This is a genomic window from Cognatundibacterium crateris (assembly GCF_010078235.1).
In the GTDB taxonomy this organism is placed as follows: Bacteria; Pseudomonadota; Gammaproteobacteria; order Burkholderiales; family Burkholderiaceae_D; genus Undibacterium; species Undibacterium crateris.
Genome location: NZ_JAABOS010000008.1, coordinates 173,014 through 228,691 on the forward strand (window position 1 = coordinate 173,014; position 55,678 = coordinate 228,691).

General features: G+C 52.0%; 52 protein-coding genes (1 of these 52 cut by a window edge). 12 read left to right on the forward strand and 40 right to left on the reverse strand.

Annotation, left to right across the window (positions count from 1 at the left end):
- Positions 1-3,386: the 5' portion of a YhdP family protein gene (locus EYB48_RS15250; RefSeq protein WP_162021231.1), read on the reverse strand. 805 nt of this gene lie to the left of the window's left edge; the window shows 3,386 of its 4,191 coding nt (coding positions 1-3,386); its start codon is at positions 3,384-3,386; its stop codon lies beyond the left edge, outside the window.
- Between the two features lie 237 nt (positions 3,387-3,623).
- Between EYB48_RS15250 and glnE the strand changes: the two genes are divergently transcribed.
- A complete protein-coding gene (glnE, locus tag EYB48_RS15255; RefSeq protein ID WP_162021232.1) occupies positions 3,624-6,350 on the forward strand; it encodes a bifunctional [glutamate--ammonia ligase]-adenylyl-L-tyrosine phosphorylase/[glutamate--ammonia-ligase] adenylyltransferase in 2,727 nt (908 codons plus the stop codon).
- An 80-nt stretch (positions 6,351-6,430) separates the two neighbouring features.
- Here glnE and pbpG read toward each other — a convergent pair whose 3' ends face one another.
- The 3 genes from pbpG to EYB48_RS15270 all read right to left on the reverse strand — a co-directional run bounded on the left by pbpG (position 6,431) and on the right by EYB48_RS15270 (position 8,759).
- Positions 6,431-7,453, reverse strand: coding sequence for a D-alanyl-D-alanine endopeptidase (gene pbpG / locus EYB48_RS15260; RefSeq protein WP_408058320.1), 1,023 nt, complete (start codon positions 7,451-7,453; stop codon positions 6,431-6,433).
- Between the two features lie 129 nt (positions 7,454-7,582).
- Complete coding sequence (locus EYB48_RS15265; RefSeq protein WP_162021233.1) at positions 7,583-8,278, reverse strand: nitroreductase; 696 nt, start codon at positions 8,276-8,278, stop codon at positions 7,583-7,585.
- Positions 8,265-8,759 carry an acyl-CoA thioesterase gene (locus EYB48_RS15270; RefSeq protein WP_162021234.1) on the reverse strand — a complete coding sequence of 165 codons (495 nt, stop codon included), beginning with the start codon at positions 8,757-8,759 and terminating at the stop codon, positions 8,265-8,267. The genes EYB48_RS15265 and EYB48_RS15270 overlap by 14 nt, the downstream gene beginning before the upstream one ends.
- Before the next feature lie 263 nt (positions 8,760-9,022).
- Here EYB48_RS15270 and EYB48_RS15275 point away from each other — a divergent pair, with 263 nt between their 5' ends.
- Positions 9,023-9,595, forward strand: coding sequence for a phasin family protein (locus tag EYB48_RS15275; protein WP_162021235.1), 573 nt, complete (start codon positions 9,023-9,025; stop codon positions 9,593-9,595).
- A 70-nt stretch (positions 9,596-9,665) separates the two neighbouring features.
- On the opposite strand, the gene EYB48_RS15280 is transcribed toward EYB48_RS15275, so the two are convergent.
- The 6 genes from EYB48_RS15280 to EYB48_RS15305 all read right to left on the reverse strand — a co-directional run bounded on the left by EYB48_RS15280 (position 9,666) and on the right by EYB48_RS15305 (position 15,199).
- On the reverse strand, positions 9,666-10,391 hold the full coding sequence (locus tag EYB48_RS15280; RefSeq protein ID WP_162021236.1) for an ABC transporter ATP-binding protein: 726 nt from the start codon (positions 10,389-10,391) through the stop codon (positions 9,666-9,668).
- Positions 10,391-11,161: an ABC transporter ATP-binding protein gene (locus EYB48_RS15285; protein WP_162021237.1), complete on the reverse strand. Its 771-nt coding sequence runs from the start codon at positions 11,159-11,161 to the stop codon at positions 10,391-10,393. The genes EYB48_RS15280 and EYB48_RS15285 overlap by 1 nt, the downstream gene beginning before the upstream one ends.
- Before the next feature lie 11 nt (positions 11,162-11,172).
- On the reverse strand, positions 11,173-12,354 hold the full coding sequence (locus EYB48_RS15290) for an ABC transporter permease subunit (protein WP_162021238.1): 1,182 nt from the start codon (positions 12,352-12,354) through the stop codon (positions 11,173-11,175).
- 11 nt (positions 12,355-12,365) lie between these two features.
- The gene (locus tag EYB48_RS15295) at positions 12,366-13,295 is read right to left on the reverse strand and encodes a branched-chain amino acid ABC transporter permease (protein ID WP_162021239.1); all 930 of its coding nucleotides are present in this window, start codon (positions 13,293-13,295) and stop codon (positions 12,366-12,368) included.
- A gap of 505 nt (positions 13,296-13,800) precedes the next feature.
- Positions 13,801-14,742, reverse strand: coding sequence for a 4-hydroxy-3-methylbut-2-enyl diphosphate reductase (ispH, locus tag EYB48_RS15300; RefSeq protein WP_162021240.1), 942 nt, complete (start codon positions 14,740-14,742; stop codon positions 13,801-13,803).
- 1 nt (position 14,743) lies between these two features.
- Positions 14,744-15,199 (reverse strand): FKBP-type peptidyl-prolyl cis-trans isomerase, encoded by a 456-nt coding sequence (locus EYB48_RS15305; RefSeq protein WP_162021241.1) that lies wholly within the window; start codon positions 15,197-15,199, stop codon positions 14,744-14,746.
- 87 nt (positions 15,200-15,286) lie between these two features.
- Between EYB48_RS15305 and radC the strand changes: the two genes are divergently transcribed.
- From radC to rpmG, 3 genes are all read left to right on the forward strand, one after another.
- Positions 15,287-15,961, forward strand: coding sequence for a RadC family protein (gene radC / locus EYB48_RS15310; RefSeq protein WP_162021242.1), 675 nt, complete (start codon positions 15,287-15,289; stop codon positions 15,959-15,961).
- A 137-nt stretch (positions 15,962-16,098) separates the two neighbouring features.
- A complete protein-coding gene (gene rpmB / locus EYB48_RS15315) occupies positions 16,099-16,335 on the forward strand; it encodes a 50S ribosomal protein L28 (protein WP_162021243.1) in 237 nt (78 codons plus the stop codon).
- 25 nt (positions 16,336-16,360) lie between these two features.
- The gene (rpmG, locus tag EYB48_RS15320; RefSeq protein ID WP_110257750.1) at positions 16,361-16,528 is read left to right on the forward strand and encodes a 50S ribosomal protein L33; all 168 of its coding nucleotides are present in this window, start codon (positions 16,361-16,363) and stop codon (positions 16,526-16,528) included.
- Positions 16,529-16,799: 271 nt separating this feature from the next.
- Here the strand turns inward: rpmG and EYB48_RS15325 are convergent, their stop codons facing one another.
- The 14 genes from EYB48_RS15325 to EYB48_RS15390 form a co-directional block, all read right to left on the reverse strand.
- Positions 16,800-18,002, reverse strand: coding sequence for a DesA family fatty acid desaturase (locus tag EYB48_RS15325; RefSeq protein WP_162021244.1), 1,203 nt, complete (start codon positions 18,000-18,002; stop codon positions 16,800-16,802).
- A 122-nt stretch (positions 18,003-18,124) separates the two neighbouring features.
- Positions 18,125-19,444: a mechanosensitive ion channel family protein gene (locus EYB48_RS15330; protein ID WP_162021245.1), complete on the reverse strand. Its 1,320-nt coding sequence runs from the start codon at positions 19,442-19,444 to the stop codon at positions 18,125-18,127.
- A gap of 58 nt (positions 19,445-19,502) precedes the next feature.
- Positions 19,503-20,762 (reverse strand): RsmB/NOP family class I SAM-dependent RNA methyltransferase, encoded by a 1,260-nt coding sequence (locus EYB48_RS15335; RefSeq protein ID WP_162021246.1) that lies wholly within the window; start codon positions 20,760-20,762, stop codon positions 19,503-19,505.
- 97 nt (positions 20,763-20,859) lie between these two features.
- Positions 20,860-21,468, reverse strand: coding sequence for a phosphoribosylglycinamide formyltransferase (purN, locus tag EYB48_RS15340; protein WP_162021247.1), 609 nt, complete (start codon positions 21,466-21,468; stop codon positions 20,860-20,862).
- A 95-nt stretch (positions 21,469-21,563) separates the two neighbouring features.
- Positions 21,564-21,971, reverse strand: coding sequence for a barstar family protein (locus tag EYB48_RS15345; protein WP_162021248.1), 408 nt, complete (start codon positions 21,969-21,971; stop codon positions 21,564-21,566).
- A 23-nt stretch (positions 21,972-21,994) separates the two neighbouring features.
- Entirely contained in the window at positions 21,995-22,366 is a 372-nt protein-coding gene (locus EYB48_RS15350; RefSeq protein ID WP_162021249.1) for a guanyl-specific ribonuclease, read from the reverse strand.
- A 92-nt stretch (positions 22,367-22,458) separates the two neighbouring features.
- Complete coding sequence (locus EYB48_RS15355; RefSeq protein WP_162021250.1) at positions 22,459-23,625, reverse strand: patatin-like phospholipase family protein; 1,167 nt, start codon at positions 23,623-23,625, stop codon at positions 22,459-22,461.
- Between the two features lie 190 nt (positions 23,626-23,815).
- Positions 23,816-24,574: a 3-hydroxyacyl-CoA dehydrogenase gene (locus tag EYB48_RS15360; protein ID WP_162021251.1), complete on the reverse strand. Its 759-nt coding sequence runs from the start codon at positions 24,572-24,574 to the stop codon at positions 23,816-23,818.
- Positions 24,575-24,797: 223 nt separating this feature from the next.
- On the reverse strand, positions 24,798-25,454 hold the full coding sequence (gene adk, locus EYB48_RS15365) for an adenylate kinase (protein ID WP_162021252.1): 657 nt from the start codon (positions 25,452-25,454) through the stop codon (positions 24,798-24,800).
- A 256-nt stretch (positions 25,455-25,710) separates the two neighbouring features.
- Positions 25,711-26,463 carry a 3-deoxy-manno-octulosonate cytidylyltransferase gene (gene kdsB / locus EYB48_RS15370; protein WP_162021253.1) on the reverse strand — a complete coding sequence of 251 codons (753 nt, stop codon included), beginning with the start codon at positions 26,461-26,463 and terminating at the stop codon, positions 25,711-25,713.
- A 10-nt stretch (positions 26,464-26,473) separates the two neighbouring features.
- The gene (locus tag EYB48_RS15375) at positions 26,474-26,659 is read right to left on the reverse strand and encodes a Trm112 family protein (RefSeq protein WP_162021254.1); all 186 of its coding nucleotides are present in this window, start codon (positions 26,657-26,659) and stop codon (positions 26,474-26,476) included.
- A complete protein-coding gene (gene lpxK, locus EYB48_RS15380) occupies positions 26,640-27,683 on the reverse strand; it encodes a tetraacyldisaccharide 4'-kinase (RefSeq protein WP_162021255.1) in 1,044 nt (347 codons plus the stop codon). Before lpxK ends, EYB48_RS15375 begins: the two co-directional genes overlap by 20 nt.
- 147 nt (positions 27,684-27,830) lie before the next feature.
- A complete protein-coding gene (locus EYB48_RS15385; RefSeq protein WP_162021287.1) occupies positions 27,831-28,280 on the reverse strand; it encodes an ExbD/TolR family protein in 450 nt (149 codons plus the stop codon).
- A 2-nt stretch (positions 28,281-28,282) separates the two neighbouring features.
- Positions 28,283-28,888, reverse strand: a complete 606-nt coding sequence (locus tag EYB48_RS15390) for a MotA/TolQ/ExbB proton channel family protein (protein WP_162021256.1) — start codon at positions 28,886-28,888, stop codon at positions 28,283-28,285.
- 1,284 nt (positions 28,889-30,172) lie between these two features.
- Here EYB48_RS15390 and xseA point away from each other — a divergent pair.
- The 3 genes from xseA (at position 30,173) to EYB48_RS15405 (ending at position 33,322) form a co-directional block, all read left to right on the forward strand.
- Entirely contained in the window at positions 30,173-31,540 is a 1,368-nt protein-coding gene (xseA, locus tag EYB48_RS15395; RefSeq protein ID WP_162021257.1) for an exodeoxyribonuclease VII large subunit, read from the forward strand.
- 174 nt (positions 31,541-31,714) lie between these two features.
- Positions 31,715-32,293: a superoxide dismutase [Fe] gene (gene sodB, locus EYB48_RS15400; protein ID WP_162021258.1), complete on the forward strand. Its 579-nt coding sequence runs from the start codon at positions 31,715-31,717 to the stop codon at positions 32,291-32,293.
- Between the two features lie 156 nt (positions 32,294-32,449).
- Positions 32,450-33,322, forward strand: coding sequence for a DMT family transporter (locus EYB48_RS15405; protein WP_162021259.1), 873 nt, complete (start codon positions 32,450-32,452; stop codon positions 33,320-33,322).
- Between the two features lie 69 nt (positions 33,323-33,391).
- Here EYB48_RS15405 and EYB48_RS15410 read toward each other — a convergent pair whose 3' ends face one another.
- The 4 genes from EYB48_RS15410 to EYB48_RS15425 are packed head-to-tail and all read right to left on the reverse strand — an operon-like array spanning position 33,392 to position 36,567.
- Positions 33,392-34,324, reverse strand: a complete 933-nt coding sequence (locus tag EYB48_RS15410) for an ABC-2 transporter permease (RefSeq protein WP_162021260.1) — start codon at positions 34,322-34,324, stop codon at positions 33,392-33,394.
- Positions 34,325-34,334: 10 nt separating this feature from the next.
- Positions 34,335-35,291, reverse strand: a complete 957-nt coding sequence (locus tag EYB48_RS15415; RefSeq protein ID WP_162021261.1) for a hypothetical protein — start codon at positions 35,289-35,291, stop codon at positions 34,335-34,337.
- Complete coding sequence (locus EYB48_RS15420; protein WP_162021262.1) at positions 35,288-36,145, reverse strand: ABC transporter ATP-binding protein; 858 nt, start codon at positions 36,143-36,145, stop codon at positions 35,288-35,290. The genes EYB48_RS15415 and EYB48_RS15420 overlap by 4 nt, the downstream gene beginning before the upstream one ends.
- A 2-nt stretch (positions 36,146-36,147) precedes the next feature.
- Positions 36,148-36,567, reverse strand: a complete 420-nt coding sequence (locus EYB48_RS15425) for a GntR family transcriptional regulator (protein ID WP_162021263.1) — start codon at positions 36,565-36,567, stop codon at positions 36,148-36,150.
- Between the two features lie 387 nt (positions 36,568-36,954).
- Here EYB48_RS15425 and EYB48_RS15430 point away from each other — a divergent pair, with 387 nt between their 5' ends.
- From EYB48_RS15430 to EYB48_RS15440, 3 genes are all read left to right on the forward strand, one after another.
- On the forward strand, positions 36,955-39,600 hold the full coding sequence (locus tag EYB48_RS15430; protein ID WP_162021264.1) for a S9 family peptidase: 2,646 nt from the start codon (positions 36,955-36,957) through the stop codon (positions 39,598-39,600).
- Between the two features lie 198 nt (positions 39,601-39,798).
- A complete protein-coding gene (locus EYB48_RS15435; RefSeq protein ID WP_162021265.1) occupies positions 39,799-40,119 on the forward strand; it encodes a hypothetical protein in 321 nt (106 codons plus the stop codon).
- 142 nt (positions 40,120-40,261) lie between these two features.
- Entirely contained in the window at positions 40,262-41,098 is an 837-nt protein-coding gene (locus tag EYB48_RS15440) for an HDOD domain-containing protein (protein ID WP_162021266.1), read from the forward strand.
- A 26-nt stretch (positions 41,099-41,124) separates the two neighbouring features.
- On the opposite strand, the gene EYB48_RS15445 is transcribed toward EYB48_RS15440, so the two are convergent.
- The gene (locus EYB48_RS15445) at positions 41,125-42,201 is read right to left on the reverse strand and encodes an acyltransferase family protein (RefSeq protein ID WP_162021267.1); all 1,077 of its coding nucleotides are present in this window, start codon (positions 42,199-42,201) and stop codon (positions 41,125-41,127) included.
- Between the two features lie 454 nt (positions 42,202-42,655).
- Between EYB48_RS15445 and EYB48_RS15450 the strand changes: the two genes are divergently transcribed.
- Positions 42,656-43,966, forward strand: a complete 1,311-nt coding sequence (locus EYB48_RS15450) for an MFS transporter (protein ID WP_162021268.1) — start codon at positions 42,656-42,658, stop codon at positions 43,964-43,966.
- A gap of 68 nt (positions 43,967-44,034) precedes the next feature.
- On the opposite strand, the gene EYB48_RS15455 is transcribed toward EYB48_RS15450, so the two are convergent.
- The 11 genes from EYB48_RS15455 to EYB48_RS15505 form a co-directional block, all read right to left on the reverse strand.
- Positions 44,035-45,204, reverse strand: coding sequence for a DUF5009 domain-containing protein (locus tag EYB48_RS15455; RefSeq protein WP_162021269.1), 1,170 nt, complete (start codon positions 45,202-45,204; stop codon positions 44,035-44,037).
- Positions 45,204-46,373 carry an ABC transporter ATP-binding protein gene (locus EYB48_RS15460; RefSeq protein ID WP_162021270.1) on the reverse strand — a complete coding sequence of 390 codons (1,170 nt, stop codon included), beginning with the start codon at positions 46,371-46,373 and terminating at the stop codon, positions 45,204-45,206. The genes EYB48_RS15455 and EYB48_RS15460 overlap by 1 nt, the downstream gene beginning before the upstream one ends.
- A gap of 75 nt (positions 46,374-46,448) precedes the next feature.
- A complete protein-coding gene (nagZ, locus tag EYB48_RS15465; RefSeq protein ID WP_235935183.1) occupies positions 46,449-47,963 on the reverse strand; it encodes a beta-N-acetylhexosaminidase in 1,515 nt (504 codons plus the stop codon).
- Positions 47,960-48,814 carry a carbohydrate ABC transporter permease gene (locus tag EYB48_RS15470; protein ID WP_162021271.1) on the reverse strand — a complete coding sequence of 285 codons (855 nt, stop codon included), beginning with the start codon at positions 48,812-48,814 and terminating at the stop codon, positions 47,960-47,962. The genes nagZ and EYB48_RS15470 overlap by 4 nt, the downstream gene beginning before the upstream one ends.
- The gene (locus EYB48_RS15475; protein WP_162021272.1) at positions 48,811-49,674 is read right to left on the reverse strand and encodes a carbohydrate ABC transporter permease; all 864 of its coding nucleotides are present in this window, start codon (positions 49,672-49,674) and stop codon (positions 48,811-48,813) included. Before EYB48_RS15475 ends, EYB48_RS15470 begins: the two co-directional genes overlap by 4 nt.
- A complete protein-coding gene (locus EYB48_RS15480) occupies positions 49,671-50,999 on the reverse strand; it encodes an ABC transporter substrate-binding protein (RefSeq protein WP_235935185.1) in 1,329 nt (442 codons plus the stop codon). The genes EYB48_RS15475 and EYB48_RS15480 overlap by 4 nt, the downstream gene beginning before the upstream one ends.
- Positions 51,000-51,154: 155 nt before the next feature.
- A complete protein-coding gene (locus EYB48_RS15485) occupies positions 51,155-52,165 on the reverse strand; it encodes an SIS domain-containing protein (protein ID WP_162021291.1) in 1,011 nt (336 codons plus the stop codon).
- On the reverse strand, positions 52,158-53,273 hold the full coding sequence (gene nagA, locus EYB48_RS15490; protein ID WP_202927800.1) for an N-acetylglucosamine-6-phosphate deacetylase: 1,116 nt from the start codon (positions 53,271-53,273) through the stop codon (positions 52,158-52,160). The genes EYB48_RS15485 and nagA overlap by 8 nt, the downstream gene beginning before the upstream one ends.
- Positions 53,270-54,004, reverse strand: a complete 735-nt coding sequence (locus EYB48_RS15495) for a GntR family transcriptional regulator (RefSeq protein WP_162021273.1) — start codon at positions 54,002-54,004, stop codon at positions 53,270-53,272. The genes nagA and EYB48_RS15495 overlap by 4 nt, the downstream gene beginning before the upstream one ends.
- A gap of 39 nt (positions 54,005-54,043) precedes the next feature.
- Positions 54,044-55,015 carry a glucosamine kinase nucleotide-binding domain-containing protein gene (locus tag EYB48_RS15500; protein WP_162021274.1) on the reverse strand — a complete coding sequence of 324 codons (972 nt, stop codon included), beginning with the start codon at positions 55,013-55,015 and terminating at the stop codon, positions 54,044-54,046.
- Positions 55,016-55,456: 441 nt separating this feature from the next.
- Positions 55,457-55,678, reverse strand: a 222-nt coding sequence (locus EYB48_RS15505) for an ExbD/TolR family protein (RefSeq protein WP_202927801.1), incomplete at its 5' end; no start/stop codon positions are given.

Genomic DNA, 55,678 nt, shown 5'->3' on the forward strand with positions numbered 1-55,678 from the left:
TCCAAGCGACCCATTCTTTTATTCACCAGTTCAAACTGATCCACCACAATATCGAGGCCGGGCAACTGCGTCTGTGATTTTTTCCCATCTAACAGCTCAGTCACTTCCCTGGCCGCGGAGGCTGGAATTTTCAGGTAATCGAAGCGGCCTGTGATGGTGGAATTCGCTTGCGCCAGCGCGGCCTCATTCCAGCTCAGCGTTCCCGCAACCTGGCTGGACTTCATGCTCGCCTTCCAGTTCCCTTTTTGCTGAGTCAAACTGAGTTGCATATCATCAAACTGTTTTCCCATCATCTGCAGATGTGCCGCCCGCAACTGCACAGATGCCGGATAAAAATACGATTCAAGACCGGTTTCTGGCTGCGCAGCAGCACCAGCAGCCTTCGCTGACATGCTATCCAGCCACTGCGACCATTCATCGATATTTAGCTGAGGAAGCTGAATTTGCCAGGCCATGCCCTGCTCAGATTCAGGGACTGGCTGACCTACGCCTATGCCGCCACGCACAACGCGCCAGCCTTTATCGCTGTCGCGCTGCTTTTGCCGCTGAAAGCGTGCTTGCGCCAGTGTGCCCAACTGCAGCTTTAACTCATCGCGAAACTGGATATTCTCATTGCTTGCCAGCGGTGTTAATTCTACTTTTAAAGGCAAGATTTCGTTTGCTGTCTTGCGCAGTGGTTCAGGAAAATGCAGCGCCATGCCTTGCAGGCTGGATTCCACCACAATCTCTGGCAACTGCTTTTTGACATTCACTGCAGCAGTATAACGACTGGAGCCGGACAGGCGCCCATCCATGATTTTGCGGTGCTCGGGTGGCAAATAGGCGATCAAACCTTGTGCACTGGCCGTGCCATCGAGCCTGATCCGTATCGTATTGTCTTTCTGACTGCCGCCACTGATGACCACCGGGCCACCCAGTGCCGTTGCCTTAAGCGCTGGGATTGTCAACCCGGTTTCATTGAATTCCAGTTTGCCGTTCGCCGCACTGACCTGAGGAATGCCCGGCTGCAGCATTACATCGTTATTTTGAAATTGCAGAATGCCATTTACCTTAGCGTCAATCAGATGCTGCAGAGGCAGTTGCAGTTTCAGATTTAATAAAGACGAGCCACTGGCCTTGGTCTCATCCAGAAAATGGCCCAGCCAGGTCTGCACCGGACTGACAGCGACATACCCCAGCATTTGCTGCAGCGGGCCGGAGACCATTCCATCAATCTGCAACACAGCGCCATGCATCATCAGGTCAGGAATAATGGCTTTTACTTTTTTCAGATCCACCCCCAGCGTCTTCGCCGTATCGCCGGAAATCTCCATGCGCGCGCGATCAAACACAAAGCTGCCACGTATCTGATCTATCACTGGCCATAGTGCCTGCTTCGATGCCTCCCTCAGTTCACCTGCCGTAAAATCCAGTTTAGCGCCACTCAGACTACCCTTAACCCGGAACTCGCCAGCCTGCGCGGCACGGCTATCGTTAGCAGCAAACGGAAAATGGGATAAATCTCCTTTTACTTTGACCTTTACCTCGTCAGCATAGCCATCCAACAAGGCATGGGTCAGCCAGTGACGCAAGTCCTGCGGCGCACTGGCAGGTATGTATTTATCGATGGTTTTCAGATCGAAACGGTCGATACGGCCGCTCAGATCCAGATTGCCAGCCGGATTGTCTGTATCAGGGCGCAGCGATACGCTATGCCTGCCACTGAAGCTGGCGCGCATACTTCCTTGTGCTGCATCGAATTTTTGTAGCTGAACCGTGAGCTGATCATCGTTGGCGATCTTCCAGTTGGCGTGCACAAACAAGCGATCAAAATACAGAGATGGATCAACAAAGTAACTGGCGGTATGCAGCGCCAATGCTTTGGAGTCCACGACCAGCTTGCCGTTTTTTTCATTGGCTTCGATACTGCCGGATAAATTATCAAAGCCTGGAATCGCGGGCACGGCTGCAGTTGCCGGTCGCTTACCACGCGCAGCCAGAGCGGCTCTGGCTGCCTGTGCACGTAAGGATAAATTTTCAAATTGCCCCTGCACCTGATAACTGACGATTTCCGGATAACTGCCGCTCCATTGCGCATGCAGGTTTTTCAGCACGCCTTTAGGCGCAAAATCAGTCAGCATCTGGCGCTGCCCTGCGGGCAAGGGCAAGTGCTCCGCAAACTGGACTAAAGTCTGCAAATCCAGCATAGGCGAAGACAGTTCGACACGTTCTGGCTGACCATCGCTGCCAGGTGTAAAACTTTCTTTGATCGAGGTTGGGGGAAGATGCAGCCCGTCGCGGGCGGTCATACTAAAGTCAGTCAGTGCCAGGGTATGGCCAGCAGGGCCAAAAACCGAAGGCAAATATTTTTTCGCAAAAGATATTTTTTCGCTGGCCGTGATACGTCCGTGGATTTCCTGCATATCCAGCTCAGGCAGATCTTTCGCAAATTTGCCCTGTACATCCTTGAGTAAGACATCCAGCGTCAGATCAGCCAACCTGCCGGCATCCAGCTGCATCCAGGCGCGTAGCGTGCCTTGTCCTTGTTGCAACTGGCTGTTCAGCGGCAGATAAGCCTGTAAGGCAGGCAAGTCGACCTGGCTCAGAAATGCATAAATTTCTCCCGACCAGACTGAGCGGTTCAGCAGGGTCTTAGCAAATGAGGCGTGGCGCAGATTACCCCTGACATCCAGAGGCTGCGCCAATCCCTCGCTCATTTGGGCCAGTAAAGAAAATTGATGCTGCTGCCAATGATTACGCAAATCGAAGTTGACACCAAGCAGATCGGCCGCAGGTGTGGTCCGCGTCTGATCTATCCAATGCAGCCGGCCATCCTTTATCCGTATCTGCTGCTGCGCCAGTACCCAGTCCAGCCCCTTGCCATCGCCCTTACGCTGCGTATCCAGCAAAAAGCCACCAATGTAAAGCTGGCCATGCTCATCTCTTTGTATCGTCAGCTCAGGCTCAACCAGTTCAATACGGCGGAAACGCAACTCAGCCAGCGCCAGGCTCCACCACGACAAAGTGGTACGGACTTCAGGCAAAGCCAGCGCCAGTTGACCACGCTGATCAAACATCTGCACCTGGTGCAGTGCGAACTGGGGATGCAATCCCTGCCAGCTAGCCTCCAGCGATGCAATTTTGACGGGGCGCCCGATAGATGCACCCAGTGCGGCTTCCACCTCAGTCTGGTAGTTCGCCACCTGAGGGAGTAACAGGTAGCGCAGCACCAACACCAGCAGGCAAAACAAAAAATACAGGCCGAGCAGGCTCCAAAGCAATGCGCGCAGGCTGCGCCCACCAGCGCGCCATACATGGCGGCAGCTGACTGCAACCGACATCCTCAGGGAAGACAGTAAGTAGCGACTACGACGGGTCGTTGAAGGCGAAGCAGATTCGTTGGTCATTCAAGACGTTCACTTTATTGCCAAGCGGTGCCAGACCTGCACCCCGGTAAACGATTGTTCAAACTACGCCCCATTCTTATTTGATTCATTAAATATCTCATCAGGACTCTTCCAGCTTTGCATGCGGCCTGAACAGTGCCGATGCCGGTTCTGCAAGCGTGGAAAATCACTTACAATCAGAACAAGCACATCACCCACCAGCAATACCGCTGATCGACAACCCATCCAGTTTCCTCTATGAGCCATACGGAAAACCTCCCAACCGCCGCCGCAGAACTGTCCCGTTTTTTACAACGCTGGTTACAGGGAGCGCCAGAACGGAGCGCACAGCTGCAGGAAATAAGCAGATTATCCTTTAGCAAAGCGGATTTTGCGCAGATTTTACAAAAAGAAATTTCAACTGGCGCCAGTTTAAACAAGGCAATGCGACGTTTGCGCAACCTTGTGCTCGCCACGCTGATCACACGCGATTTGAACGGTAAGGCCGATATGCATGAGGTAGTCACTACCATCAGCGAATTCGCTGACTTTGTGGTGGCACAACATTTGGCTGCGCTCGATCTCGAAATGCAGGCGCTGTATGGCAAACCAATCGGCGAAGAAAGTGGTGCCGAACAGTCGCTGATTGTGCTGGGCATGGGCAAGCTGGGTGGCTATGAACTCAATGTGTCATCGGATATCGATCTGATTTTCTGCTATGCCGAAGATGGCGAAACACGCTGCAATGAGGCTGCGCAGCGCAGCCTGTCTAACCATGAATACTTCAGCCGCTTAGGCAAAAAACTGATCGCAGCGATTTCCGAGGTGACGGAAGACGGTTACAGTTTCCGGGTCGATATGGCCTTGCGCCCCAATGGCAATTCCGGCCCGCTGGTCGCCAGCTTCGGCATGCTGGAAGAATATTTCATGGTACAAGGACGTGAATGGGAACGCTATGCCTGGGTTAAAGCCAGAGCCATGAGTGGTCAGCCTGAGGACTTGCTGCAACTGGAAAAAATCATCCGTCCTTTTGTGTACCGGCGCTACCTCGATTTCGGTGCGATTGATTCGCTGCGCTCTATGCATGCGCAAATCCGCGCCGAGGTTGTGCGTCAGGAGACGCGCCATCCTGAGCGCAGCAATAACGTCAAACTGGGTCGTGGCGGCATACGCGAAGTAGAGTTTCTGGCACAGGTGTTTCAACTGATACGTGGCGGGCGCGATGCCAGCCTGCGTGACCGCTCTACCCGCAAAACCCTGACTATTTTGAGTGAAAAAAATATTCTGGATGCCGACATCGTCACGCAGTTGCAGCAATCTTATGTGTTCCTGAGAAACCTGGAGCATAGACTGCAATATCTGGATGATGCGCAAACCCATACCTTCCCCGCAAAAGAAGAAGACCAGCTGCGCATCGCCAACATGATGGGCTACCCACAAGTAGCGCCATTACTGGATGAGCTGCAAGTCCACCGGCAGTTTGTCGCAACGCAGTTTGATACCATTTTCAAAGATAAAGCAGATGATGCAGCGGAAGCCGGTGAAGCGCAGCTGATCGCTAACCTGAACAGCAGTGAAGATGAAGATTTACTGATTTCGCAGTTCAGCGAGGCAGGCTTCCATGATGCAAAGGAAGCTGCACGCCGTCTGAATGCACACTGGCATTCAGGCCGGATACAGACACTCAGCGAAGCCAGTCGCCAGAAGTTGCTGGCCTTATTTAACCAGGCCATGCGCCTGATCGGTACCCAGGCTCAAAATCAACTCAGTTGCTGGCACCGTTTTCTCGACTTGATGGAGGCAATCGCACGCCGTTCAGCCTACCTGTCGCTGCTGACCGAATACCCGGATGCACTGGCCCGCGTTATCCGCATGATGGATGCCAGTGATTGGGCCGCCAAATTCCTGACCCGCCATCCACTGTTACTTGACGAATTGCTGGATGAATCAGCCTTGCAGGCACGCCCCGACTGGGCACTATTTTCGCAAGAGCTGGAAAAAGAATTACTCGCACATCGCGATGATACGGAAAGGCAGCTGGAGACTTTGCGCGAGATGCATCACGCCATGCAATTCCGTTTGCTGGCCCAGGATCTGGAAGGACAAGTCACGGTTGAACATCTGGCCGATGACCTGTCCCAACTGGCAGATCTGATGGTGGCGGCAACGATAACGGCTGTCTGGCAGACGATTGCGACTCGCCATCGTGAAACGCCGCAGTTTGCAGTCATCGCCTACGGCAAACTGGGCGGCAAGGAACTGGGCTATGCCTCAGATCTGGATCTGATCTTTTTGTATGACGATGATGAACAGGATGCGCCAGCCAATTACGCCAAACTGGCACAACGCTTCATTACCTGGATGACCAGCCATACGCCGGCAGGTATTTTGTTTGATATCGACATCGCTTTACGACCGGATGGCGCCAGTGGTTTACTGGTTTCATCGATACAGTCTTTCGCCCGATATCAGGAAAAATCTGCCTGGCTATGGGAGCACCAGGCGCTCACGCGCGCGCGCTACTGCGCGGGTGATGCGCGCATAGGTCAGCAATTTGAAGCGATCCGTCATCAAGTCTTATGCCAAGCCAGAGATGAAGCCAGCTTACGTCAGGAAGTGCTGCAAATGCGCAAAAAAATGCGCGATGCCCACCCCAATCGCAGCGAACTGTTCGATCTGAAACACGATGCGGGCGGCATGATAGACCTGGAATTCATGGTGCAGTATCTGGTACTGCGTCATGCACATCAGTATCCTGAACTGAGTGCAAACAGCGGCAATATCGCCTTACTGAAACGTTGTGGTGAACTGGGCCTGATTCCAACTGAACTGGCGCAACGCAGTGCATCGGCGTATCGCAGCTTGCGCAAACTGCAGCACAATATCCGGCTGCAGGGTGAAGACCGGGCAAGAGTAGCACTGGATAAAATCAGCCGGGAAGTCGATTCCAGTCAGCAGTTGTGGGCGAGCATATTTCCGGAGTAAATCTGGGTTAGCACTAAGCAAATAAAAAGCCGGTTGCGCAACGCAAACCGGCTTTCTTAAGCAGCATGTGAATAATACCGTCAGGCTTGTGGCTTATTCGATTCCAGCCATTTTTTGATGCGACCGGCATCTGCCAGACGTGAATATTTCCCTTTAGAATCCAGGAACACCATCACAATCGCGCGCCCTTCTATCATCGCCTGCATCACCAGACAACGACCGGCTTCTGCAATATAGCCAGTTTTCTGCAAACCGATTTCCCAGGCCGGATTCGCCACCAGTTTATTCGAGGTGCCGTATTCCAGCGGACGCCCGCCCGGATTGACCACATATTTTGAATCAGTCGAGTATTCACGAATCACAGGATGCTGATACGCGGCGTTGACCAGCTTGACCAGATCACGCGCGCTGGCGCGGTTCTGGCTGGACAAACCACTGGAATCCACATAATGGGTGTCACTCATACCCAATTGTCTGGCTTTGGCATTCATAGCTGCCACGAATGCAGATAAGCCACCCGGATAACTGCGACCCAGCGCAGAAGCGGCACGGTTTTCCGAGCTCATTAAAGCGATGTGCAACATATCAGCACGTGTGAGCTTAGCGCCGATTTTTAAACGTGAACCGGTACCTTTTTCCTTGTCGATGTCTTCTGTGGTGACTTCGATTTGCTCATTCAAATCCTGATGCGCCTCAACCACGACCAGGCTGGTCATCAGTTTGGTGATAGACGCGATCGGTAAAGACACATCCGAATTTTTTTCGAACAGCACTTTAGAGCTGGTCTGATCCACCACAAACGCCACATTAGACTGCAGCGACAAAGGATCAGCGTGCTTCAAGCCTGCGGTATCACCTACGCTGGGTTTTTCTGCAACGACAGGGGCGAGAGCCACATGCTCAGTCACCAGCTTGCGTTTGCCGTTCACGACCACATAACGCTTCACCACTTTTGAATTGGCGGCGATCTTGGCAGACTTTTTATGCACTACCTGTTTTTTTGCATGACGATGTTTGGATTCTATCGCCTGCACAGACAGGGAAACTGCGGGAAGAATCGCAGCAAGGCTTAGAATAATTGCTTTACGGGCAAATTTCACTATCTACAACTCCTAAATAAAATATGCCAAAAAATTTAATGCAGTGTAGCAAATCTCAAAAAAATCGCAAGAGAATTAAAGACTTAGCGAATTCAATTGAAGTTTTATCTTACTCAATTTTACACTAGCCAACTATTCAAGAAAATGAACAAATCCAGAAACTGGCTCACGCTCAGTATGTAAAGAGTTTTCAGGCTTACTCATATCGGCATAGCCTAAAGACATGCCGCACACCAACATTTCGCTATCCGGCAAGGAAAGATGTTCGCCGATAATACGGTGATATTGGGTAAAAGCGGCTTGCGGACAGGTATCCAGACCACGCGCTTTCGCAGCCAGCATCAGATTTTGCAAAAACATGCCATAGTCCAGCCAGGAGCCCTGCTCCATGATCCGGTCAATGGTGAACATCAAACCAACTGGCGCATCAAAAAATGTGTAATTGCGCCCATGCTGGGCATGCATACCTGCTTTGTTGTCACGCCCCAAGCCCAGCAGAGCATATAAATCCCAGCCCACTTTGCGGCGACGCTCAAGATACGGGCTGGTCCATTGCAAAGGGTAATAGTGATATTCCTCAGTATGCGGTGCGGCAGGATCCGGGTGATCGTGCGCTTGCAAGATTTTCTGTGATAGCTGTTTTTTCTTTTCCCCGGTCAGCACATAGACTTTCCAAGGTTGAGTATTGGTTCCGGAAGGTGCGCGTGCCGCAACCCTGAACAAATCCTGCAATAACTCGGCAGAAACAGGATCAGGCAAAAAAGCACGTACAGAATGGCGTTCAGTGATGAGCTGGTCTACAGCTTGCTGCAATTCAGTTGGCGTCATCAGAGTCACTCAGAATAAAAGTTAATACAGACCTCAGCTCGCCGGGAAGCGGGACGGGGCGCCGGCTATTTCTGTCTACGTAGACATGAATAAAATGCCCTTGTGCAGAAGCGACTTGCTCATCGTTGCGGAAGATGCCCAACTCATAACGAACGCTGGTGTTACCCAGCCGGCTGACCACAAATCCCACTGTCACCTCATCCGGAAACGCAACGGGTGCAAAGTAATTGCATTGGGTTTCAATGACCAGACCAATTACCTGGCCATGTTCTGCATCCAGCACCTGCTCACTGATCAGATACTGATTGACTGCGGTATCGAACCAACTGTAGTAGGTGACATTATTCACATGCCCATAAACATCATTATCCATCCAGCGGGTTGTCAGTGTATAGAAGCGCTTGAAATCCCTGCGGGTTTTGATGCTGTTTGTGACTGATGTAACAGGTTTAACAGGATGAACAGGTGTATTTGAATTCATGAATGGAAATTCCAGAAAGAAACACTAACAAAAAGTGTAACACACTCCCCTCTTTCATCGCCCAGTCACAATGCCGGATCACAATCAGCTGAGCAACGCATTCTGTAGCCATAGCGACAACTTTCCTTAGCCACTGTTTATGTTTGAGTTGCCAAACAAGAATATTTCATTATAATCAATTTATTGCAACGCACAATTTGTGTAGGTCCTTTGCAATATCCCCTCTGATTTCATCATGCACGACCCTTTTCAAGGAGTTTCCTATGTTTTCAGTACCTGAACAATTCTCAGTGGCAACAAAAGCCAATCTGGATGCACAATTCGCATTATTCTCCTCTATCAGTGCAAAAACACTGGAAAGCGTTGAAAAACTGGCCGAACTGAATTTGAATGCGGTAAAAAGTACACTGGAAGAAGCTACAGCGACGACCCGCCAGTTATTGTCTGCAAAAGACGCGCAGGAATTCATCCAGCTCAGCAGCGCACAATTGCAGCCAAATGCAGAAAAATTTCTGGCTTACAGCCGCCATTTGGGAAATATTGCATCGACAACTCAGGCAGAGCTATCCCGTGCAACTGAAGTACAACTGAATGAGAACAAACGTAAAGTTGTTACTTTGCTGGAAGAAGTGACCAAAGATGCGCCAGCCGGAACCGAGCACATTGTTGCTGCAATCAAATCTGCCATCAACAACTCTCACGCAAGTCTGGAGCAGATCAACAAAACTGGCAAACAAACCATAGAAGCATTAGAAGCCAATCTGAACACAGTTGTAACGCAACTGGTACAAGCTGGCGAGAAAGCTGCCCCTGCCAAGTTAAGCGCAAAAAAATAAATTTTCCGGTTTCTGGCAAAAAAAACCCGCTTAAGTAAGCGGGTTTTTTTCTTTCTAAGCGTGCAGGGATTTAACCTTCACCCAGATAGGCTGCCTGAACCTTAGGATCATCCAGCATATCTTTGGCATTTCCACTCATGGTAATCAAACCGGAATCCATCACATAGCCACGATGTGCAGCTTGCAAAGCCAGCTTTGCATTTTGCTCAACCAGCAGGATAGTCACGCCTTGTGCCGAAACATTACGAATCACTTCAAAGATTTTCTCGACCATGATAGGTGACAAACCCATAGACGGCTCATCCAGTAACAACAGCTTGGGATGACTCATCAGTGCGCGCGCCATCGCCAGCATCTGCTGTTCACCGCCCGACAAAGTACCGGCCAGCTGTGCAGAACGCTCCTTCAGACGCGGGAACACGGAATACCATTTATCAATATCCGCCGCGATACCGCCATTATCATTGCGGGTATAAGCACCCATCATCAGATTTTCATGGATGGTCATACGGGTGAACACACCGCGGCCTTCAGGTACCATTGCCAGGTGTTCGGTGACCAGTTCAAAGGAGTTCTTACTGCGGATAGAAGCCCCCATGTACAGGATTTCTCCCTCAACCTTGCAGCTAGGCAAGGTGCCAGTAATAGCCTTCAGGGTTGTCGTTTTACCCGCACCATTGGCTCCAATCAAGGTGATCAGCTCACCCTTATTGACTTCCAGATCGATGCCCTTGACTGCTTTAATTCCGCCATAAGCCACCTTGAGCTGCTGGACTTTCAATACATTTTCAACCATTAGTGGCCACCTCCCAAATAGGCTTCGATCACAGCCGGATTTTTCTGAATATCTGCAGGAACACCTTCTGCAATAGGTTTGCCGTAATCGAGTACAGTCAGACGATCACACAAGCCCATCATCAGTTTGACATCGTGTTCAATCAGCAGGATCGTTTTACCTTCGGCCTTAATCTTGACCAACAGCTCACGCAAAGCCAGTTTTTCAGTTGCATTCATACCGGCTGCAGGCTCGTCCAATGCCAGCAGTTTAGGATCGGTCGCCAGTGCACGTGCGATTTCCAGACGACGCTGATCGCCGTAGGACAGGAATTTAGAGGTGCGGTCGGCAAACTGACCGATACCTACGAAGTCCAGCAATTCCTGGGCACGCTGGCGAATTTCAGCTTCTTCCTTACGTGCAGCAGCATGGTGAAAAACTGCGCCAAACACGCCTTGATGCGTACGCACATGACGCCCCACCATAACGTTTTCCAGAGCGGTCATTTCGCCAAATAAGCGGATATTCTGAAATGTACGTGCAATACCTGCTTTTGCCACTTCATGTGGTGCAGAAGGGGAATACGGCTTGCCATCCAGTTCAAAACTACCGGTATCAGGCTGGTATAAACCAGTGATCACGTTAAAGAAAGTTGTTTTACCCGCGCCATTCGGTCCAATCAGGCCATAAATCTGGCCTTTTTTGATATGAATACCGACGTTGGATAAGGCTTGCAGCCCGCCGAAGCGCTTGTTAGCGCCTTCAATTTTTAAGATAGTCTGTTCAGTCATCACATTTGTCCTTACGCTGTGGCGTCATTGGTTTTACCAATCTTGTCTTCATGCTTAGGTGCTGGCCACAAACCGGCCGGGCGATTCAGCATGACAACCACCATCGTCAGACCGTACAACAACTGACGTAACACTTCTGCTTCTATCCAGATTTTACCGAACAGCATATTCTGTATTGGTTCAACCACGTGACGCAGCACTTCAGGTAAAGCTGCCAGCAATACTGCACCCAGGATCACGCCAGGAATATGTCCGATACCACCCAGCACCACCATCGCCAGAATCACGATCGATTCCATCAGCGAGAAGGATTCCGGGGAAACGAAGCCCTGGAAAGAGCCAAACATCGCGCCGGAAATACCACCAAACGAAGCACCCATGGAGAAAGCCAGCAGCTTGACATTGCGTGTATTGATACCCATCGCTTTAGCAGCAATCTCGTCTTCACGTATCGCCACCCATGCGCGTCCCAAACGGGAGTTTTGCAAGCGCAAAGAAATGATCACGATAATGATGCACAGGGTCAGGAACAGGAAGTAATACGCATTCACAGATGGCATACTGAAGCCAAGGAAGCTCACCACACCCGCCTCACCTTGCAATGAGACACCCATAATGCTGACCGGGTCCACCATGTTGATCCCTTGCGGACCATTAGTGAAGTTGATCGGTGAATTCATGTTATTCATGAAAATACGGATAATTTCACCAAAACCCAGCGTCACGATCGCCAGATAGTCACCCCGTAACTTCAGAGTCGGCGCGCCCAGTAAAGCACCAAACAAACCAGCAATCAAAGCAGCGAACGGGATAATGATCCAGACCGACAGATGTATGCCTTTTTGAGCAATTTCCGGTCCAAACAAAGTAACCAGAGCATTACCAAGTGCCGGGTAGTTCTCTACAAAGGATTCAAGTATCACAGCAAACTGCGGTGATCCGAAAATCGCTGCCAGATAAGCACCGACAGCATAGAACGCGATGTAACCAAGATCCAGCAAGCCGGCAAAGCCCACCACGATATTCAGACCCAGCGCCAGCATAATGTAGAGCAAGGCGAAGTCGATAATCCGGACCCAGGAGTTACCAAAGTTAGCTGCGACAAACGGGAACAGCACCAGCACCAGGCCCATGATGGCGAAACTGGTATAGGCTTTTTTCGGATTGGCTTTTGTATCAAAAATAGTTGACATTGATCTTCTCCTTAAGCGCGATCAGCGACGCGTTCACCCATGATGCCGGATGGACGTAATGTCAGCACAATAATCAATACGACGAATGCGAAGATATCCTGGTAATGACTACCCAGTACACCACCGGTCAGATCACCGATATAACCCGCACCCAGACTCTCGATCAGACCCAGGATAATGCCACCCACCATCGCGCCATAGATATTGCCGATACCGCCTAATACCGCAGCAGAAAACGCCTTCAGACCAGGTACAAAGCCCATCGCAAACTGTGCGGAAGAGTAATTCGCGGCCCACATCACACCTGCAATCGCTGCCAGTGCAGCGCCGATGGCAAATGTGGCCACGATCACATAGTTGGAATTAACACCCATCAGACCGGCAACACGTGGATTTTCTGCCGTTGCACGCATGGCGCGTCCCATTTTGGTTTTTTCAACCAGCAGCACCAGGCCAACCATAGCCAGCGTAGCCAGTATCAGCAACAGAATTTGCGTCTGCGAAATGACAGCGCCACCGATTTGTACCGGTATCGTAGGCATCACAGAAGGGAAAGGAATCGGGCTGCGACCCCAGATCATCATTGCAAATGTCTGTACCAAAATAGATACACCAATCGCAGTAATCAGCGGAGCCAGCCGCGGCGCATTACGCAAACGGCGATAAGCGACCCGCTCTATCAGTATGTTAACAAGAATACAAACCGGAATTGCTCCGATGATAGCGATCAGCAACATCAGGATGCCATGCATTTCAGGTGCAACGACCTGCAATAGCTTGATGATACTGAGTCCTGCCATTGCGCCGACCATTAATACATCGCCGTGCGCAAAGTTAATCAGATTTAATACGCCGTACACCATGGTGTAACCAAGCGCGACCAGGGCATACATACTTCCCAGAACCAGCCCGTTAATCATTTGTTGGATAAAGGTATCCATATTGGTATCTCTTTCTATGAACGAATCTAAATTTCAACCGAGCCCGATGTCTGCATCCGGTAAAGGATAACAAGCGAGTCAGAAAAATCATTCCCGATAACAAAAAAACGGCACCCGTCATACGGTGTGCCGCTTTCAACTCCGTTATCCGGAAAGGCGTGTCTTCATATCAGGAGTAACAATATTGCGTGTAATGCACATGATAAAACTCTCCTCTGCAACTTTTGGTAAAAGCTTTTCTAATATTTCGACTTCTTATATACGCCAATGAAGTGGGCGCGATTATACATAGGCAACTTCTCAAGACAGTGGTATAAAAACCACCCCTACCTACGTATTTTCCACAGACCCGGCATTTAAGCATACACCTTTATCAATTTCACAAACAGTCAAATTGATTTGCCGGCTCATCTTAAACACGAATTCGCTGAATAAAATATCGAAAACCAGAACAAAACAGATTTTTATCAAAACAGATTACAAATTTCTATGCTTACAGGCTGACTCAGGCTTCTTGCACAATGCTTAAACCTTTTGGCATAGGGAAAGTAACGTTTTCTTCCACTCCTTCCAGCGCACGCACACTGCTGGCCCCCAATTCTTTCAGGCGAGCAATCACTTCCTGCACCAGTACCTCAGGCGCTGAAGCTCCCGCGGTGACGCCAATACGCTGCACATTTTCCAGCCAGGCGGGCTGTATCTGACCCGCATTGTCGACCATGTAAGCGGCTGCACCGATTTTCTCAGCCACTTCGCGCAAACGATTAGAGTTGGAGCTGTTCGGACTACCGACCACAATCACCAGCTCAACCTGAGGTGCCATAAACTTGACCGCTTGCTGACGATTCGTCGTGGCATAACAGATATCACCTTTCTTAGGCTCACTAATCTCAGGGAAACGTTGTTTAAGTGCCTCGATAATGTCAGCCGTATCATCCACGGATAAAGTGGTTTGCGATACATAAGCCAGCAACCCGGGATTAGCAACTTGCAAGGTGGCCACATCAGCCACCGTTTCAACCAGATACATACCGCCTTCGGTCTGCCCCATCGTGCCTTCAACTTCCGGGTGGCCATCATGGCCTATCATGATGATTTCGCGGCCTTCCTTACGCATTTTGATGACTTCCATATGTACTTTGGTGACCAATGGGCAGGTAGCATCAAACACCGTCACGCCACGTTGCTCAGCCTCCTTGCGTACCGCCTGCGAAACGCCATGTGCTGAGAAAATTAAGGTATTTCCGGCTGGCACATCTTCCAGATTTTCAATGAAAATAGCGCCTTTTTGACGCAAATCATTCACAACAAAAGCGTTATGCACAATTTCATGCCTGACGTAGATAGGTGCGCCAAACTGCTTTAAAGCGCGCTCTACAATTTCAATCGCACGATCCACCCCCGCACAGAAACCACGCGGTTGCGCCAGTAAAATTTCTTTATCCATCTTACAAAATTCCTATGATACGGGTTTCAAACAGCAGGGTTTGTCCTGCCAGCGGATGGTTAAAATCAAAAATATAGCCGTGTTCATCCTTGGCTTTCAGTATGCCGGCAAACCGCCCACCCGAAGGTGCAGCGAACTCGACCAGATCACCCACAACATACTGTTCACCAAACGCAGAATTCTCTCGCAAAGTTGCTTCAGAAACTCGCTGTATCAGCTCAGGGTTACGCGGACCAAACGCCTGTTCAGGTAACAACTCACGCGTAGTATGTGAGCCCTCAGGCAAGCCCAGTAAGGCTTTTTCTAACTCCGGGGCAAGTTGCCCCAAACCCATCTGCAAAGTCGCGGGACTTTCTTCAAATGTACTGATAATATTTTCACCATCGAGGCTGGCAAGACGGTAATGCAAGGTCAGGTAGGAGTCGGGAAGGACTAAAGGTAGGTCTGGATTCGTCATGATTTCAGGCTTTCACTAATAAGCCGCTATTGTAAGCCAGCTTTCAGCGATACAAGTTTTTCTCAAACACAAGCAGGAGCCCAGCTAATGGCAATTCATGACTGGCCTGAAGATGACAGGCCCAGAGAACGCCTGATTAAGTCGGGCGCCAGCGCTTTGTCTGATGCAGAACTGCTTGCCGTCTTTCTGCGTACCGGCGTGAAGGGTAAGAGTGCGGTAGATCTGGGCAGAGAGATGCTGCAAGATTTTGGCTCTTTATCCAAGCTGTTTGGCGCCGGCATCGATGAATTCTCGCGCATCCATGGTTTAGGGGCGGCAAAATACGCGCAATTACAAGCTGTACTCGAACTCGCGAAAAGAGCCATTTGCGAAGAAGTCAGGCAGGCCGACGTAATGCATTCGCCCAAGGCCGTCAGACAATATCTGCAGTTAATGTTGGGGGGGCGCGCGTATGAATCCTTTGCCGTTTTATTTTTGGATGTCAAGAACCGTCTGATCAGCAGCGAGGAATTATTTCGCGGCACCCTGGATCAAGCCAGCGTCTATCCCAGGGAAGTACTGAAATCTGCACTCAAACATAATGCCGCAGCGGTGATACTGGCACACAACCATCCTTCAGGCTCTTGCGAACCCAGTAGTGCAGACCGGCAACTGACCAGTAAATTGCAACAGGCACTACAGTTAATTGATATCCGCGTGTTAGACCACTTTATCGTAGCAAACCCGCATGTTTACTCGTTTGCAGAGCACGGTTTACTGTGAATTTACTGTGAATTCTTAGATTGTTAAATTTAAAAAACTAAAAAGACACAATTGTTTTTCACAAGTCGTTGATATTCCACGATTTTTTGTATACACTCTCATTTTTTCCAATTTCGGAAACTATTAAGGAGTTAATCATGGCACGTGTCTGCCAAGTGACTGGGAAGGGGCCAATGGTTGGCAACAACGTTTCCCACGCTAACAACAAAACTAAACGTCGCTTTTTGCCTAACCTGCAAAACCGTCGCTTTTTCGTAGAATCAGAAAACCGTTGGGTTTCTCTGCGTTTGTCTAACGCTGGTCTGCGCGTCATTGACAAAGTCGGCATCGATGCCGTTTTGGCTGACCTGCGCGCTCGCGGCGAAAAAGTTTAAGCTAAACTATTGTTAGGAAAATATCATGGCTAAATCTGGTCGCGACAAAATCAAGCTGGAATCCACTGCCGGCACTGGTCACTTCTACACAACCTCCAAAAACAAGCGCACTATGCCTGAAAAAATGGAGATCATGAAGTTTGATCCTAAAGCACGTAAGCACGTTATCTACAAAGAAACAAAAATCAAGTAATTTTTGCTTCGCTTGTAACGTCGAAAAAGCCCTGCCCTGCAGGGCTTTTTCTTTTTGCAGAGTAGCTTTGATGAAATGTAGCATTGGTCGTAGCTAGGGCCCGTGCAGTGTGGCTTCATGCGTGAGCCGCTTGATCTCAGCACCACAGGCCGGTACCCTTTGTCATGAACCTGAAGCTGCCACACTTGTATCTGCTGGCAACTCCAGCCGTCTCGGATGACGAAAAAAAACGGCGCTGAGCGCCGTTCTTTGATGCGAATAAGTTCCAGACTTATGCGTAGGTACGCAAACGCAAGGAGAATTCTTGCAAAGTCTTGATGCCGGACGCTTCAGCACGGGTACACCAATCCTGCAACTGATGTACCAATTGTTCACGGCTGACTGTAGAACGCTCCCAGATCAGGCCCAGTTCTACGCGCATATCATGCATGGTCTTAAGAACGTTGCTATGCGCCAGCACTTCAGACAAAGCCTGTTGTTGCTCACTGACCAGCTTGCTAGGCTCACGTTGCAGCAGTACTTTAGTTGCCTTCAGACGCGCTGCTTCAAACTGCGCTTTCTCACGCAAGGAAGCCACCTCGTCACGCCAGGTACGGCGCAAAGTTTTAGCGTATTTCGCCATCACGTCATAACGGTTAGTGATCACCGCCTGCAGCGTTTCCATATCCACCGCTGCTTTTTGGGCGACGAACTTCGGTTCCGGTGCAACCTTCTTCACCTTAGCCAGACCCAGGGTTTCCAGCGTGCGGATATACAACCAGCCGATATCGAACTCATACCATTTAGACGACAACTTGGCAGACGTACCGAAAGTATGGTGATTGTTATGCAACTCTTCACCACCGATCAGGATGCCGAGAGGGAAAATATTGGTAGATGCGTCAACGCAATCGTAGTTACGATAACCCCAGTAGTGGCCGATACCATTGATAATGCCCGCTGCTGTGATAGGAATCCACATCATTTGTACTGCCCATACGGTGATACCGATCACGCCGAACAGACAGAAGTTAATGATCAGCATCAACGCCAGACCCTGCCAGCTGAAACGGGTGTAGACATTGTGCTCCATCCAGTCATCCGGCGTACCATGGCCATACTTTTGCAGAGTTTCCTGATTTTTGGATTCAGTACGATACAGCTCCGCACCTTCCAGCAACACTTTCTTAATGCCACGAGTTTGCGGGCTATGCGGATCTTCTTCAGTTTCACATTTGGCGTGGTGCTTACGATGCACAGCTGCCCACTCCTTAGTCACCTGGCCCGTTGTCATCCACAACCAGAAACGGAAGAAATGGCTAGGTATCGCATGCAATTCCAATGCGCGGTGCGCCTGGCAACGATGCAGGAATATCGTCACACTGGCGATCGTGATGTGAGTCACCACCATCGTATAGATAAACACTTCCCAGCCGCTCGCGCGGGTCAGTCCATTGGACAGGAAGTCGACTAGAGATTCAATAAATGTACTCAAAATGACAATTACTCCGGTGTTATTGTGTGTTACTCAGCTTATGTTGAAAAGCAACAGCCGTCAAAATATATTTTTAGTGCGCACGAATTGTACGCGTTTTAGAGGAATTGCACCAATGCATCTCAGGATTTTGCGCCCAGTTCCCGCACTAACTCTGCAGGACTTTGCGCCAGCGTAATAACGCGTTGTGGAAATGGCAAGTTAGCGCCCTGCTCACGGATGACCGTCCAGATCGCACGGTTCACCGCAGACAAAACATTCGAACGTCCATTTTCCGGATCGGCAATCCAGAATCCTACCCGCAACTCCAGACCATCGGCGCCAAAGCGCATCAGATAAGCAGACGGCCCTGGCTCCTGACAGACCCGCTCGGTTACTCTGGCTGCCTCTGCCAGCAAAGGCAGCAAGCTATCCAGATCTGTGTCATAAGCCACGGTCAGATCCGTCCACATCGCCACACTGGAATTGGTCAGCGAGTAATTCTGTACCGGTGTCGATACCAGCATTTCATTCGGGATCACCGATTCAGCGCCATCCAGCCCCTGCAATACGGTGTAGCGGGTGTTGATCTGCGTGACTTTACCGTTAAATTTATCCACCGAAATCATGTCGCCAATCGACATACTGCGGTCGATCAGGATGATAAAACCGGATACATAGCTACTTGCAATTTTTTGCAAGCCAAAGCCCAGCCCCACACCAAGCGCGCCGCCAAACACCGATAACACAGTCAGATCGATGCCCACCAGCGTCAGGCTGATCAGGATGGCCAGCAAGATCAGCAAGGCACGCCCTACTCTTGACATCACCACTTTGAACGACGAATGGGCATTGGGTAACGCCATCAGCCTTGCTTCCAGCGCGGCACTGGCCCACAAGGCAATCACCATGGTGAAAATGACAGAAATCGTGGCCTGGATAATACTCAGCAGGGAGATTTTGTTTTTGCCGACCGGCAATACCACACTGTCCAGCGTATCAATCAGATCCGGCCACAAACCGGTGTAATGCAGCACCACGCCCAGCCACACCAATCCGGCAAACAACTTTTCAAATGCAGCCAGAAAGCTGCCTATACGCCCTTCACGCACAAAGGTCTTACGTAAAATATAAAACGCCAATCTTATCAACGCGAGTGAACCCATGATAGGAAACAGCAGGGTCAGCAAGTTGGTATGCTGCCAACGCGCCAGCGCCTCCTTCGCGATGGCAAGGAAAATCACGGTCAGTAAGGGCATCAGCACCCGGGAAAAACTCTGAACACCAATATGCACCATGCCCGAACTGGCATCACCGCCGGCAAACAGGCGCTTCAGGTAGCGCGAACTGAGCCAGGCCAGTGCAAAACACACCGCAACTGTCGCGACCTGCCAAAGGAATTGGGGCTCTCTGAAATCATCAGCCAGATCGGCCAACAAGCTGGTTAACACTGGAGTACTCATTTTTTCGGAAGGATAAAGAAAAAAACCCGGCATTTGTTGTGCCGGGAGATTTCAGGGTTTAGACTTTTTTGCGTTCCATGATGGCCGCGAAGAAGCCATCAGTCTGATGCAGATGAGGATAGAGCTTCAGGTAATCACCCATTTCCAGCTCCACCTTTTGTTCAGCCAGCACAGCTGATGCCGGAAGCAGCGTGAAATCAGGATGTTGCGCCAGGAAGGCCTGCACAATACCCTCATTCTCTTCATCGAGAATACTGCAAGTCGCATACACCAGACGACCGCCTGGCTTCACCATTCTTGCCGCACTGGCGAGGATGGAAGCCTGCTTCACATTCAGTTCAGCCACGCCCTCTGCAGTCTGACGCCATTTCACATCGGGATTGCGACGCAGAGTACCCAGACCACTACAAGGAGCATCCACCAGCACACGGTCCAGCTTGGCCGCCAGGCGCTTGATTTTAGCGTCTTTCTCATGCGCGATCACGACCGGATGCACATTCGACAAACCGCTGCGGGCCAGGCGTGGCTTCAGTTTTGCCAGACGCTTCTCTGAAATATCGAACGCGTATAAGCGTCCGGTATTGCGCATGATCGCACCCAGCGCCAGCGTCTTGCCACCGGCTCCGGCACAGAAATCTGCCACCATTTCGCCGCGGCGAGCACCGACTAACTGTGCCAGCAACTGACTGCCTTCATCCTGCACTTCTATCGTGCCGTCTTTGAACAAAGGCAGATTTTGCAGCGAAGGTTTTTTCTTGACGCGCAAACCTGTCGCCGAATAAGGCGTAGGCTCGGCAATGATAGGGGCTTCCGCAAGCTGTGCCACGACAGTTTCACGATTGCCTTTAATGGAGTTGACGCGCAAATCCAGCGGAGCCGGAGTATTCAGCGCTTCTGCCAGCGCCAGCGCCTGCTCTTCACCGTAACATGCCGATAATTTCTCCCATAACCAGGATGGCAGATTGGACTTCATACTGAGTGGCAAGTGGCTGCGGTCTATTTGCATCACACGGTCCAGCCATGCGGTTTCTTCTTCACTCAGACCACCCAGCGACTCCAGTCCGACTGCATCTGCCAGGCCCAGCAGGGTCAGACGGCGCATAGCCGGGCCTGTGCCGGATTCAGCAAAGCTGGTGTAGACGGATTTATTACGCAACAAGCCGTAAATCGCTTCTGCGATCACGCCGCGCTCACGCCCACCCAGCCTTGGATGTTCGCGGAAATAACGGGATAAAGTGCCATCTGCAGGGCCAGTGAAACGCAAAATCTCACGTAATACTTCTTCGGTATGGCCGATGATGGCTGGAGGTAATCTCATACTGCTTCCTTCTCAATTTCTGTTCTGACCAGAATGGTCTGTGTCACATGAGGACTCATGTACACGCTGCTGACTGGTACCGCCGGTTTCAGGCGACTTAAGCGTCAGCGATGGTGACATGATGGCCAGATACCGAGATTTTCCCCTCGATGAACTGGCGTACTGCACGTGGATAAATGATGTGTTCCTGCCTGAGCACACGCTGCGACAGGCTGTCTTCTGAGTCGTTATTCAATACTTCCACCGCTGCCTGCGCAACAATGGGACCATGATCGAGTTCTGCAGTCACAAAATGCACGGTAGCGCCATGCAATTTCACACCCGCGTCCAATGCCTGCTGATGCGTATGTAAGCCCACAAAACTAGGCAGCAGGGATGGATGTATATTCAGCATACGCCGCGCATAGTGCGCAACGAAGGCCGGAGTCAGGATACGCATAAAACCAGCCAGCACGACCAGATCAGGTTCAAATTCATCGATCTTTTGCTGTAAGGCAGCGTCGAATGCATCTCTGCTGCTGAACTCTTTACTGACGACGACTGCCGTCGGTATACCATGGGAAGCGGCAAAGGCCAGACCAGCGGCATCTGCTTTATTGCTGATCACAGCAGCAATCTGCGCAGGCCATTGCTGGGCGATACAGGTTTCAACAATCGCCTGCATGTTACTGCCACGGCCGGAAATAAGGATAACGATCTTTTTCATGGGCGCATTGTAACGCTGACAGGCACTTTGCCCCAAGTAAAAATGCCAGCAGGCATGAGCAACTGCTGGAAAACGGTGATTTTTTCAGTGCTCAATCAGGAATAAAATACCCTAAAAGCAACTTTTCTTTGCCCCCAATCTTCCGCTGCGTCCTGCAGAATTTCCAACAAAATATCAGCCGCCGCTGCATCGAAATCAGCCAGCACAGGCAGATTTTCCAAGACCAACACGATGCCTGTTGCCTGACCAGCGTCCAGTTCGCTCAGACTATCTGCGAGTGCATCAAAGTTTGCGCCGTAATGCGAAGGAAAATGCAGGGCCTGACCTATCGCTCTCAATACTGCTTTTTTAGAAGCAGCATGCGCCAGGTCAACATGAAAATACAGCTGGTCATGGCTGGCGGCCTGTTGCTGCCAGTGCGTAGCCTTACTGTCCTGTAAAGGCAAAACAGATGCAAGCGGTAAAGCGCTCAATGACAGGCTGACTGGGGAAGGCATATTCATACTGGGTCCTGTTTTGATTCTGATTATTCTTTGATACGGCGAAAACTTTGGTAGTGATCGTCGGTGTAATAGTATTCACCCGAGCTGGCTGGCTCACCACCAGACACGATACGACGCGCTCCACGATTTCTGGCGCCCGGCGTCTTCACTGTGTATTCATGGTAGTAACCACGCTTTTGTCTGGGCAATATGCCCTCATAGTTGCCGAATACCACGCCATCCTTGGCATACGGAAAAGGGCCACCCTGCTTAATCAACAGCAGTACAGACTGCGCCTCTCTCGGTAAATCCTGCACCAAAACCACACCCGGCAACTCCTTGGCTGCGGCCAGGCCAGCACACAAACTCAGTACACAAAGCAGCAGCAGGCGACGAAAGTAAGAAAAATATTTCATAGTTCAGCAAGGTTGATGTCAGCGCGCGAAGTATAGGGGAATCTACCTGTTTCTGCCTGAAGAAATGTCAGCACCGACGCACAGGCCCTGTTTCAGGCAAAAAAATCCAGCACATCCTGTTTGCGCGCATTGGTATCGCTACGCCCCAGAGCGATCAGCTCACGCGTGTAACTGGATTCAAACAACAGGTAAGACGCCAGCGCTGAACCGCGCACTTCGGTCGCACCTATTCCACCCAGCATAGTTCTGACAGGCAAAGGCAGGCTGGAAATATGCCGGCTGGCAATTTCATCCAGCCGTTCTGATGGCGCGATCACCAGGGTCCGTACCGGGCGCAAGGGAGTTTTTTCCAGCAATTCAGGCGGCAACATGGACAGGGTTTTGTTGATGCGCTCAACCCGCTCGATATCGACCGCCAGACTATCGAGAAAGATACTGGATAAAGCATGGCCAGCTATCTGTGCCAGGCTGGGGTAACACGGACTTTCCAGCTGGGTGGCAGGTGGTTCGGCCAGGCGCCCGGCACCGATAATCATCACCTTACTGGCCCCCAGATGGATGGCCGGAGAAATCGGCGCTAACTGGCGCATGGAACCATCACCGCAATATTCCAGCCGCCCGCCCCAGTTCAGTGGAATCGCAGGAAACACAAATGGAATCGCAGATGAGGCCATCAAATGGACAACTGAAATAAAATCGCGCTGTGCCAGGCGCTGACTGCGTACCCAGGGTTCGATATTTTGCAAAGTCTGGTAAAACGTCAGATGCTGACCGGCGGTATACGAAGATGCCGTGACTGCTAACGCCTGCAGCGCACCGCTCTGCAAAGCCGCATCCAGCCTTGGCAAATCCAGCATACGGTTTAGTAAATCTTCTAAGGGTGAATTGTCGAGCAAGGAATTAGGCGGCGACTTTCTCCATTTATTCAGTAACCAGCCAAACGACCACAGCGACAGCCAGCGCGCGCCGCTGCGTATCACGCCTAATGAATCAGCCCTATACACCTGCGCCGCTTCAAAGTTTTCCCAGGTATGCAGCACAGCAGACAAAGACGCGGCAAAATCATCGGCGCGACAAGCCAGCGCGGTGGCGTTGATGGCACCGGCAGAAGTGCCGCAAATGATGCCAAACGGATTGGTGCGAGCCGGCCAGCCAGCATCCTGCAGGATGCTGTGCATGGCATCCAGCACACCGACCTGATACGCTGCACGCGCACCACCGCCAGTTAATATCAATCCCGTTGTTGCTGTATTGCGCATGATGATCTCTTGGTTCTGATAGCAACACTCCCCCGCACCACAAGCAACCAGAGGGAAAGACGTTCACGAAAAAACAAAAAAGGGCAAACTATGTTTGCCCTAGTGTATTAGTCAGACCCGCTGGTTGTCATGCTGCATGACAACAGAATCTAAGTAATCATCCTTCAAAACAACGTTTCACCTTAACGACTCACTTAGGCTGCATGCGGATCGCGCCGTCCAGACGTATGGTTTCGCCATTCATCATCACATTTTCGATGATAGTTTTCGCCAGATGCGCGTATTCATCCGGCTTACCAAGGCGAGGTGGAAACGGCACCATTTTGCCCAGTGCATCCTGGACTTCCTGAGGCATACCCAGCAGCATCGGTGTTTCGAAAATGCCTGGTGCGATAGTCATGACACGGATACCGTTACGCGACAAATCACGTGCCATAGGCAAAGTCAGACCGGCAACAGCAGCCTTAGACGACGCGTAGGCAGCCTGACCAATCTGGCCATCAAACGCAGCGACCGACGCGGTATTGATCATCACGCCGCGCTCACCGTGTTCAGCCGCTTCCGTCTTAGCCATCGCATCCGCTGCCAGGCGACACATATTGAAGGTGCCGACCAGATTAATGTTCACCACACGCTGGAATAACTCGAGCGGATGCGGGCCGTCTTTGCCCACCGTTTTCACCGCAGGAGCAACACCCGCGCAGTTAATCAGGCCACGCAGCGTACCCATTGCAACGGCAGCAGCCACGACTGCCTGACCATCCGCTTCTGACGTCACATCACATTTGACGAATTGACCGCCAAGTTCGGCCGCCAGTTTTTCACCGGCTTCGACCTGTACGTCAGCTAACACGACCTTACCGCCGTTCGCCACGATCATTTTTGCGGTTGCCGCACCCAGACCAGAAGCGCCGCCAGTAATAATGAATACGTTATGTTGAATTTGCATCGTTGTCTCTTTCTGCGTTATGAATCAATCCGTTCGCCAGATCCGGCGTTGCTACGCGGCCTGACACCTCAACATTGACGTTTACGTAAACGTCATATACGCACATTGTAACTAAAAACAGCCACGAATACAGAAAAAAGCGACTGAAAAGCCAGCCCCCGTCTCTGTGAACAGACATAAAAAAAGCGGACCAAAGTCCGCTTTTTTATGTATTCACTGCGAATTACTCGCTCAGCGCAGCAAATGCGCTGTCACGAATCGCTTCAACTGCGCCTACACCTGCAATCTTGCGATACTTAGGCGCGCCCGGCTCGCCAGTTTTAGCCCAGTTACCGTAGTAGCCTAACAAAACTTCGGTCTGATCATGGTAGACCTGCAGACGTTTTTTGACGGTTTCTTCGGCATCATCCGGACGCTGCACCAGGTCTTCACCTGTCACATCATCTTTACCTTCGGTTTTAGGCGGATTGAATTTCACATGGTAAGTGCGGCCAGACGCGGTATGCACACGGCGACCGCTCATGCGGTCAACAATCGCTTCATCCGGTACATCGATTTCCAGTACGTAATCGATGCTGACACCCGCTTCTTTCATCGCGTCAGCCTGAGGGATAGTGCGTGGAAAGCCATCAAACAAATAGCCGTTAGCGCAATCAGCCTGCTTCAGACGGTCTTTGACCAGGCCAATGATGATGTCATCAGATACCAGACCACCGGCGTCCATGACTTTCTTGGCAGCCAGGCCCATTTCAGTTCCTGCTGCAATCGCTGCACGCAGCATATCGCCGGTTGAAATTTGAGGAATATTGAATTTTTCTTTGATGTAATTGGCCTGAGTACCTTTACCGGCTCCTGGCGCACCCAACAAAATAAGACGCATAGTATTTCCTAGACGAGTTTGAGTTTATTGAAATTTTTGAGGACAGAGCAGCATGCTGCTCCGCGAATTACTTTTGTTTTCTCTATGTTTTACCTGGAACGCATCTCACTCTGCTTGAGGAAATGAATTCTGTTCATTTTTTTCTTTTACCAGTAATAACACAGTATCTTTTCACGAAACTTACCACAATTTGCAGCACTCTTGATGCTTTGCCATGAAAACAGCGCAAACTTAGTGCTTTTTTTGCGTAATTTGCTTATTTCCGGAAAAAGGCGCGAACCCGTTCCAGATCCTCCGCCGTATCCACACCAGCGGCTGGACTGCTGGCCGTCACATGGACCGCAATCGCATAGCCATGCCACAGCACGCGTAATTGTTCCAGCGCTTCAATTTGTTCCAGTGGTGAGATCGCAAGCTTAGGATAATTCTGCAAAAAATCGTTGCGATACGCATACAGACCAATATGGCGCAGTGGCTGATAAGCCTCAGGCAACCGGCTGCGGTCTTGCGCAAAGCCATCGCGATGCCATGGGATGGTGGCACGCGAAAAATACAAGGCCTTGCCCTGTTTATCGAGCACGACTTTCACCACATTCGGATTAAATACTTCTTCCGGCAAATGCAGAGGATGCGCCGCCGTTGCCATCGGTACCGCTGCATTCACCAGCGCGGCAGTGGCTGCGATCAGTTCCGGGGCGATCAGGGGCTCATCGCCCTGTACATTGACGATCACTGCATCATCTGGCAAATCCATGCTGGCCGCGACTTCGGCAATGCGATCTGTGCCAGACGGATGATCGGCACGGGTCATACAAACCGGGATCTGATGCGCCTCACAGGCCGCGACGATGTCTGCATGATCGGTAGCGACCATAATGCGGCTGGCACCGGAGGCCAAGGCCTGTTCGGCAGTCCGCACTATCATCGGCTTGCCGCCTATATCCGCCAAGGGCTTGTTCGGCAAGCGGGTCGACGCCAGACGCGCCGGGATAATCGCAATAAAACTCATCAGCCGGTCCTCAGCGTGCGTCGACTTCTTCGGCACTGAGTGTGCGCGCTTCCTCTACCCACATGATGGGAATATCGTCACGTACCGGGAAAGCCAGTTTATCGCCATAACAGATCAGTTCCTGACTCTCTTTTTTATAGGTCAGGGGACCTTTGCATACAGGGCAAATTAATACATCAAGCAGGCGAGCTTCCACGCTTTTTCTCCAAAATCATCGATAGTAAGTCAGCGGCAAAACCGGCACTGAGCTGCGCCTCAACCGGCACCACCCAGATGCGGGTATCGTTTTGCAACGCTGGAATTTGGCTACATTTTACTGCATCCTTTTCCGTGATCAGCACGTAATCTGCCTGAGTCTGGCGGAAAGTCGCCGCATCAAACACCTGATGGTCAGCTAAAGGCAAGCGTTCGAAGCTACATCCGGCAGCAGTCAGCGTCTGAAAAAAACGCTCGGGATGCCCGATGCCGGCAGCCGCACACATACGCTGACCAGCAAACGAAGCCAGCGTGCGGCGCTGTTCCGGTGCGCTCAGTTGCCACGCCTGTTGCGTAATCAATTGCATACGCACCGCATCAGCTGGAACGCCGGGCACGGTGCTACTCTGCACATCAGGCGCAGCATTCAGAACGGTGAAATCGCGACGCCGGGACACCGGCTCGCGCAAAGGGCCAGCCGGCATCAGCCAGCCATTGCCAGCGCCGCGCTGATCAAACAACACAATTTCCAGGTCACGCGCCAGATAGTAATGCTGCAGCCCATCATCCGCGATCAGCACATCGACTTCAGGATGATTCAGCAATAGCTGCTTTGCCGCAGCGACGCGGTCGCGCCCTACCATCACTGGACAGCCACAACGTTGCCGTATCAGCAGAGGTTCGTCACCAACTTGTGCCGCCTGCGCCTTGTCATCGACCGCCAGTACTTGCTGCGCAGCGGCGCCATAACCGCGTGACACCACGGCCGGATGCAGGCCAGCCGCCTGCAATTGCTGTACCAGCCAGATGACCAAGGGCGTTTTACCGGTACCACCGACAAAAATATTCCCAACTACGATGACCGGGATGGTCAAACGGGTTTGCGGCTTGTAACCCATTACAAACAAACCCATCCGGAACTGTATCAGCACGCGAAACAATTGCGCCAATGGCCAGCACAGATACGCCAGCCAGCCGCGCTGCTGCCACGCAGCCATCACTTGCTTTTCCAGCCAGGCACGCATGTTCTACTCCATTAAAAAATTCGGGGAGTCGACTGACTCCCCTTTTTTATTTGCTGTGCTACCGGCTGCTTAGCGATTCAGGCTAAGCAGCCGGGTGCGTTGCTATTTTACGATGCAGCGCTTTTGGCAATGACCTTAACCACAAGCTTATTTACTGCGACTGCCAGTCTGCGCCGCAAACGTGACTTTCGCCAAACCCGCTATACGCGCGGCTTCCAGCACATCGATCACAGACTGATGCGTCGCGGCACGATCCGCATTGATAATCACGACCGGGTCGACTGCCGCACCAGGCCTGGCTTCAGCAATCGCGGCTGAGGCACGTTTTAAATCCTCGGCCAGCGTTGCTGTATCCAGAAAGGACACAGGCTGTTCGTTGATCTTATAGCGTCCCTGCGCATCGATACCGATCTCGATTTGCTGTGGTTTATCCTGCGCTTTTTCTGCATCTGCAGTCGGTAAGGTGATCTGCAATTCAGTAAAGCGGCTGTAAGTCGTGGTGACCATCAGAAAAATCAGGATGACCAGCAATACGTCAATGAAAGGAATCAGGTTGATTTCCGGCTCTTCCCTGCCCTTGCCTTTACGGAAATTCATCATTACTTCCTGGCGCTGTGAACGACATCAACAAACTTCACAGCCTGTTGTTCCATTTCCACCACTAAGCCATCTACCAAAGCGCGGAAATGACGATAAGCCACCAGGGTAGGCATGGCGATCAGCAAACCAAAACCCGTGTTATACAAAGCCACCGAAATACCATGCGCGAGCTGAGCCGGATTGGCACCCGTCGCAGTTTGCGAACCGAAAATTTCTATCATACCGACGATAGTACCGAACAAGCCCATCAGCGGCGCCAACGATGCGATGGTGCCCAGCGTGGTCAGGAAGCGTTCGAGTTCATGCGCCACGCCGCTACCGGCTTCTTCAATCGACTCTTTCATGATGTCGCGCGGTGCGTGCACATTGCGCAAACCGGCTGCCAGTACTTTACCCAAAGGTGAATTGCCTGCGAGCTGAGTCACGACTTCCGGCGTGATTTTGCCCGACTGATAAACACGCACTACTTCATCCAACAAAGTAGGAGGTAATATTTTTTTACTGCGCAGTGAGAAAGTGCGTTCTATGATGAGTGTCATCGCAATCACAGAAGCAATAAGCAACAAATACATGGGCCAGCCAGCGGCTTGAAAAATAGCGAACAAAAGTGACTCCTTGAAGGTTCTGAAATCTAAGCCCGCAATGTAGCGCGTTGCGTGCTGGCGGGCAAGTCCATTTGCCAATTTCCTGCCTGTCACATCATTTTTTCTTTAAGCTCGATATCCACTGTGGATTTACAAAAAATACAATACAGAACGAAATCTGAACAGATAAATGACAGCAACTGCCTGGCGCGGAATAATTGCTATTAAGAAACAAATAGCCAGAGCCTCAGCAAACCTGTGCGTGTTTTACACAAATTTTGTGTGCAAGCCTGTGGACAAGATAACACAATCGCACTAAGCCCATGATTTTAAACAATATTATTACCATGCTCAAGTTTTAAGCAGCGTCAAAACCCCGTATAAGCAGCAATAGCGCATCCACAAAACCCTGCTTTTCTGCACACTTTTTGTGGAAAAGTGTGTGCACAATGCCGAAAATTCTGTCTAAGCGATTGATTTTAATCATTTTTACCATTCCGCTTATTTTTTAAGCAAAGCAAGAAAAAGAAGCAAACTCTGCCTGCTTTTCAGGCAGATTTAGTAACTTCTGCCATTCCGGGAATTTCTGCACATAATTTGTGGACAAGATTGTGCAGAAGCCCGTGACAATGTCTTAAGTATTTGATTTACATCTGTTTTATCATTACGCTTAAATTTTAAGCAGCATCCCTGTTTACCCCAAAACAGGGTGTTTTTTTTCATGCCAGGGATAGAAATTAACAACTCTCTTAAAAAAATCGGCTTTTTCACACAAATTTTGTGGACAACCATGTGAAAAAGATGACGATATCCTTATAAGTCTCTGATTTAATTAAATATTTCCCAAATGCACAATTTTTAATCAGGAACTAAGCAAATGACCAATCACGACGACATGTTTTGTACGGGCTGAAGTGGTGTGGAAAACCCGCTACTTTTTCACATTTTATGTGAATAAGTTTGTGAAAAAAATGCCAAACATCAACACAACCCATTGATTTATATGAATTTATTGGCATCGCTTAAGAAATAAGCAAATGCGCATATTAGCGGGCTCAAGCAAAGATACTCACAGCTTATTCACTTTTTCTGTGGATAAGCATGTGCACAAGCATAGCAAGGGCATGCAAAGTCCTTGATTTGTAAGGTATTTTTCATTTTGCCTAAACAATTTGCACAAAGAAACTCCCGAAGAATCAATCACTTAGACTCAGCGTTTTCATTTGCTTTGACAAGTGCAATGCACAATGACATGCTGACGCGCTTACCACGCTTCTGTGGAAAGCTTTTTCTGCTGTCAGCCCCATGAATACAGAACCTACATTTTCAAATCCAGCCAGCAAGCCATCCGTGATCAGTGTTTCGGCGCTCAACAACGCAGTTGCTCAGTTATTGGAACGTAACCTGCCACTGACCTGGGTTTCCGGCGAGATTTCCAATTTTACCCGCGCAGCTTCTGGACATTGGTATTTCACACTCAAGGATCAGGCGGCCCAGGTCAGGGCCGTGATGTTCCGCGGACGCGCCCAATATGCCGACTTCCAGCCCAGAGAAGGCGACAAGGTGGAAGTCCGTGCGCTGGTGACCCTGTATGCGCCGCGTGGCGATTACCAGCTGAGTGTGGAAGCGATACGACGCGCCGGTGTCGGCAATCTGTATGAGGCCTTTCTGCGTCTGAAGGCGCAACTGGAACAGGAAGGCTTGTTTGATCCAGCCAGAAAACGTCCAATCCCGCCCTTCGTACGCCGTATCGGTATCGTCACCAGCCCGCAGGCAGCGGCGTTGCGCGATATCCTGACAGCGCTCAAACGGCGCGCACCGCATATCGCCGTCATCCTCTATCCCACACCGGTACAAGGTGAAGGCGCGGCCGCCAAAATCGCGCAAGCGATCGCCACTGCCAATGCACGTGAAGAATGTGATGTGCTGCTGGTCTGTCGCGGTGGTGGCAGCATGGAAGACTTGTGGGCGTTTAATGAAGAAATCGTGGCACGCACCGTGGCACATAGTCAGATACCGGTGATTGCAGGCATAGGGCATGAAACCGACTTCACCATCACCGATTTCGCAGCCGACCTGCGCGCCGCCACCCCAACCGCAGCCGCTGAACTGGCCGCCACGCCGCGCACAGAATGGCTGGATTTACTGGCGCGCCAGGCACAACAACTACAACGTGCGCAAAGCCGTCTGCTCAACGAGCAACAACAAACGCTGGACTGGCTGGCAAGACGCCTGCAAAGCCCGGCCGCCGCATTTGCCGCCAGACGCCAGCAATTGCAGCAAGCCAGCCAGAGCTTACGCTTTGCGGCCCGCCAGCAATGGCAACATTCACGCCATACACTCAGTCAGTTAGCGCAAGCGCTGCATAACCAGACACCCGATACCGCTGTCCGCCATACACAACTCCAGCAATGGCAGCAACGCCTCAGCCATGCCAGTCAGTCCAGGCTGCAGCAACAGCATCAAGCGCTGAAACACCTGCAAGCCCAGCTGGAATTACTCAATCCTCAGCGCACGCTGGAACGCGGTTACGCCATCCTGAGCGATGGCAAAGGACGCGCGCTGCGTTCACCGGCACAACTGCAACCCGGCAGCTCAGTGCGTGTGCAACTGGCACAAGGCAGCGCACAACTGGGCATCGCCAGCGTACAGTCCAGCCTGGATGAACAATAGGACGTGCATCAAGCCATAAACACTTAGCAGATTTAAGCGGGAAAAACCCTGTATCACGCAGGGAATTAGCCGTCTCGGGCTGCAAGCTTGCGCGCAAACGCTTACAATGCTGACTTTCACCGTAGCTTAATCCCGTTTCACCGACGGAAACCTCAGTCAATTAAAGGACGCGACATGGAACATACCTTACCGGCATTGCCCTATGCACTGGACGCTCTGGCGCCACACATCTCTCAAGAAACACTGGAATTCCACTACGGTAAACATCACCAGACTTATGTCACCAATCTCAACAACCTGATCAAAGGTACAGAGTTTGAAACACTGACTCTGGAAGAGATCGTTAAAAAATCCTCCGGCGGCGTGTTCAATAATGCTGCTCAGATCTGGAACCATACTTTCTACTGGAACAGCCTGACACCAAACGGTGGCGGCGCGCCTGCAGGTGCGCTGGCTGATGCGATCAACGCCAAGTGGGGTTCTTTCGATGCATTCAAAGAAGCCTTCACTAAATCTGCTGTTGGTAACTTCGGTTCTTCCTGGACCTGGCTGGTTAAAAAAGCAGACGGCACACTGGATATCGTCAACACATCCAACGCAGCCACACCACTGACCACGACTGACACGCCTTTGCTGACTTGCGATCTGTGGGAACATGCTTACTACATCGACTACCGCAATGTACGTCCTAAATACATGGAAGCATTCTGGTCCTTAGTGAACTGGAATTTTGCCGCTGCCAATCTGGCTTAAGCAACACGCACACGCTGCGTCTGTGCCGGTCGGCTGACCGGTACACGTGAAAAAAACCTGCGATATCCAACATACGCAGGTTTTTTTTCATCTGTAGCAGCCATGCTTTATGCGAAGATGCAAAGCATCTTGATTGACTCCTCCCTACCTTTGAGCATGTCGAATTCTCCCTCTCTGTTATTGCGCTCGCTGCCTGGCATTTTTATCTTTATCTGGGCCTCCGGTTATGTCGTCGCCAAATATGGTCTGCCGTATGCAGAACCGCTGACCTTCCTGTGTCTGCGCTATCTGGGCGTGGTCGCCTTCATGCTGGCACTCGCGGTCGCGATGCGCGCTCCGTGGCCGCAGCGCAAAGACTGGGGCCCGATTGCAATTGCCGGCATCCTGATGCAGGCTGGTTATCTGGGTGGGATCTGGTGTGCAGTTAAACTAGGTATGCCTGCTGGCGTGGCGGCACTGATCGCGAATATCCAGCCCATCTTGACCGCTGTTGCGGGCCCGCTGATCGGTGAACGCATACGTGGCAAACAATGGCTGGGACTGGCCTTCGGCATAGCCGGTGTGGCACTGGTAGTTGCCAATAAAATTTCTGCGGTAGGGCTGTCGCTGTCCAGCGTCGCGCTGGCGGTGATGGCTTTACTGACGATGACCACGGGTACCCTGTACCAGAAAAAAGCCTGCCCCAGCTTTGATGTACGTACCGGTCAGGTGATACAGTTTGCTGCCTCGCTATTCATCACCCTGCCGTTTGCGCTGCTGCTGGAAACGCAGCACATACAGCCGACACCACAATTTTTTGCAGCGCTGGCCTGGTCAGTATTTGTGTTGTCGGGGGTAGGTATTTCTGTGCTGTTTATCATGATACGACATGGCGAAGCGACAAAAGTCACCAGCTATATGTACCTGGTCCCTGCTGTCACTGCAGTGATGGCCTGGTTGATGTTCGACGAAAAATTCACCCTGACTGCCGCCATCGGCATGGCCATCGCGCTGGCTGGTGTCGCACTGGTGGTACGCCCTGCACGCTGACAGACCAGCCAGTTGAGCTCGCATCAACCTGCACTTAGCCCGCCGAAGTGGCGGGCTAAGTGAATATCTCTACTCCTGCCAGCGCCGTGCAAGCGCTGCCAGCCAGATCATGCTGATACCTGCCACGACGCCCCACCACAAATCAGGGGTGACATACAGCGAGGAAATATCCAAACTCATCAGACTACGACTCGGCGTGATCATCACGGCGAGTTTGGGTACGTTTTCATTCGTGACCAACATAGGCGTCCATGAGGTCGGCAACAGACTGCCTGCCAGGCGGAATGCGCAATGCAGCACCTGCTCAGCCCACACCACGTTATTACCATAAGCACGAGCTATCTGATGGCAAGCGAGTGCGATCAGCAATGGCAGCAATAAGGCATGCAAACCCGCCCTTTGTTTAGCCAGTGCTGAATTCAATAGCAGCCAGCCAGCCGATGGCATTGCCCACAACAGATAGACAGGAAATGCCTGCAGCATGGAAAGCACAAAAACCATGTGTAAATCACTGTTCAAAAACTCTGTATAGCCAGAAGCGCCGGTCCACCAGTCAGCACCTGCCATGACCAACATATCTATCGCCTGCGTCAGCGCCAATGCGATCAGCGTGCATGCAGGAATCACCAGCAAACCAAACAGCAATTTTGCCATCACTGTCTGTACATCACTGACGGGCAGTGACTTCCACAGATAGCAGGATTTATTGGCTCGCTCATTACTCAGTGTTTGGGAAAAATAAATCCAGAGCACGACAAACAGCGCAAGAAGAAAAGCTGTCCCATTACCCTCGTAAAAGAAAAAAATCCATTCACGCCGGCTGTGCTGATAAGTGCCGGTACTAAAAAAAAAGTTTGCGGTTGCCATATGATTGGCGATATGTTTGAACGCTACGATGCAGCTCAGCCCTATGCTGATCGCCATCAAGACAGCCAGCAAACGGAATAGCATCTTTTTGTATTCCCAATATTCGCGCTTGATCAACCAGAATAAAGTATTCATCTCGTTCTCCTTATCCGCTTTTGAAACGCCGTAAGTGGGCGGCGCAGATCGTGAACATGCTTCCCACAACGACACTGATCCACAAGTTCTGGTTGATGAATTGTTTAATCAAATCCGGCTGTTGGTGTACATGGTGACTCATCACGCCTCTCAGGTAATTCTCCCAATCCCAACCGCCTTCAAACCAGAGCAGCTTGGCATTCAAAGAGCCGGGCAGCAAACTAAGATCAAGCGAAGTCAGAAAAGTCGCGACCGGCTTCAACCAGAATTCCGCATCAGGATAAGATAAATGCGTTTGTGTCACCACTACCAAGCCCAGTAAAGGAATCAAGATTGCAAACAGTCCTCCGAGTCGTGGAGTGAGCGCAGACCAGAGCATTAACCATCCACCGGTCAAACCACCCCATAATATGAAGACAGGAAAAGAAATCATCGATGATGAATAGAGAGTCATGCCAGATTCAAGAAAATCTGCGGTTGAAATTTCTAAGCTAAGTTGCTTCGAAAAATATGCGGCATGGAGCAATACGGAAACCAAGGTAGCGCATAAATTAGCGAGCAAAAAAAATAAAGGAATTACTGTAGTGCCAAAAAATAATTTAACGAAAACAGTTTGCATATCAGTCACGGGCAAGGATCGCCAAAACATCACATTTTTTTCTGTTCGCTCGGTGCCTAGTGTTAGTAAAAAATAGCGAAAGCAGAAAATAAACCCCGTTATCTCAAACAATAAACGCTGTGCGTATAACCAAGTCTGCAGAAGCGCATAAGCCACTAACTCTTCAGTCGTTTTATCTATACCTAACCGGGAAAGTACGCGTGATTGAATGTGTGTGGTAAGCAAATCCACATTCAACGCCCAGGCATTGAGCACGATACAAACCAGCAGCAACGTACCCAGCGTGACCAACAAGGCCCTGCGATACTCCCAGAATTCACGCTTCAATAACCACCAGCAGGCTTTCATGGCTGACCTCCCTGCATCAGTGCAACGTAAATATCACTCAGCGTAGCGCGGTGCAAAGTGCCGAGCTGTGCCAGTTCGGTAGTGGGCACGCTGTCAAACATCATGCGCTGCTGACCAAACAGACTACGCTCAGCAACTGGCTTAAGCAGGCGCGCCTGGGTGATACAGTCTGAATTCACCGTCACTTCAATAAAGCGTTCATGCAGGCTTTCCAGATCCTGTTGCAACACCAGCTGACCATCGCGGATCAGCATCACATCAGTCAGAATTTGCTCAATTTCCTCGACCTGATGGGTAGAAATGAGTATGGTTTTTTGCTGGTCAAAATACTCTTCCAGCAAATCCTGATAAAACTGCTTGCGGTACAGGATATCCAGACCCAGCGTAGGCTCGTCCAGCACCAGCAGTTTCGCATCGATAGCCATCACCAGAGCCAGATGCAGCTGGGCCACCATGCCTTTGGACATTTCACTGACCAACAACTCCGGTGCTAATTTTGTTTTTGCCAGATAGCGCTCTGCCTTATCGCGTTGAAAACGCGGGTGTACTCCTTCGACAAAACTGATGGCATTGCGCACGCTGAGCCAGCCCGGCAGGATCGCTACGTCGGCGATAAATGAGATTTCCTGCATCAGTTGATCGCGTTGGCGCCAGGGATCAAGGCCACTGACAGTCAGCTCCCCCTCACAGCGGGTCAGCCCGAGCAAGGCTTTTATCAGCGTGGTTTTGCCAGCACCGTTAGGGCCGATCAGACCAAGCACGCGGCCGCTGTCGATAGCAAAACTCATGCCTTTCAAGACGTGCTTGCGGCCGTATTGTTTGCGCAGATTTCTGACACTGATACAACTCGTCATGTTTATTCTCCCGTCTGATTGTCTGCATTTGCATCGGTCTGAGCTGTGTCAGGTGAGCGCAGTGTTGTTGTCGACGCCGCACTGTCTAACTCGTCCAGACTCAGTCCCAGGCGCTGTATGCGTTGTCGTATACGTGGCCATTCCTCGGACAAAAAGCGTTGTTTTTCACTTTGCAGCAGGCGTTGCTGCGCACCTTGCATGACATACATACCTAATCCCCTGCGTTTTTCCACCAGGCCAGCGTCCACCAGCTCCTGATAAGCTTTTGAAACCGTGATCGGATTAATCTGATAATCCGCTGCTATCTGTCTGACTGAAGGAAGGGCGTCCCCTTCTTTCAATAAGCCGTCCAGCATCATGGTCTGTACCCGCTCTCTCAATTGCCGGTAAATCGGTGTCTGGTCATTCCAGTCCGTTCCCATTTTTACTCCTTCATCCCCGGTTGCTGTTTGCGTAGGCAAAAGCGTTTGATGCAATAACAATAAGTCAGTGTTGTAGTTAACTATAACACCAAACATCACAAAGAGTTATTTTTTTATTTAATTCATTTTTCTAAGCTGCAATCGGACAAAAGCCCGCCTCCAGCCCGGGAGTTGGCGTCTGCCTGACGATGAACAGCAATTAAAATCGGTCATTGATTGCTTTCAGCAAATAATCTCGCGTTGTGTGGAATTCCTTTGCCTGACATGGAACTGCAACATGCAGTCTCTGTCTATCTCAGCCTGGTTCTGCCTATTCCTAGAAAACGCGGTTAAGTCCATGCGGTACCCCAGCGGTTTTCCTCTTGTCCTGAATAAATGAAAATGAACATGACACCAAAATTCCTTACCCTGAGCGTCGCGCTTGCCTGTTCACTGGTCAGCCTCAACCCGGCGACCGTGCATGCCGATACATCTGCCATTCCTCAAGTGAAGGCAGCTGATCTGACCCTGGAACAAGTTTTCCGTAGCAAGTCGTATGCAGGCCAGTCTGCGCGCCTGATCCACTTCAGCCATGACGCGCGCTATCTGGCTTATGTCTGGAATCCGTTTGGTGAAGTGGGTTCGGATTTGTATGTATATGACACACAAACCGGCGAGACTAAGCGCATCACTTCACCAGCCATCATGAAGGCTTACGATGCGCCGGAAGTCTGGGATAAGTTCGATAAAAAATTCCAGCAACGTGAAAAAGAAGAAGCAGAACGCCAGGCCAAAGCAGAAGCGCAGGCGGCCTATCTGCGTGGTGAAAAAGTTGATTTATTCCAATGGGAAAATGCCGCGCTGGAAGAGTTGAAAAAAGACCTGGCTGATAAAAAAGCCAAAGAAGCCGCTAGAAAAGCAGAGGCAGACGCTGAAGCAGCACAGGAAAAAGCCGCGGCCGGAAAAGCGGATGCCAAAGCCAGCAGCGACAAGAAAGACAATAAGGCCGACAGCGACAAAGCCAAAGAATTGTGGGAATTGCGCGATGAACTGAAGAAGAAAATCAACAAGAACAAACTCAAGGCGGGCGATTTGTATCCTGGCGTGGATCAATTGGTTTGGGCTAATAAGAAAAACGAATTGATTTTCCAATACCGCGGTGATCTGTTCCGTCTGCAGGCCAGCTCAGGCAAAATCGAACGCCTGACCCAGACTGATAAAGCCGAACGCATCGTCGCTTATCAGGCCAATGACAAGGGCTATATCTACATGGATGACAAGCGCCTGTACAGCGCCAGCTTTGATTCCGGCGCAATCCGCCAGTTAAACCGTGAACTGATCCATCCGGATGACGCCGATAAAAAATACAGTATCTTCGATACCGTATTAAGTGAAGATAAAACCTGGATGGCGATCCGCGGATACGCGAACGAAGTAAATCCCGAGACTGACAAACCGTATCCAAATTCGGAACGTCAGGTTGAAATCATGAATTACAGCGAACGCTTTGCAACCGCAAAAAAAGTACCGCGCGAAGTATCAGATGACAAGCGCAAAGTATCTGCCACTGCCTTGTATATCCGCCGAGTGTCAGATGCCAATACCCGTCAGCCAGAACCAGTGTTCACCAATAAGGGGGGCGATGTCTGGTTTGAAATGAGTAAAGTCAGCTGGGCCAAAGATGGCAGCCGCTACACCTTTTCGACCTGGGAACGTGAAAAAGATGTGCTCCGCATTTATGTCGGCAAGGCAGACGAAACTGCAAAGCCGAAAGTTGTATTCGAACGTCGTGGCAATGTCGGTCATGAAGTGGTCAACGTCATCGATCCACAATTCACACCGGATAGCAAACAACTGATCGCGATCCTGGATGAACAAGGCTATCGTCAGCCCTACCTGATCAATACTGACAACGGTAGTGCAAAAGCCATCCTGAAAGGCGATTTTGAAGCGCACAATATTCTCGGTTTCACGCCAGACAGTAAGTCCATGTTTGTGTTGGCAAATAAAGGGGATTTCGCGGCGATGAATGTATTCAAAGCCGATCTGGCCAGTGGCGACATGAAGGCACTCGGACAGCAGGGTGACTTCCATCGCGCCAGCGATGCGGCCGAAAATGGTGAGAAGATCGCCAGCGTAGCGGGTCAGTGGTCCAGCCGCCCTGAACTGAAAGTGATTGATGTGAAATCCAGCAAGGTGCAGACCCTGACGCAGAGCCATGACAAGCAATGGGATGCGATTGCGGTACTGCGTCCGGAACGCTTCAGCTTCACCAACCGTCACGGCGATGCGATCCAGGCTTATGTGTTCAAACCAGCTGGCTGGCAAGCAGCGGATCAGCGTCCTGCCGTGGTGTACACCTACGGCGGCCCGCTGAATGACCGTCACATTGTTGAGACAGACAGTTTCCAGCCTACCGCCTATATGTTTGGTATGTATATGGCCGCCAAACACGGCTATGTGACGGTGGCCGTTGATCCGCGTGGCCATTCCAACTATGGCCGCAAATTCAGCGATGCCAACTGGGAACAGGTGGGCAAACCACAAACAGAAGATCTGGAAGATCTGGCGAAGTACATGCAGCAAAATCTGGGCGTCAATGGCCAGCGTATCGGTTTGACGGGCTGGAGCTTTGGTGGCTTCCAGACGCAATACACACTGTACACCAGTCCGGATACATTTGCGGCGGGTATCGCCGGTGCCGGTCCGACTGAGTGGGAAAACTATAACAGCTGGTATAGCGGCCGCACTATCGGTAAGACTGAGCGCAGCAAACCAAATCTGCGCAAGTATTCTTTATTGCCGCTGACGGCAGGCCTGAAAAAACCGCTGATGCTGGTGCATGGTATGCAAGACCCCAATGTGCTGTATCAGGACACAGTGAATGTGTATCGCGCTTTGCTGGAAAACGGCAAAGAACAGTTAGTCGATCTGTTCCTCGATCCGGATGGCGAACATGGCATGGGTGGTGCGGTCAAGGCCAAAGCATGGCATAAGAAATACGAAAGCTTCTTCCTGCAACATTTGGGAACTGCAGCGACGCCAGCGAAATAAGCCGCGTTTCAGTAACATTGACGCGTTAGCATAAGCCCTGCCGCCATCCGCGGCGGGGCTTTTTGTTACGCATCTCTGCATGTCGGCATTTCCGGCTGATTTTTACCGTAGCCTGAGGCCTGAGCTTACTCCACAATGACGCCTGCCTCCGTGAAAACAAATTCAGTCAGGCAATTTAAAGCGTAACAGGCCCTTATCATGAAAACACCATTTACCCAGTATCTGTACTCCGTTCTGCGCCAGCTCAGCCAGGAATTCCGGCAATTCGCTACCCGCGGCGCACAAGCCTCTCTGCGTACCCCCTTGCCCCGCATCGCGCTGGTGCTGATGGCTATCCTGGTACTGCTGAGTCTGATACCTTTCATCCTTGCGCTGTTTATTGCTTTCTTTGTGTTCCGCGTATTTCTGGGACTGCTCAGTCAGGCGCAACGCAAGCCAGCAAACGCGAACAGTTATGGCTCAGCAGAGCCAGCTCGGGAGCCTGGAACTGTGCGCTATTTGCCGCGACAAGATCAGTAAGCATTGAAAACCCTTAAAGGCAGCAAGAATTAATTTCCACACAGAAATTAATTCTTGCTTTTTACTGCTCAGCCTCTAAGATGAACTTGCAACGCCGCTTAACATTATTTTGCAATGTGGTGTGCGTTAAAGGAGTGGCATCATGGACGGGCTGAGCATGTTCAAAATGATTGCTGACCAGGCCAGACAAGGTCAGCTGGTCTTCCCCACACATTTGGAACAAACGCTGAAACTGAAGCAGATGCTGGATGATCCGGATTGCCATGCAGAGACAGCCAGCAAACTGATCAGTACCGATCCGCTACTCTCAGCGCGCATCGTGGCGGTCGCTAACTCGTCTGCGTATAACCGTTCCGGGAATAGCGTCAGCAACATCCGTAACGCCGTCAGCCGCCTGGGCTTTAGTCAAACCAAAATCCTGGTCACTGCATTGATAGTGCGACAGTTAAACCAGCAATTGCGCGATCCGCTTCTGATTAGCAAGGCGCGTCAGTTATGGGAGCATACGGCGCATGTCGCGGCGCTGGCTCAGGTGATTGCCAAACATATCACCCACGTCGATCCTGATACTGCATTGTTTGCCGGTCTGATCCATGAGGTTGGCGGCTTTTATATGATTTCTTGTGCCGAACAGTATCCAGGCATACTCGACAGTGATAATGAAGCCTGGAGTGAATATGGAGAAAAGCTGATCGGTCGCGGTGTCCTGCAGCAGCTGGAGATTCCGCGACATGTGATCGATGCGGTCGAATTCATGTGGAAGGGTTTAGCCGCCTATCCCCCAGAAAGCCTGGGCGACACCCTGATACTGGCGAACGATATTGCGCCCGTTCCTTCGCCACTGCATCAACATCTGAGCCCGGCAATGCAGCAACAGACTGCACACCTTAATTTTGAAATCGAAGAATCGACTTTACAGGAAATTTTGCGGGAAAGAGACGAGGAGATACATTCGCTGAGTCATGCGCTGCTCGCCTAGAGCGGCAGCGCAGGACGACAAAACGATCAGATCACGATGCGCCAGTTCTTACGCGCCATCGCATGGGTCAGTACGGCAAACACAGCAGTAAACGCAATAGCAAATGCAGCAGAACTCCAGGCTTCGCCGATCAGCGCAGGCAGATATGGTGCAAACCCGTGCAGATAAATCCAGTCGCCGGCACCGGTGTATGCCAGCAGGCAGGTAGCGATCCAGGAACCCGCATAAGCGGCAATCGCATTAATGCCGAAGCTGCGGCCTATGGCAGGATATCCGCGCACATCAATCAGCTGATGCACCAGCAATAGTAAGGCGGTCGCCCAGCCACTGGTCCATAACACAAAGGACGCGGTCCACATTTGCTTATTCCAGGGAAGTTCCAGGCCACTGATCAGACCCGCCAGCAAGCAGGCCAGCGCCAGCCATACCAGCTGCTTAGTTTGGCGATTGCGTAACAAGCTGCCAGCCTGAATCCCAAACAGCACACTGCTCAATGCGCCCAGCGTGGACAATATGCCTTCCGGCTCCTGTGCCATCTGGGTCAGCGCATCATACTGATACGCCAGAGGTCCCAGCAATACGCTGTCAATACGGTCCGACAGATTCGCATGTGGCAACAAAGAGCCACCACTCAGCAACAGCAAACTGTGTAGCGCCATCAGCGCCAGCAAAGCGATCCAGCGACTGCTTTGGGTACGCAGATACAGCATGATGAAGGCTGCCAGCACAAAGACAATGCCTATGCGTTGCAATACCCCCATCAGCCGGAATGCCCGCCCATCAATGGTCAGGCAGGCAAACACATGCAAGGCGACACCCAGCAGTATCATGCGCAGCCCGCGGCGCAAGGCCTGACTGCGCAAAACTTCAGGCATGACGCCCTTAGCCAGTTGCGGCGCGAATGCCAGCTCCAGTGACAGGCCGACGATGAACAGAAAAAACGGGAAAATCAGGTCAGCCGGTGTACAGCCATTCCACTGCGCATGCTCCAGCCAGGGCAAGACATGATTCCAGTCACCCGCATTATTCACCAGCAGCATCCCGGCGACGGTCCAGCCGCGCAGTGCATCGATAGAAGAATAGCGTACAGATTGTTGCGTCATTTGGGTTCACATCCTTAATTTCACAGGCAGACCACTTAGGATCAGGCCACTGGCATCACAGGCAGCACGCGAGGCCTGCCAATTACGTTTCAGGGGAATAGAGTAAAACGAAAATACAAGAGCAAAAAACGGATAACGGCAGCTAATACCAGTTACTGTTTTCAGCCAGATTTTCGCAGCTTAGCAACACGCGGCAGGAGACCACTAAAAAACCGGCAGTGCGCTCAATAACGCATTAATTCAAGGCACTGACAACAATTCGGGATCAGTATCAAGAGATGCGGAATATTCTACTGGCACTTAAGTGGCATTGCAAATATAAAACCAGTTGACCAGTCCAGCACTGACTAGTATGTTCTGCACTCTAGCCCTCATCCCACGCTCACAGAGATGAGCGGAGCAGCAGGCATGACGCCGGGCAGCGTGAGTTCCGATTATTTTTAGAGACAGCTCCATGACAACAACAGCAGAGACAAAATCTATCCATCCCATGCGCTGGGTACCCACGCTTTATCTGGCAGAGGGCCTGCCCTACTACGCGGTGGCGCTGGTCGCTGGCCTGATGTATAAAAGTCTGGGCGTACCGAATGACCAGATTGCACGCTGGACTGGCCTGATCGGCTTTGCCTGGGTCTTTAAATGTTTATGGAGTCCCTTCCTGGAAGCCGCCAGCAGTAAGAAGCTGATCGTGGTGCTGTTTCAATGCCTGGGTGGCGTCAGTCTGGTGCTGGTGGCCTTATCGCTGCAGTTACCTATGTGTTTCGCGGTCAGTATCGCCTTGCTGGCGATCGTCGCAATCGCCTCTGCCACCCATGATATTGCGGCTGACGGGCTATATATTTCAACTCTGAGCCACAAGCAACAGGCCGCCTACGCAGGCTGGCAAGGCGCTTTTTTCAATGCGGCCAAATTCATCTCACTCGGTGGCCTGGTGATATTGGCAGGTCATCTGGAAAAGCAAATGAGCGCGCATAATGCCTGGATGATTATCTTTGGCATACTCGGCGTGATGCTGATTGCACTCGGGATTTATCACAGCTGGGCCTTGCCAGGCACGCGCAATGTACAAACTGGCGAATCCATGCAAACCGTATTCAGCACGCTGGTGGATGTGATCATCGATTTTTTCAAAAAGCCAGGCATCTGGCTGGCCATCACTTTCATTATTCTGTTCCGTGCCGGTGAAGGTCAGATACAAACCATAGGCCCGCTATTCCTGCGCGATAGCAAGGAGCTGGGCGGACTGGGACTGACTACCGATCAGGTCGGTCTGGTCTATGGCAGCGCGGGTACCATCGCGTTTTTGGCGGGCAGCATATTGGGTGGCTACTTCACATCCTGGCTGGGCTTGCGTCGTGCGCTGCCGTGGCTGATCATCGCCATGAATGTGCCGAATCTGGTATTTTTCTTTTTGAGTTCGCAAATGCCGGACAATATGGCGGTGATCGCCACTGCCCTGAGTTTCGAAATGTTTGGTTATGGTTTTGGCTTTGTCGGCCTGATCCTGTTCATCATGCAGGTCGTCGCAGTCGGTAAATACCAGACTGCGCATTACGCCCTGGGGACCGGCGTGATGCAGCTGGGTGCGGTGTTTTTCAAGATGATCAGCGGCGACATACAAATGGCGCTGGGCTATAAGAACTTCTTTATCTGGGTACTGATCTCAGCCATCCCGGTCCTGATACTGACCCGCTTTGTACGCATTCCTGAGCAGGACAAAGAACAGCCAGCGGCACCTGCCGTGGCTGAACAAGCCACCGCATAAGCCGGCATTTCCTCCTACCCTGCTCAGCCTGCTAACACAGGCTGAGCAGGGTTCTGGCAACGCGCCATTCAGATCCGCAATTGCCAGCCGCGTTTATCCAGCTGCGCCACGATTACAAATAACAGCGTCATATATCCCTGCGTGATCAGCATGGCCACTTCGCCTTGCAGGCACCACTGCGGCCACCCGCCCCCCAGAGCACGCAACAAATGGAAGCCCAAGTAAGGCAATAAATACAGCAATAGCGAATGCCGCGCTGCAGGCAGAAGCAAAGCAACAGGACGGGCCAGCCAGTCGAGCTTGATGGCGCGCTCCAGACCCAGATAAGCCAACCAACAAGCTGCAACCGATATCCAGCCCCAGGATGGCGTGGCATGGATTTTAGAAACTGGGAAATAGTGACAGGTGATAATCACCATCAAAACAAGCGCGATTGCCTGCAACGCCAATGCACCTGGTGTACGCGCAGTCGCAGCTGCAGGCAAGCGTATCAGCCAGGCTGCGCTGGCCGCGCCCATCAACACGATCTGGGTATGCGTGAGCAGGTTCGCCTGTTCCAGCACGGCAGATCCAAGCGGCAGCCAGCTTGTGAGCATCGCCCATAGCACACTGCAAATAAGCGCCAACAGCGCCAGATAAAGGCCACGCCGGCTCAGCCAGATCAGCGCCAGATTCGCGAGCCACGCAGCCCAGCCTATCAGTCCGAGTATGCCCCACCATTGTGGCCGTAAGATCGTGCTGCCGCCCTGCCCCACATAGCTGGCACACAATAGCAGCAACAGTAAAACAGCCACGCTACGCATGAGCACAAGCGGTCTGCCACTCAGCGCAGGCCAGTCCAGCCAGATACCCGCAATCGCCAGATACAACAAGACATTCCACAGATGGATGGGCAGCCACATCTGAGCTGCGTCGTAGCCACTGTCGGCATTGACCATCAAAACGCCGAGCAGCACCAGCACCGCAGAACGTCGCGTGGTCTGGACTGTGCGCTGCCAGCGCGAGCTTTTCGCTGCGCTGACTGACTGGCTCAGGTAGGCCGACATACCGACGATATACAAAAAAGCCGGGAACACCAGATCCGCTAAAGTCATATATCCGGCGTCTGCTGCAGCATGCTGCATCCAGCCCGGTATGCCAGTCACGCCGGCCAGATCATTGACCACTATCATGAGCACGATAGTCAGTGCGCGAAATACGTCAACCGTCTGCTGACGCTGCATAGCTAACTGCGCCATCAGCAGGCTGGCTGCACTGACTGAACCGGCACGGCTGACAGGCTGCGCTGTACAGCCTGTCCATCTGCATCAAACAAATGGCAATGCGCGAGATTCAGACTGACCTGTACGCTCTGGCCCGGTGTGGGTAAGGCTGCAGCCGCGGATACGCGCATCGCAAACATACCGTCCTGGCCGGCAGCGGACAGATATAAGACATTGCTGTCCCCCAGCTGCTCAACAAAGCCCAGTTGCAGTGTGAAACTGGCACTGTATCCTTCCGTTGCGGCGGATTGTGTGCTGCTTAGCTGCCAGTGCTCGGCGCGTACGCCCAGCGTCCACGGTGCTCCCGGCTGCAGCTGCGCTGGCAGCAGTGCGGTGCTAGTCACTGGTATAGAAAAATCCGCCAGTCCGGGCAAACTCAGGCGCAAAGCAGCTGGCTGCACTTCCAGCAAACGCAGCTGGAAGAAATTCATTTTGGGCGAGCCCAAAAAGCCCGCCACAAACTGCGTGGCGGGCTGATGATACAACTCCATAGGCGTACCAACCTGAGCGATACCGCCCGCATGAAAGACTGCAATGCGCTGTCCCAGCGTCATGGCCTCAACCTGATCATGCGTCACATAGATCATGGTCGACTGTAATTCCTGATGCAAACGGCTCAGCTCTATGCGGGTCTGCACCCGCAGACTCGCGTCCAGATTCGACAAAGGCTCGTCCAGCAAAAACAATTGAGGCTGACGCACGATGGCACGCCCTATCGCCACCCGCTGCCGCTGACCACCCGATAAGTCTTTAGGTTTGCGATCTAACAGATGGCTGATCTGTAGTTTTTCAGCCGCCTGCGCTACCGCCTTGCGTATCTCCGCTTTCGGCATACGTGTGAGGCTCAAGGCAAAGGCCATGTTTTCAAACACCGTCATATGCGGATACAGTGCATAAGACTGAAACACCATCGCCAGGCCACGCTGCGCCGGTGGTGTTTCATTGGCACGCACACCGGCGATCTGTAATTCGCCATCTGTGATCTCTTCCAGCCCAGCGATCATACGCAGCAAGGTCGATTTACCGCAACCCGAAGGGCCGACAAAGACCATGAATTCGCCGTCGCGGATATGCAGATTGATATCCTGCAGTACCATCTGCGATCCATAGGATTTACGAACTTGGTGCAAGCTGACTTCCGCCATCGCTGTCTCTGCCTCTGCCTTAATGTGCTTATCTGAATATTGGTATTGCTTTATCCGCTGCGCTGGGCTTCGGATTTACTGAAATCCGCTCACAGGAATTTTTCCTTCCGCCCGCACTTCACCCGCCAGCCAGGCGCGTGCTGCGTCAACTGCCGGTGCGGCAAAGCCGTAAGTCAGCAAAGCCGGTGCATCGATATCGAGCATCTGGAAAGGATTCCACAGCACCAGATGCAGGTCTGGTTTCCAGCTATCCCTGACTTGCTGGCTGTAGCGTATGCGTACCGTTGAGGCCAGAATCACATAGCGCCCATCCTGTGGCAAATCATCCCAGCGGAAGCTATCCGCATTGTCAAAGGTCACTGTATCAACGTCGTACAGACTGCTTAACATGGCCGTGACTTTTTCTGCCGGTATGCCCGCTTCCGACACGCCATCGCTGACCACATCGGCACTGATGACCAGACGCACCTTGCTGCCTTTGGCTGGTGCGACCGGATTGCCGCAAGCGGTGAGTCCGCGTTTCCAGGCAGACGACATCAAAATACGGTCAGCCAGTTCAGTCTGATACGCGCTTTGCTGGCAAGGGTAAGCCTTCGTCAGCTGACGTACCCGCGCCAGCCTTTGTTCTATCTCTGCCGCTGTAATCTGGCCGCTCGCAATGACCTGCGTCAGTGCTTCCAGGGTTTCCAGCTGAGTTTCTGTGGTGCCCAGTGCCATCACCAGATCCGCACCAGCCAGCAAGGCTTTGACTGCCGCCTTGCCGACACCATAGCGTCCTGCAATCGCATGCATATCCATGCCATCGGTAATCACCACACCCTGGTAATTCCATTGCTTCCGCAGCAGCCCGGTCAAAATAGCTTCTGACATGGTGGCCGGATTGTCGGCGTCCAGCGCCGGATACACGATGTGTGCTGTCATCATGGCAGGTGCCTCGCGACTGACGGCGATTTGGAATGGCGCCAGCTCCAGTGCCTGCAATTCTTCCAGTGTTTTATCGACGGTAGGTAAGTCGCGATGGGAATCGACATTGGTGTCGCCATGTCCCGGGAAATGTTTGACGCAGCACGCCACACCTTCCGACAAACTGCCATCCATCCAGGCCAGAGCCAGCTCCGCCGCGCGGCCTGGATCGGAACCAAAGGAGCGCTCGGAAATGACGGGATTGTCCACGTTATTATTCAGGTCCAAGACTGGTGCAAAATTCCAGTTAAAACCCAGTGCCTTGACGCCGCGAGCCACCGCAGCACCTACTTGATAACACAAGTCTTTGTCACCACTCGCACCCAGCGACATCGCAGCAGGCGGTTGCGGCACCCAGGTCGAACGCACCACAGCGCCACCTTCCTGATCCAGTGCGATCAATGCTTCCGGCCCCATCACTGCACGCAGATCGGCCGTCATTTTTTTCAATTGCAGTTCATCTGTCATATTGCCGCGGAACAGACAGATAGCGCGGATATGGTGCTGCTTCAGGAAAGCGGCGGCCGCCTCATCCAGCTGGGTGCCCGGCATGCGTATCATGACCAGCTGACCAGCCAGGCGACGTGCTTCTTCGATACTCATTACTAATGGGGTTTCTTGCGTCATTTCACTGCTCCATCCATGCCGCGCATAAAAAAGCGCTGGGTAAATAAAAAGGCCACCAATATCGGTGCGACCGTCAAAATGGTTCCTGCTGCTATCACCCTGGTGCTGCTGCCATACGTGCCGCGTAAATACAGCACGCCGGCCGACAAGGGGAAATCTTCTGGCTTGGCTATCACGATGGATGGCCAGATATATTCATTCCAGGCTTCAACCGCAGTCAGTATGCCGACCGTCGCCAGCCAGGGCGCGATCAATGGCAATACGATGCGGAAAAACACAGTCCATTCGCTGGCGCCATCCACCCGTGCCGCATCGAGCAAATCCTGCGGCACTTCATCGAAGGCTTGCTTGAGTAACAGGATAGACACGGCGGTGACCAGATTTGGCAAGACCACAGCGGTATAAGTATCGACCAGCCCGAGCCGGGTCATGCTGATGAAGTTGACCAGAAAATTCACTTCAGAAGGCAGCACCATGGTCAGCAAAACCACGCCGATAATCAGGCGACGACCACGGAATTGCATGCGCGACAGTGGATACGCCGCCATAGAGCAAATAACTAACTTACCGGCCACGGTAAGCAAGGTAATCAGGATGGAGTTTTTGTAAAACGCCAGTATCGGTATGACCCGGAATACTTCGGCAAAATTATCCAGCGCCACGCCTTGCGGCCAGAATACCGGCGGAAACGCAAAGGTATTGCCCTTGGTCGACAGAGCCACCACCAGCGTCCACCAAAACGGAAAAACACAAATCACTGTTATCAGGATCAGCAACAGATAATGCAGCAAGGACCGCAGCAAGCGCTGCAGCAGATGGAGTCGTGCATTCGAAAAAAGAGCGTGCTTCATGTGCGCTGCCTCGGTCTCAGGTATTGCAAACACACAGCGGCAATTCCGATGCAGCTGAGCGACACCACAAAACTGGCAGCCAGACCACGCGGCAGTTTCAAATGCTTGAGTCCCTGGTCATACGCATAGTAAAGCGCGGTAAAGGTGGAGTTCATCGGCCCGCCCTGAGTCAGCACATCGACCTCCTGATATGCCTTCAGTGCAGCCAGCACACACATGATGCTGCAGATCATGACGGTAGGCAGCAACATAGGAAAAGTAATGCGCCAGAAACGCTGCCAGCGGTTCGCACCATCAAGCAAGGCGGCTTCCTCGACTTCTGCCGGCAGTGATTGCAAGGCCGCCAGATACATCACCATATACCAGCCCAGACCACGCCAGAACGATACAAACATCACGCACAGTAAAGCCAGCGTGTCATCTGACAACCAGCCCAAAGGTGCGGCAATCAGATGCGCACGCAGCAAGACGTAGTTGAGTGCGCCCTGCTCATGAAACATAAAGCCCCACATGATGCCGACCACTGATACGGTAGTCACAACCGGTACATAAAACGCGGCGCGGAACCAGCGTATCGCAGGTAAGCGATTGTTCACCAGCACCGCCAACAAGATGGCGGCAAGCTGGGTGCAAGGCACGACCAGCAAAAACACAAAGGAATTGCGCAAGCCAGTCAGGAACATTTCATTGTTGAATAGCGCGACATAATTATCCAGGCCCACCCAATGGGTTTCGCGCATCAGGCTGAAATCGGTGAAACTCAGATACGAGCCATACAGCACGGGCCAGAATGAAAAAGCCGCCAGCAACAGCAGCGCCGGTGTCACGAATAACCAGGCTAACAAGCGTTGTGAGCTCATGGGTGTGCGCGCCTCTGCAGTTTGCGGTTCCAGATCACCACCGCTTCATCCAGCGCTTTCTGAATATCACGTTTACCAGTCACCCCGGCCTCCACTGCTTTCACCAGAAAACGGCGTAACTCATCGTAATCATCAATACCAGCCACATACAGACTGCGTGCTGAATTCATGGAATTCGCCGCCACATTCAGCGCCTGCTCAGCGGCCCCGGTGTGTTCAGGCAGAAGACGGAAATACGGATGCGCCAGAGCCTGTTTGGTGGTCGGCATCACGCCCGCCATTTTGGCAAAGGCGAGCTGATTATTTTCACCGGTCAGAAACCGTGCGAACTCTGCAATCGCCGGTAATTCGGATTTTTTGACGCCCTTAGGTATCGCAAAATGGAACATCCAGCCGCCATCATTGATGCCGGTTGGTCCTGCAGGCACAGGAAAAATACCGGTCTGCGCATAGATCTCGGGCGCATCGGTCTGTATGCGGCGGATCGCGGTCGGTGCACTCACCATCAGCCCCAGCCGTCCGCCCAGATAGGCATCAACCACGGCTGGAAAATTATCTTCTGCGAACAGCTTATCTTTGAGCAGGCCACCCGCTCTGTAAGTCGCCGCAAGTTTGCGTATCAGGCTCACATGCGCAGGCGAATTGAAGACCGCCTTGCCATCGCTGACCAGCGCTAAGCCCTGCTGCATCAGAAAGCCATCTATCTTTCCCAAGGCCGGTGCATAGCCAGGCTTGCCGGTACGTGCAGAAATCATCACTGCCAAGGCCAGCAACTGATCCATATTTTCTGGCGCTTTGACATGTCCTGTTGCGGCCAGGATGCTGCGGTTATAGGCAATCACATTCACATTACTGTAATGCGGGAAGCCATACACTTTGCCATTGAAACGTAAATCAGCCAGTGCGGCATCGGTATAGTCGGGTGCCTTACCCGGCACTGCCAGCCACTGATCCACAGGTTCTAATAAGCCATCGCGCGCCATTTCTTCGGCCCAGGGCACACTCAGATTGACCAACGCTGGTGGTCTTCCGGCCGCAATCGCAGTGATCAGTTTCAGCTGCAATACATCCCAGGGAAAATCCACCCACTCAATTTTGACGCCAGGGTGCTTAGCCTCGTACTGGCGTACCAACTCCTGAAAATAAGGAATGAATTTAGGCTTCAGGCTCATGGTCCAGAATTCGATTTTCTGGGCAGCCAAAACAGGGCCAGGCAATGCCAGCATCAAGCCAGCCAGCATGAGCATTGAGAACATACCGACCGGGAGCCGGGATCGACAGCCTATGCGACAGGCACACTGCCACCAGCTGTTTAAAAATCGCATATGTTTCATTTTCCTGTCACGACTTTCTAAATCCCGGACGGCGTTGAAGATGTCTCTGTTTTTTTCTGGAATAGCGCAATTCTCGCTGCGCTCAGGCGCTGTAGTCCTGAACGCAGTAAAGCAAGAAGCGCAAGCAAGTATCGCGGTGCTGCTGTTTAGTTAGTCTTAGTGACTTTGCTTAAATGGCGTGGCTGATCTGGATTGAGTCCACGTGCTACCGACAAATGCGCAGCCATGACATAGAAAGCCTGAATCGCAACGATAGGGTCCAGATCTGGCGTAGCCGCAGTCGGCAGGGTCAGATTGCGTTCTGCCACATTGTCAGGAGCTGCCAGTAAGACGTTGGCACCGCGTCCGCGCATTTCTTCCGCCAGACGGATCAGGCCTTCCTGCGCCGCACCGCGAGTTGCGAAAATCAGCAAAGGATAGCCATCATGTATCAAGGCCATAGGGCCATGCTTGATTTCAGCGCCGCTGAAGGCTTCAGCCTGTATCACTGAGGTTTCTTTGAACTTCAAGGCAGATTCCAGCGCTACCGGAAAACTGATACCACGTCCCACCACCATGATGCGTTGAGCCGGTGTCAGTACATCCAGTGCAGCCGACCAGTCGAGCTGGGTCGCAGCATGCAAGGCTTCCGGCAGGGCATCGATCGCGCTCAGAAAATCTGCATCATTCTGCCAGTGGCCAGCCAGACGGGCTCCAGCTACCAGGGAAGTGATAAAACTCTTAGTCGCCGCTACGCTGAGTTCCGGACCAGCATGCAAAGGCATAGTCCATTCAGCCGCCTGCGCCAATGGCGATGCAGCATCATTCACCAGCGCTACCGTGGTGGCGCCACCCTGGCGGAAATACGAAATTGGCTCCACCACATCCGGGCTTTGGCCTGACTGAGAAATCGCGATTGCGAGCGTATCTTTGGTATGCAGCGGTGCTTTATTCAGCGTCACCAGCGACATAGGCAGCGAGGTCACCAGACGGCCCAGACGCGCCATGATCAGGTAAGCCGCATAGTTAGCGGCATGATCGGAACTGCCGCGCGCCACCGTCAGCACGGAGGCTGGTGGATGCGCACGCAGATGTGCGCCCAGATCGGCATAAGCCTGGCGTTCCTGAGTGAGTTGGTAAGCTACGCGTTCGGATGAAGCACAGGCTTCTTTAAGCATCTGAGAGGTCAATCTTTTCTCCTTCTACATACACGGCAATAAGGTTGAGGCTGGCATCCAGCACAACCAGGTCGGCGAACGCGCCCGCACGCAGGCGGCCACGTTCAGATAAACCGAGATAATCAGCGGCGTAAGTAGAAACCCGTCGGGAAGCATCTTCCAGCGTGAGTCCGATACTGACCAGATTGCGTAAAGCCTGATCCATCGTCAGGGTGCTGCCAGCCAGCGTGCCATCTTCCAGACGCACACCACCCAGACATTTATGCACCACCTGACGACCCAGCATGTATTGCCCGTCCGGCATACCGGATGCTGCTGTCGAATCGGTTACACAATACAAATGCGGAATTGCCCGCAGCGCTGCCTTGATCGCCCCCGGATGTACATGGAGCAGATCAGGAATAATTTCTGAAAATTCAGCATGGGCGAGCGCAGCGCCAACCATGCCGGGAGCGCGATGATCGAGTCGCGACATCGCGTTATACAAATGGGTAAATCCTTTGGCACCGTTTTCCAATGCAGCCACACCATCTTCATAGCTACCCAGGGTGTGACCGATCTGCACCTGCATGCCCATTGCGGTCAGCTCGCGCACCAGTTGCAGATGTCCATCCATTTCGGGCGCAACCGTGATCAGACGTATCGGTGCGATCGCATGCAAATGCTGGACTTGTTGTAAGGAGCCGATGCCAGCGAAATCCGGTTGCGCACCCAGCTTACCCGGATTGATATACGGGCCTTCCAGATGCACACCCAATACCCGCGCTGAGTTGGCAGGACGCGCATCCACCAGTGGACGAATCGCGTGTAAGGCCGCTTCAATATCCGCCTGTGGCGCGGTCATAGTAGTTGCCAGCAGACTGGTGGTGCCATGCCTGGCATGTTGACGCGCAATCACGGAAACCGCGTCTCCCGCTTCCATCGTGTCTTTACCACCGGCACCGTGTACATGCAGATCAACGAAACCCGGCAGGATATAGGGCAATTCGCCCTCTCCAGTATTTTCACTGGCGTGTATCGCGGCGATCTTTTCGCTGAATTCTATGTGCCCCTGCACCCAGCCTTCCGGCGTCAGGATTTTCCCTTGCAAGCCTTGATGCAAACTCATCTGAACAACTCCGCAACGAAGTCATAGTAATCGCTGCGGCAGTACGAATGCGATAACTCTATCGCCGTACCATTTGGCAGATACCCGACACGGGTAATGAATAGCATTGCCGCGCCTTGCTTGATGTCTGCCAGCCGGGCCTGCTCTGCCGTCGCGTTCACCGCGCGGATATGCTGCAGCGCGCGCGTCGGTGCCACATTATGCGATTCCAGATAGCCGTACAAACTGTCGGTCACCAGCTTAGGATTAGGCATGTACATGGCGGGGATGGTGGTGCTCTCAATTGCCATCACCACATTGTCTGCAGTGCGCAAACGTTTAAGGCGCGACACCACCGTATTCGGCGACAAGCCTAAGGATAAAATCTCTTCCGGCGAGGCGACCCCGGTATCACGTAAAATCCAGCGCGAACCAGGCACAAAGCCACGCTGGCGCAATTCTTCACTGAAGTTAGTCAGACGCGACAAAGGCTGCTCCAGCTTAGGCGTGATATAGGTGCCGGAACCATGTTTGCGCGTCAGCAAACCACGCTCGCACAGCATGTCTATGGCCTTACGTGCCGTCACCCGGGATATCTCCAGTGTTTCGGATAGCATGCGCTCAGAGGGCAAGGCTTCATCCGGCTGCCATAAACCACTATGTATGCCATTAGCCAGTTTATTGGCCAGCTGCAGATAAAGCGGTGTGGAGCTCTCGCTATCTGGTTTGAAATCAATTATGTGTGACAACATCTGTGCCTCCCCTGTTTTACTTTTCGTTTTTATGCGTTTTTATGCGTTCTTGTGCATGGTGTGCGTGGTGTGTTGGAGGTGGCGCTTAATCAGCAGCATCGCGCCATGCGCGGATCCTCCCACCGGTGCCTGTATTCTATGTTGTAAAGGCTGAGGAATGTACGGCAGTATCATTTCCGCCAAACCGCCGCTCAATGCGACTGGTAAACTCTGTTGCGGGTCGAGTGCCAAGGCCATTTGTTGCACATCTCGCCCAGCCTGCAACATCATTTCTCTGGCTACCAGACTGCCCGCCGCATGTCGTATCACGACCGGAGCCAGCGTGGCATAACGGGTTTGATTGGCGGCCGCCAGCCAGCCGAACATCGCTGCCTGATCGGTGCCCAGATGCTCAAATAACTCTGCCGAAAAAGCATCTGCAGGCAAACGTCCATCCATCACGCGCTGCGCGTAATTGACGGCCTGAAAGCCCAGCCATGCGCCACTGGCTTCATCGCCCACTGGAAAGCCCCAGCCGCCGACTTCGCGCCGCTTTCCATCTTGCATTAACATCTCACCCACACTGCCGGTACCCAATGCAATCACGACACCTGCTGCGCCACCATGCGCACCCAGTAAGGTGGTGTAGGCATCGGTCTCGACCACGATGCGGGCAAAGCCTGGGTTCAGTGCGATAAATTCCTGTGCCCAGTGCACATTGTTGACACCAGCCAGACCACAGCCTATCGCGACCTCACTCAATGCCGCATTCGCCACGCCAGCAGCGCTGAATGCATGCTGCAAAGCCAGCTGAATCTGCTCCCATGCTTTATCGCGACCATGTGCCAGTCCTGACGGCCCTGCAGCACCACGTGCAATCTCTTCGCCGCTGGCATCGCACAACACGACTCTGGTGCCCGTTCCACCTCCATCGACACCAACTATATAGCGATAGCTCTGAGCAGACTCAATGATGTCTGCAGCCTTAGATAAGGAAACTGAATTTCCTGATTTTAATTCTTCTGAATTCATGTGGGCACGTTGGACTTGCAGCTTAATTTGGGCTCAGAGGCGAGCCTGAATCAACTAAAATAGTTTCTGTTAAAATCATAAGCTTCACTGTAAAAGTAATAGCTAGTGGTTGTCAATAGGTATTTAAGTGGTATTTAACAATGTGCAGCAATTTAAGCTGCCATAGCCGCTGTGTTCATACATACCTCTGCATCCGGCATGCCGCGCTAAGACTTACCCAGCCTCAAACCCTGCCCCGGAACGACCACACCACTTCCTGATTCAGCGCCACCTTTACTGTCTGAATCTGCCCACTGGCATCAAACCTGCGTCAAAGCCCAGACCCGCATACCAGACAGATGTATCAGCCAGGCACACAAGTACCTGAGCGCCCGACTGAGCGCAGACATCTGCGATGCCTGCGACTTCCCTGACTGCTCTTACTTCGGCCTTACTTCAGCCTTACTTCATAAACTGCTCATTCCCAACCATACCGATCTTGGTCACGCCCAGACGTTGGGCTGAGGCCATCACCGCTGCCACCGATTTGTACGGGACCACTGCGTTTGGACGCAGATGCACTTCCGGCTGGTCGGCCTGTGTCGCGACTTCGGTCAGCTTGGCTTCGAGTTCGTTACGGTTGGCTAATGCTACTCCATTCCACAACACGGTGCCGTCAAAGTC

What these genes read in the sequence shown, in the direction of transcription:
- glnE (WP_162021232.1), top strand. Translation starts at nt 3,624, where the DNA reads ATGAGCCATACGGAAAACCTCCCAACCGCCGCCGCAGAACTGTCCCGT.
- EYB48_RS15265 (WP_162021233.1), bottom strand. Translation starts at nt 8,278, where the DNA reads ATGACGCCAACTGAATTGCAGCAAGCTGTAGACCAGCTCATCACTGAA.
- EYB48_RS15270 (WP_162021234.1), bottom strand. Translation starts at nt 8,759, where the DNA reads ATGAATTCAAATACACCTGTTCATCCTGTTAAACCTGTTACATCAGTC.
- EYB48_RS15275 (WP_162021235.1), top strand. Translation starts at nt 9,023, where the DNA reads ATGTTTTCAGTACCTGAACAATTCTCAGTGGCAACAAAAGCCAATCTG.
- EYB48_RS15280 (WP_162021236.1), bottom strand. Translation starts at nt 10,391, where the DNA reads ATGGTTGAAAATGTATTGAAAGTCCAGCAGCTCAAGGTGGCTTATGGC.
- EYB48_RS15285 (WP_162021237.1), bottom strand. Translation starts at nt 11,161, where the DNA reads ATGACTGAACAGACTATCTTAAAAATTGAAGGCGCTAACAAGCGCTTC.
- EYB48_RS15290 (WP_162021238.1), bottom strand. Translation starts at nt 12,354, where the DNA reads ATGTCAACTATTTTTGATACAAAAGCCAATCCGAAAAAAGCCTATACC.
- EYB48_RS15295 (WP_162021239.1), bottom strand. Translation starts at nt 13,295, where the DNA reads ATGGATACCTTTATCCAACAAATGATTAACGGGCTGGTTCTGGGAAGT.
- ispH (WP_162021240.1), bottom strand. Translation starts at nt 14,742, where the DNA reads ATGGATAAAGAAATTTTACTGGCGCAACCGCGTGGTTTCTGTGCGGGG.
- EYB48_RS15305 (WP_162021241.1), bottom strand. Translation starts at nt 15,199, where the DNA reads ATGACGAATCCAGACCTACCTTTAGTCCTTCCCGACTCCTACCTGACC.
- radC (WP_162021242.1), top strand. Translation starts at nt 15,287, where the DNA reads ATGGCAATTCATGACTGGCCTGAAGATGACAGGCCCAGAGAACGCCTG.
- rpmB (WP_162021243.1), top strand. Translation starts at nt 16,099, where the DNA reads ATGGCACGTGTCTGCCAAGTGACTGGGAAGGGGCCAATGGTTGGCAAC.
- rpmG (WP_110257750.1), top strand. Translation starts at nt 16,361, where the DNA reads ATGGCTAAATCTGGTCGCGACAAAATCAAGCTGGAATCCACTGCCGGC.
- EYB48_RS15330 (WP_162021245.1), bottom strand. Translation starts at nt 19,444, where the DNA reads ATGAGTACTCCAGTGTTAACCAGCTTGTTGGCCGATCTGGCTGATGAT.
- EYB48_RS15335 (WP_162021246.1), bottom strand. Translation starts at nt 20,762, where the DNA reads ATGAGATTACCTCCAGCCATCATCGGCCATACCGAAGAAGTATTACGT.
- purN (WP_162021247.1), bottom strand. Translation starts at nt 21,468, where the DNA reads ATGAAAAAGATCGTTATCCTTATTTCCGGCCGTGGCAGTAACATGCAG.
- EYB48_RS15345 (WP_162021248.1), bottom strand. Translation starts at nt 21,971, where the DNA reads ATGAATATGCCTTCCCCAGTCAGCCTGTCATTGAGCGCTTTACCGCTT.
- EYB48_RS15350 (WP_162021249.1), bottom strand. Translation starts at nt 22,366, where the DNA reads ATGAAATATTTTTCTTACTTTCGTCGCCTGCTGCTGCTTTGTGTACTG.
- EYB48_RS15355 (WP_162021250.1), bottom strand. Translation starts at nt 23,625, where the DNA reads ATGCGCAATACAGCAACAACGGGATTGATATTAACTGGCGGTGGTGCG.
- EYB48_RS15360 (WP_162021251.1), bottom strand. Translation starts at nt 24,574, where the DNA reads ATGCAAATTCAACATAACGTATTCATTATTACTGGCGGCGCTTCTGGT.
- adk (WP_162021252.1), bottom strand. Translation starts at nt 25,454, where the DNA reads ATGCGTCTTATTTTGTTGGGTGCGCCAGGAGCCGGTAAAGGTACTCAG.
- kdsB (WP_162021253.1), bottom strand. Translation starts at nt 26,463, where the DNA reads ATGAGTTTTATTGCGATTATCCCGGCGCGTCTGGCGTCGACCCGCTTG.
- lpxK (WP_162021255.1), bottom strand. Translation starts at nt 27,683, where the DNA reads ATGCGTGCCTGGCTGGAAAAGCAAGTGATGGCTGCGTGGCAGCAGCGC.
- EYB48_RS15385 (WP_162021287.1), bottom strand. Translation starts at nt 28,280, where the DNA reads ATGAATTTCCGTAAAGGCAAGGGCAGGGAAGAGCCGGAAATCAACCTG.
- xseA (WP_162021257.1), top strand. Translation starts at nt 30,173, where the DNA reads ATGAATACAGAACCTACATTTTCAAATCCAGCCAGCAAGCCATCCGTG.
- sodB (WP_162021258.1), top strand. Translation starts at nt 31,715, where the DNA reads ATGGAACATACCTTACCGGCATTGCCCTATGCACTGGACGCTCTGGCG.
- EYB48_RS15405 (WP_162021259.1), top strand. Translation starts at nt 32,450, where the DNA reads ATGTCGAATTCTCCCTCTCTGTTATTGCGCTCGCTGCCTGGCATTTTT.
- EYB48_RS15410 (WP_162021260.1), bottom strand. Translation starts at nt 34,324, where the DNA reads ATGAATACTTTATTCTGGTTGATCAAGCGCGAATATTGGGAATACAAA.
- EYB48_RS15415 (WP_162021261.1), bottom strand. Translation starts at nt 35,291, where the DNA reads ATGAAAGCCTGCTGGTGGTTATTGAAGCGTGAATTCTGGGAGTATCGC.
- EYB48_RS15420 (WP_162021262.1), bottom strand. Translation starts at nt 36,145, where the DNA reads ATGACGAGTTGTATCAGTGTCAGAAATCTGCGCAAACAATACGGCCGC.
- EYB48_RS15425 (WP_162021263.1), bottom strand. Translation starts at nt 36,567, where the DNA reads ATGGGAACGGACTGGAATGACCAGACACCGATTTACCGGCAATTGAGA.
- EYB48_RS15430 (WP_162021264.1), top strand. Translation starts at nt 36,955, where the DNA reads ATGACACCAAAATTCCTTACCCTGAGCGTCGCGCTTGCCTGTTCACTG.
- EYB48_RS15435 (WP_162021265.1), top strand. Translation starts at nt 39,799, where the DNA reads ATGAAAACACCATTTACCCAGTATCTGTACTCCGTTCTGCGCCAGCTC.
- EYB48_RS15440 (WP_162021266.1), top strand. Translation starts at nt 40,262, where the DNA reads ATGGACGGGCTGAGCATGTTCAAAATGATTGCTGACCAGGCCAGACAA.
- EYB48_RS15445 (WP_162021267.1), bottom strand. Translation starts at nt 42,201, where the DNA reads ATGACGCAACAATCTGTACGCTATTCTTCTATCGATGCACTGCGCGGC.
- EYB48_RS15450 (WP_162021268.1), top strand. Translation starts at nt 42,656, where the DNA reads ATGACAACAACAGCAGAGACAAAATCTATCCATCCCATGCGCTGGGTA.
- EYB48_RS15455 (WP_162021269.1), bottom strand. Translation starts at nt 45,204, where the DNA reads ATGGCGCAGTTAGCTATGCAGCGTCAGCAGACGGTTGACGTATTTCGC.
- EYB48_RS15460 (WP_162021270.1), bottom strand. Translation starts at nt 46,373, where the DNA reads ATGGCGGAAGTCAGCTTGCACCAAGTTCGTAAATCCTATGGATCGCAG.
- nagZ (WP_235935183.1), bottom strand. Translation starts at nt 47,963, where the DNA reads ATGACGCAAGAAACCCCATTAGTAATGAGTATCGAAGAAGCACGTCGC.
- EYB48_RS15470 (WP_162021271.1), bottom strand. Translation starts at nt 48,814, where the DNA reads ATGAAGCACGCTCTTTTTTCGAATGCACGACTCCATCTGCTGCAGCGC.
- EYB48_RS15475 (WP_162021272.1), bottom strand. Translation starts at nt 49,674, where the DNA reads ATGAGCTCACAACGCTTGTTAGCCTGGTTATTCGTGACACCGGCGCTG.
- EYB48_RS15480 (WP_235935185.1), bottom strand. Translation starts at nt 50,999, where the DNA reads ATGCGATTTTTAAACAGCTGGTGGCAGTGTGCCTGTCGCATAGGCTGT.
- EYB48_RS15485 (WP_162021291.1), bottom strand. Translation starts at nt 52,165, where the DNA reads ATGCTTAAAGAAGCCTGTGCTTCATCCGAACGCGTAGCTTACCAACTC.
- nagA (WP_202927800.1), bottom strand. Translation starts at nt 53,273, where the DNA reads ATGAGTTTGCATCAAGGCTTGCAAGGGAAAATCCTGACGCCGGAAGGC.
- EYB48_RS15495 (WP_162021273.1), bottom strand. Translation starts at nt 54,004, where the DNA reads ATGTTGTCACACATAATTGATTTCAAACCAGATAGCGAGAGCTCCACA.
- EYB48_RS15500 (WP_162021274.1), bottom strand. Translation starts at nt 55,015, where the DNA reads ATGAATTCAGAAGAATTAAAATCAGGAAATTCAGTTTCCTTATCTAAG.